54 protein-coding genes and 2 tRNA genes (2 of these 56 running past the window's edge) are annotated in these 56,976 nt (G+C 71.6%); 18 read left to right on the forward strand and 38 right to left on the reverse strand.

The window, feature by feature from the left end; genetic code table 11:
• The 3 genes from AB4091_RS10290 to ffh all read right to left on the reverse strand — a co-directional run.
• Positions 1-850, reverse strand: partial view of an alpha/beta fold hydrolase gene (locus AB4091_RS10290; RefSeq protein WP_442291654.1) — the 5' portion only. The gene continues 8 nt to the left of window position 1, outside the view; 850 of the gene's 858 nt are visible here — the first part of the coding sequence; it begins with the start codon at positions 848-850; its stop codon lies off the left edge, out of view.
• A 194-nt stretch (positions 851-1,044) separates the two neighbouring features.
• A complete protein-coding gene (locus AB4091_RS10295; RefSeq protein WP_442291655.1) occupies positions 1,045-2,007 on the reverse strand; it encodes a hypothetical protein in 963 nt (320 codons plus the stop codon).
• Between the two features lie 264 nt (positions 2,008-2,271).
• The gene (ffh, locus tag AB4091_RS10300) at positions 2,272-3,903 is read right to left on the reverse strand and encodes a signal recognition particle protein (RefSeq protein WP_442291656.1); all 1,632 of its coding nucleotides are present in this window, start codon (positions 3,901-3,903) and stop codon (positions 2,272-2,274) included.
• 129 nt (positions 3,904-4,032) lie between these two features.
• Between ffh and AB4091_RS10305 the strand changes: the two genes are divergently transcribed.
• Positions 4,033-4,434 (forward strand): NUDIX hydrolase, encoded by a 402-nt coding sequence (locus tag AB4091_RS10305; protein ID WP_442291657.1) that lies wholly within the window; start codon positions 4,033-4,035, stop codon positions 4,432-4,434.
• A 62-nt stretch (positions 4,435-4,496) separates the two neighbouring features.
• On the opposite strand, the gene AB4091_RS10310 is transcribed toward AB4091_RS10305, so the two are convergent.
• The 7 genes from AB4091_RS10310 to smc form a co-directional block, all read right to left on the reverse strand.
• Positions 4,497-6,860: a [protein-PII] uridylyltransferase gene (locus tag AB4091_RS10310; RefSeq protein WP_442291658.1), complete on the reverse strand. Its 2,364-nt coding sequence runs from the start codon at positions 6,858-6,860 to the stop codon at positions 4,497-4,499.
• An 88-nt stretch (positions 6,861-6,948) separates the two neighbouring features.
• Positions 6,949-7,287, reverse strand: a complete 339-nt coding sequence (locus AB4091_RS10315; protein WP_442291659.1) for a P-II family nitrogen regulator — start codon at positions 7,285-7,287, stop codon at positions 6,949-6,951.
• The gene (locus AB4091_RS10320; protein ID WP_442291660.1) at positions 7,284-8,750 is read right to left on the reverse strand and encodes an ammonium transporter; all 1,467 of its coding nucleotides are present in this window, start codon (positions 8,748-8,750) and stop codon (positions 7,284-7,286) included. The genes AB4091_RS10315 and AB4091_RS10320 overlap by 4 nt, the downstream gene beginning before the upstream one ends.
• Before the next feature lie 252 nt (positions 8,751-9,002).
• Entirely contained in the window at positions 9,003-10,223 is a 1,221-nt protein-coding gene (ftsY, locus tag AB4091_RS10325) for a signal recognition particle-docking protein FtsY (protein WP_442291661.1), read from the reverse strand.
• Between the two features lie 7 nt (positions 10,224-10,230).
• Positions 10,231-11,820 carry a glycosyltransferase family 39 protein gene (locus AB4091_RS10330; RefSeq protein ID WP_442291662.1) on the reverse strand — a complete coding sequence of 530 codons (1,590 nt, stop codon included), beginning with the start codon at positions 11,818-11,820 and terminating at the stop codon, positions 10,231-10,233.
• Between the two features lie 103 nt (positions 11,821-11,923).
• Complete coding sequence (locus AB4091_RS10335) at positions 11,924-12,109, reverse strand: hypothetical protein (protein ID WP_442291663.1); 186 nt, start codon at positions 12,107-12,109, stop codon at positions 11,924-11,926.
• A 133-nt stretch (positions 12,110-12,242) separates the two neighbouring features.
• A complete protein-coding gene (smc, locus tag AB4091_RS10340; RefSeq protein WP_442291664.1) occupies positions 12,243-15,821 on the reverse strand; it encodes a chromosome segregation protein SMC in 3,579 nt (1,192 codons plus the stop codon).
• A gap of 152 nt (positions 15,822-15,973) precedes the next feature.
• On the opposite strand from smc, the gene AB4091_RS10345 reads away from it, so the two are divergent.
• Positions 15,974-16,585, forward strand: coding sequence for an MSMEG_1061 family FMN-dependent PPOX-type flavoprotein (locus AB4091_RS10345; RefSeq protein ID WP_442291665.1), 612 nt, complete (start codon positions 15,974-15,976; stop codon positions 16,583-16,585).
• Between the two features lie 32 nt (positions 16,586-16,617).
• Here the strand turns inward: AB4091_RS10345 and AB4091_RS10350 are convergent, their stop codons facing one another.
• A complete protein-coding gene (locus AB4091_RS10350; RefSeq protein WP_442291666.1) occupies positions 16,618-16,920 on the reverse strand; it encodes a chorismate mutase in 303 nt (100 codons plus the stop codon).
• A gap of 19 nt (positions 16,921-16,939) precedes the next feature.
• Positions 16,940-17,233 carry an acylphosphatase gene (locus AB4091_RS10355; protein WP_442291667.1) on the reverse strand — a complete coding sequence of 98 codons (294 nt, stop codon included), beginning with the start codon at positions 17,231-17,233 and terminating at the stop codon, positions 16,940-16,942.
• A gap of 190 nt (positions 17,234-17,423) precedes the next feature.
• Here AB4091_RS10355 and AB4091_RS10360 point away from each other — a divergent pair, with 190 nt between their 5' ends.
• Together AB4091_RS10360 and AB4091_RS10365 are read left to right on the forward strand one after the other, a co-directional pair.
• Positions 17,424-19,415, forward strand: coding sequence for an acyltransferase family protein (locus AB4091_RS10360; RefSeq protein WP_442291668.1), 1,992 nt, complete (start codon positions 17,424-17,426; stop codon positions 19,413-19,415).
• Positions 19,412-20,329 carry a DUF1932 domain-containing protein gene (locus tag AB4091_RS10365; protein ID WP_442291669.1) on the forward strand — a complete coding sequence of 306 codons (918 nt, stop codon included), beginning with the start codon at positions 19,412-19,414 and terminating at the stop codon, positions 20,327-20,329. Before AB4091_RS10360 ends, AB4091_RS10365 begins: the two co-directional genes overlap by 4 nt.
• 30 nt (positions 20,330-20,359) lie before the next feature.
• Here AB4091_RS10365 and AB4091_RS10370 read toward each other — a convergent pair whose 3' ends face one another.
• The 3 genes from AB4091_RS10370 to AB4091_RS10380 are packed head-to-tail and all read right to left on the reverse strand — an operon-like array spanning position 20,360 to position 24,470.
• Entirely contained in the window at positions 20,360-21,190 is an 831-nt protein-coding gene (locus AB4091_RS10370) for an MOSC domain-containing protein (protein ID WP_442291670.1), read from the reverse strand.
• A 4-nt stretch (positions 21,191-21,194) separates the two neighbouring features.
• On the reverse strand, positions 21,195-23,123 hold the full coding sequence (locus AB4091_RS10375; RefSeq protein WP_442291671.1) for a M3 family metallopeptidase: 1,929 nt from the start codon (positions 23,121-23,123) through the stop codon (positions 21,195-21,197).
• 42 nt (positions 23,124-23,165) lie between these two features.
• Entirely contained in the window at positions 23,166-24,470 is a 1,305-nt protein-coding gene (locus tag AB4091_RS10380; RefSeq protein ID WP_442291672.1) for a hydroxyacid-oxoacid transhydrogenase, read from the reverse strand.
• Between the two features lie 24 nt (positions 24,471-24,494).
• On the opposite strand from AB4091_RS10380, the gene AB4091_RS10385 reads away from it, so the two are divergent.
• From AB4091_RS10385 to AB4091_RS10395, 3 genes are read left to right on the forward strand one after another with little or no spacing between them, the layout of a single operon-like run.
• On the forward strand, positions 24,495-25,790 hold the full coding sequence (locus AB4091_RS10385; RefSeq protein ID WP_442291673.1) for an NAD(P)/FAD-dependent oxidoreductase: 1,296 nt from the start codon (positions 24,495-24,497) through the stop codon (positions 25,788-25,790).
• Between the two features lie 60 nt (positions 25,791-25,850).
• A complete protein-coding gene (locus AB4091_RS10390; protein ID WP_442291674.1) occupies positions 25,851-27,611 on the forward strand; it encodes a sodium:solute symporter family protein in 1,761 nt (586 codons plus the stop codon).
• A 13-nt stretch (positions 27,612-27,624) separates the two neighbouring features.
• Positions 27,625-27,942, forward strand: coding sequence for a hypothetical protein (locus AB4091_RS10395; protein WP_442291675.1), 318 nt, complete (start codon positions 27,625-27,627; stop codon positions 27,940-27,942).
• 44 nt (positions 27,943-27,986) lie between these two features.
• Here AB4091_RS10395 and mutM read toward each other — a convergent pair whose 3' ends face one another.
• The 8 genes from mutM to AB4091_RS10435 all read right to left on the reverse strand — a co-directional run bounded on the left by mutM (position 27,987) and on the right by AB4091_RS10435 (position 35,719).
• The gene (mutM, locus tag AB4091_RS10400; RefSeq protein WP_442291676.1) at positions 27,987-28,847 is read right to left on the reverse strand and encodes a bifunctional DNA-formamidopyrimidine glycosylase/DNA-(apurinic or apyrimidinic site) lyase; all 861 of its coding nucleotides are present in this window, start codon (positions 28,845-28,847) and stop codon (positions 27,987-27,989) included.
• Positions 28,848-28,854: 7 nt separating this feature from the next.
• Positions 28,855-29,616, reverse strand: a complete 762-nt coding sequence (gene rnc, locus AB4091_RS10405) for a ribonuclease III (RefSeq protein ID WP_442291677.1) — start codon at positions 29,614-29,616, stop codon at positions 28,855-28,857.
• Between the two features lie 49 nt (positions 29,617-29,665).
• Positions 29,666-29,860, reverse strand: coding sequence for a 50S ribosomal protein L32 (gene rpmF, locus AB4091_RS10410; protein WP_045191645.1), 195 nt, complete (start codon positions 29,858-29,860; stop codon positions 29,666-29,668).
• A gap of 1 nt (position 29,861) precedes the next feature.
• On the reverse strand, positions 29,862-30,437 hold the full coding sequence (locus tag AB4091_RS10415; protein WP_442291678.1) for a YceD family protein: 576 nt from the start codon (positions 30,435-30,437) through the stop codon (positions 29,862-29,864).
• Between the two features lie 89 nt (positions 30,438-30,526).
• Positions 30,527-31,015, reverse strand: a complete 489-nt coding sequence (gene coaD, locus AB4091_RS10420) for a pantetheine-phosphate adenylyltransferase (RefSeq protein WP_442291679.1) — start codon at positions 31,013-31,015, stop codon at positions 30,527-30,529.
• Positions 31,016-31,052: 37 nt separating this feature from the next.
• Positions 31,053-31,634: a 16S rRNA (guanine(966)-N(2))-methyltransferase RsmD gene (rsmD, locus tag AB4091_RS10425; RefSeq protein ID WP_442291680.1), complete on the reverse strand. Its 582-nt coding sequence runs from the start codon at positions 31,632-31,634 to the stop codon at positions 31,053-31,055.
• A gap of 1 nt (position 31,635) precedes the next feature.
• Complete coding sequence (locus AB4091_RS10430) at positions 31,636-33,936, reverse strand: ATP-dependent DNA helicase RecG (protein ID WP_442291681.1); 2,301 nt, start codon at positions 33,934-33,936, stop codon at positions 31,636-31,638.
• 4 nt (positions 33,937-33,940) lie between these two features.
• Positions 33,941-35,719 carry a DAK2 domain-containing protein gene (locus tag AB4091_RS10435; protein ID WP_442291682.1) on the reverse strand — a complete coding sequence of 593 codons (1,779 nt, stop codon included), beginning with the start codon at positions 35,717-35,719 and terminating at the stop codon, positions 33,941-33,943.
• An 89-nt stretch (positions 35,720-35,808) separates the two neighbouring features.
• On the opposite strand from AB4091_RS10435, the gene AB4091_RS10440 reads away from it, so the two are divergent.
• Complete coding sequence (locus AB4091_RS10440) at positions 35,809-36,594, forward strand: fructosamine kinase family protein (RefSeq protein WP_442291683.1); 786 nt, start codon at positions 35,809-35,811, stop codon at positions 36,592-36,594.
• Positions 36,595-36,833: 239 nt separating this feature from the next.
• Complete coding sequence (gene rpmB, locus AB4091_RS10445) at positions 36,834-37,022, forward strand: 50S ribosomal protein L28 (protein ID WP_020142801.1); 189 nt, start codon at positions 36,834-36,836, stop codon at positions 37,020-37,022.
• 126 nt (positions 37,023-37,148) lie between these two features.
• On the opposite strand, the gene thiL is transcribed toward rpmB, so the two are convergent.
• Positions 37,149-38,117 carry a thiamine-phosphate kinase gene (gene thiL / locus AB4091_RS10450; protein WP_442291941.1) on the reverse strand — a complete coding sequence of 323 codons (969 nt, stop codon included), beginning with the start codon at positions 38,115-38,117 and terminating at the stop codon, positions 37,149-37,151.
• A 216-nt stretch (positions 38,118-38,333) separates the two neighbouring features.
• On the opposite strand from thiL, the gene AB4091_RS10455 reads away from it, so the two are divergent.
• Both AB4091_RS10455 and AB4091_RS10460 read left to right on the forward strand, forming a co-directional pair.
• A complete protein-coding gene (locus AB4091_RS10455; RefSeq protein WP_030146698.1) occupies positions 38,334-38,567 on the forward strand; it encodes an Lrp/AsnC family transcriptional regulator in 234 nt (77 codons plus the stop codon).
• Between the two features lie 62 nt (positions 38,568-38,629).
• Positions 38,630-39,025, forward strand: a complete 396-nt coding sequence (locus tag AB4091_RS10460) for a hypothetical protein (RefSeq protein ID WP_442291684.1) — start codon at positions 38,630-38,632, stop codon at positions 39,023-39,025.
• Between the two features lie 138 nt (positions 39,026-39,163).
• On the opposite strand, the gene AB4091_RS10465 is transcribed toward AB4091_RS10460, so the two are convergent.
• Positions 39,164-40,300 (reverse strand): D-alanine--D-alanine ligase family protein, encoded by a 1,137-nt coding sequence (locus AB4091_RS10465; protein ID WP_442291685.1) that lies wholly within the window; start codon positions 40,298-40,300, stop codon positions 39,164-39,166.
• A gap of 50 nt (positions 40,301-40,350) precedes the next feature.
• Here AB4091_RS10465 and AB4091_RS10470 point away from each other — a divergent pair, with 50 nt between their 5' ends.
• Both AB4091_RS10470 and AB4091_RS10475 read left to right on the forward strand, forming a co-directional pair.
• Positions 40,351-41,436 (forward strand): trans-sulfuration enzyme family protein, encoded by a 1,086-nt coding sequence (locus AB4091_RS10470; RefSeq protein ID WP_442291686.1) that lies wholly within the window; start codon positions 40,351-40,353, stop codon positions 41,434-41,436.
• 30 nt (positions 41,437-41,466) lie between these two features.
• Positions 41,467-41,820: a VOC family protein gene (locus tag AB4091_RS10475; protein ID WP_442291687.1), complete on the forward strand. Its 354-nt coding sequence runs from the start codon at positions 41,467-41,469 to the stop codon at positions 41,818-41,820.
• A gap of 237 nt (positions 41,821-42,057) precedes the next feature.
• On the opposite strand, the gene AB4091_RS10480 is transcribed toward AB4091_RS10475, so the two are convergent.
• Both AB4091_RS10480 and AB4091_RS10485 read right to left on the reverse strand, forming a co-directional pair.
• The gene (locus AB4091_RS10480; RefSeq protein WP_442291688.1) at positions 42,058-43,062 is read right to left on the reverse strand and encodes an NAD(P)H-dependent glycerol-3-phosphate dehydrogenase; all 1,005 of its coding nucleotides are present in this window, start codon (positions 43,060-43,062) and stop codon (positions 42,058-42,060) included.
• Positions 43,059-43,889 carry a lysophospholipid acyltransferase family protein gene (locus tag AB4091_RS10485; RefSeq protein ID WP_442291689.1) on the reverse strand — a complete coding sequence of 277 codons (831 nt, stop codon included), beginning with the start codon at positions 43,887-43,889 and terminating at the stop codon, positions 43,059-43,061. The genes AB4091_RS10480 and AB4091_RS10485 overlap by 4 nt, the downstream gene beginning before the upstream one ends.
• Before the next feature lie 114 nt (positions 43,890-44,003).
• Between AB4091_RS10485 and cofC the strand changes: the two genes are divergently transcribed.
• Complete coding sequence (cofC, locus tag AB4091_RS10490) at positions 44,004-44,885, forward strand: 2-phospho-L-lactate guanylyltransferase (protein ID WP_442291690.1); 882 nt, start codon at positions 44,004-44,006, stop codon at positions 44,883-44,885.
• 131 nt (positions 44,886-45,016) lie between these two features.
• Here cofC and AB4091_RS10495 read toward each other — a convergent pair whose 3' ends face one another.
• From AB4091_RS10495 to leuC, 3 genes are all read right to left on the reverse strand, one after another.
• Positions 45,017-45,799: an HU family DNA-binding protein gene (locus AB4091_RS10495; protein WP_442291691.1), complete on the reverse strand. Its 783-nt coding sequence runs from the start codon at positions 45,797-45,799 to the stop codon at positions 45,017-45,019.
• Between the two features lie 287 nt (positions 45,800-46,086).
• The gene (gene leuD / locus AB4091_RS10500; RefSeq protein ID WP_442291692.1) at positions 46,087-46,680 is read right to left on the reverse strand and encodes a 3-isopropylmalate dehydratase small subunit; all 594 of its coding nucleotides are present in this window, start codon (positions 46,678-46,680) and stop codon (positions 46,087-46,089) included.
• 3 nt (positions 46,681-46,683) lie between these two features.
• A complete protein-coding gene (leuC, locus tag AB4091_RS10505; protein WP_442291693.1) occupies positions 46,684-48,129 on the reverse strand; it encodes a 3-isopropylmalate dehydratase large subunit in 1,446 nt (481 codons plus the stop codon).
• A 152-nt stretch (positions 48,130-48,281) separates the two neighbouring features.
• On the opposite strand from leuC, the gene AB4091_RS10510 reads away from it, so the two are divergent.
• From AB4091_RS10510 to fgd, 3 genes are all read left to right on the forward strand, one after another.
• Positions 48,282-49,034, forward strand: coding sequence for an IclR family transcriptional regulator (locus AB4091_RS10510; RefSeq protein WP_045191628.1), 753 nt, complete (start codon positions 48,282-48,284; stop codon positions 49,032-49,034).
• Positions 49,035-49,223: 189 nt separating this feature from the next.
• Positions 49,224-50,222 (forward strand): peptidoglycan-binding protein, encoded by a 999-nt coding sequence (locus AB4091_RS10515; protein ID WP_442291694.1) that lies wholly within the window; start codon positions 49,224-49,226, stop codon positions 50,220-50,222.
• Between the two features lie 95 nt (positions 50,223-50,317).
• Positions 50,318-51,325 (forward strand): glucose-6-phosphate dehydrogenase (coenzyme-F420), encoded by a 1,008-nt coding sequence (fgd, locus tag AB4091_RS10520; protein ID WP_442291695.1) that lies wholly within the window; start codon positions 50,318-50,320, stop codon positions 51,323-51,325.
• A 1-nt stretch (position 51,326) separates the two neighbouring features.
• Here the strand turns inward: fgd and AB4091_RS10525 are convergent, their stop codons facing one another.
• Positions 51,327-51,833 carry a DUF4188 domain-containing protein gene (locus AB4091_RS10525; RefSeq protein ID WP_442291696.1) on the reverse strand — a complete coding sequence of 169 codons (507 nt, stop codon included), beginning with the start codon at positions 51,831-51,833 and terminating at the stop codon, positions 51,327-51,329.
• Positions 51,834-51,905: 72 nt separating this feature from the next.
• On the opposite strand from AB4091_RS10525, the gene AB4091_RS10530 reads away from it, so the two are divergent.
• Positions 51,906-52,532, forward strand: coding sequence for a MerR family transcriptional regulator (locus AB4091_RS10530; RefSeq protein WP_442291697.1), 627 nt, complete (start codon positions 51,906-51,908; stop codon positions 52,530-52,532).
• 61 nt (positions 52,533-52,593) lie between these two features.
• Here the strand turns inward: AB4091_RS10530 and AB4091_RS10535 are convergent.
• The 7 genes from AB4091_RS10535 to AB4091_RS10565 form a co-directional block, all read right to left on the reverse strand.
• Positions 52,594-52,666: transfer RNA gene (locus AB4091_RS10535), tRNA-Glu, on the reverse strand.
• A gap of 91 nt (positions 52,667-52,757) precedes the next feature.
• Positions 52,758-52,829 (reverse strand) — tRNA-Gln (locus tag AB4091_RS10540).
• 57 nt (positions 52,830-52,886) lie between these two features.
• Positions 52,887-53,639 carry an HAD family hydrolase gene (locus AB4091_RS10545; RefSeq protein WP_442291698.1) on the reverse strand — a complete coding sequence of 251 codons (753 nt, stop codon included), beginning with the start codon at positions 53,637-53,639 and terminating at the stop codon, positions 52,887-52,889.
• Positions 53,636-54,310, reverse strand: coding sequence for a GNAT family N-acetyltransferase (locus AB4091_RS10550; protein WP_442291699.1), 675 nt, complete (start codon positions 54,308-54,310; stop codon positions 53,636-53,638). The genes AB4091_RS10545 and AB4091_RS10550 overlap by 4 nt, the downstream gene beginning before the upstream one ends.
• A 4-nt stretch (positions 54,311-54,314) precedes the next feature.
• Complete coding sequence (gene gltX, locus AB4091_RS10555) at positions 54,315-55,754, reverse strand: glutamate--tRNA ligase (RefSeq protein ID WP_442291942.1); 1,440 nt, start codon at positions 55,752-55,754, stop codon at positions 54,315-54,317.
• A gap of 273 nt (positions 55,755-56,027) precedes the next feature.
• Positions 56,028-56,195, reverse strand: a complete 168-nt coding sequence (locus AB4091_RS10560) for a hypothetical protein (protein WP_442291700.1) — start codon at positions 56,193-56,195, stop codon at positions 56,028-56,030.
• Between the two features lie 27 nt (positions 56,196-56,222).
• Positions 56,223-56,976, reverse strand: partial view of a fumarylacetoacetate hydrolase family protein gene (locus AB4091_RS10565; protein ID WP_442291701.1) — the 3' portion only. Its footprint extends 26 nt past the window's final position; 754 of the gene's 780 nt are visible here — the last part of the coding sequence; the start codon falls outside the window, past its right edge — the gene reads right to left on this strand; the stop codon is at positions 56,223-56,225.

Consider the following 56,976-nt stretch of genomic DNA (forward strand, 5'->3'; position numbering starts at 1 on the left):
CGGGGCGGGTGAGGTCCGTGAGGATGTCCGTCCAGTGCGCCATGAGCGTCGCGTGGTGGCCGGCTCCCTCGTGGACGACCAGCCGTGAGGTCGGCAGGTGCGCATGCAGCCACCGGCCCTGCTCGAGGCCGACGACCCGGTCGTGGTCTCCGTACCAGAGCGTCACGCGGGCCCGCACGTCCTGGGCCTCGACGTCCCAGCCTGCGGTGAACGCGAGCGCGTCCCGGGAGGCGCCTCGGTACGACGGGACGCCGGGTCGACCGGTCGGTGTCCACGGCTCCAGCACCTCCGGCGAGACGAAGCCGCCCAGACGCTGCCGTCGTCCGTCGCCCGACGGCGTGCCGGGTGCCTCCGCGGACCGGGTCGCGGCCGCGTCCTGCAGCGCCACAGCCCGCTCCGGGTCGCCCGCGAGCGCTGTCCGGACGGCTTGCTCGTCGGCGACCGCGGGGTCGATGGCGAGCACCGGAGCGATGCCGGCGACGACGCCGACCGCGCGCACGAGGTCGGGGTGCGTCGCTGCGGTCGCGAGCGCGTACGGCCCTCCCCCGGACACCCCGAGCACCGCGAACGCGTCGATGCCGAGGTCACCCATGAGGTGGCCGGCGTCGCGGGCGACGGACTTGAGGGACGTTGGCGCGTCGGTGGAGCCGCCGTAGCCCGGGCGGGAGAAGGCGACGAGACGCACGCCCGCCCGTCGGGCGGCACCGTCGCCGAGCGCGGCCTGGAGGCGTCCGCCGGGGGTGCCGTGGAAGAAGAGGACCGGGTGGCCGGCTGGATCGCCGCCCTGCCACACGTCGAGCCGCCGGCCGTCGGCCAGCCGGGCCCGCGACCGGCCGTCGGTGGTGACCACGCCTCGAGCGTATGCCGCCCGCCTCCTGCGTGGGTGGTCCTGTTCGCGCCGTGCTCCCCGCCCCCGCAGACTGATCCGCAGACTGATCCGCAGGTTGATCAGTCCGCAGAGAGTCAGACCCGTCTAGCGGCGGATCAGTCGGCGAACGGTGTTGCCCTGGCGACCAGATTCGCAGACTGATCCGCGGTCAGATGTCAGGCCGCCCACTGGTGGGCAAGGCGCGGCGTCGCCACCACGTCTGGCCGAGGGCTGCTCCGCGCCCGGCGCAGGCCTGCGACGACCGCTTCCAGGGCTCGATCGGGGTTCTTCGCGATGAGGTGCGGCGTGACCGGCACGACCTCGACTCCGGCGTCGCGGAGATCTTGGTCGGCAAGCACGGTCGCGTCCCAGTCCAGGACGTTCGAGTGGAACCGACGTGAGTGGACCATGACCGCCAGGCCCAGCTCGTCGAACCAGATGTCGGGCGTGGTCAGTGGGCGGCCGTGGATGTCGCGAAGAGTCGGGTTGGCCCAGAACCCGGACAGCTGCGGTGACCGACGCAGGATGCGACCCAGGTCCGCCTCAGGCACCGACCAGGCGCCTACGGCGGCCTCCGCAAGCGCGTTCTTCAAGCGAACCGTTCCATTGCGTCGTCGCACCCCGACCCAGTGCTGGATGTCCGGAAGCCGGACGAACCGTTCCTGCACAGCACCGACGATCATCGCCCGGCAGGCCCGCTCGTCCGGTGCCTCGGCCGCGGCGTCCACCACGGCCCGGGGCCGGCACGAGAGCCGGAGGGCTCCACGTTCGACGATCCGTTCGTTGGTGAGCCGAGTGGCTGCGATCGATAGCCACATGACACTTCGCGATCGCTGCGGGTGGGGCACGTAGAGCTTCACCCTGGGCCCCAGGGGCTCGCTGCCCCCCAGGCAGGCGAGCGCCGAGTCTGCGCGGAGCCACGAGTTCGGACCCGCATACAGCTGGGCGGCGACGAGCCGTTGACGGTCACTCGGTTGTCCGGTGTTCAGCATGAGCACGCCCGGCAGCAGCGACTGCCAGTTGCGGCAGCTGTGCCAGCGGATCAGGCCGGCAGCCACCCCTGCTCGCTCGAGCTGCCCGCGAGAGAGGACACCGTGCTGAAGCTCGGCAAGGGCGCGGAGATCGGGCGGGAGCTGCATGCGCCTGACGGTCCCCGCCAGTGGGAGCGGCGTCGAGCCCCTGTCGAAAACCCGTGGACGGAGCGGTTCCACCGTGTGGGGTGTGGATATCGGCACTCAAGCGCCGCCACAACCCCTCAATCTGCGAATCAGTCGGCATCAGGTGTCGCCCGGGCAGCACTGAAGGCAGACTGATTCGCCGCTTGATGCCCGTGGACAGTCAAGCGGCGGATCAGTCTGCGGTGCAGTCTGCGGATGAGCGGCGGGGCTCCGGCCGCGCGGCGGTCAGCCCTTGCCGAGGAACTTCTCGAAGCCCTTGGGCAGGTTGGCGGGGTCGAAGCCGGCCATCGGGTCGACGTCGGCGTCGGCTCCCTGCCCGTTCGAGCCGGGAGCACCGAACGCGCTCGCCGCCGACGAGGCACGACCGGCGGCGGCCTTCTCGGCTGCCGCGCGCTCCTCGGCCGCCCGCTTGGCCGGGTTGCCGCTCTTGCTCTTCTTGCGCTGCGGCGCCTGCTTGCCGCGCTTTCCGGCGCCCGGGATGCCCGGCATGCCCGGGAGGCCACCGCCGCCGCCGCGCGCCATCGACTTCATCATCTTCTGGGCCTGGCCGAAGCGCTCGAGCAGCTGGTTGACCTCGGTGACCGTGACACCGGAACCCTTGGCGATGCGCGACCGGCGCGAGCCGTTGATCTGCTTCGGGTGGGTGCGCTCGAACGGCGTCATCGAGCGGACCATCGCCTCGACGCGGTCGAACTCGCGGTCGTCGAAGGCGTCGAGCTGGTCACGCATGCCCTGCATGCCCGGCATCATCTTGAGCATCGACTTGAGCGAGCCCATCTTCTTGATGGCGTTCATCTGCGAGAGGAAGTCCTCGAAGGTGAAGTCCTCCTCGGCCAGGAACTTGCGGGCCATCTCGTCGGCCTCGCGCTTGTCGAACGCCTTCTCGGCCTGCTCGATGAGCGTGAGCACGTCGCCCATGTCGAGGATGCGGCTGGCCATGCGGTCGGGGTGGAAGACCTCGAAGTCGGTGACCTTCTCACCGACCGACGCGAACATGATCGGCTCGCCCGTGATCTCGGTGACCGAGAGGGCCGCACCACCGCGCGCATCGCCGTCGAGCTTGGACAGCACGACGCCGGTGAAGGCCACGCCGTCGTGGAACGCCTGCGCCGTCTCGACGGCGGCCTGGCCGATCATCGCGTCGATGACGAAGAGCACCTCGTCGGGCGAGATCGCCGTGCGGATGTCGGCGGCCTGCTGCATGAGGTTCGCGTCCACCGCGAGCCGGCCGGCGGTGTCGACGATGACGACGTCGTACTGCTTGGCGCGAGCCTGCTCGATGCCCATCCGCGAGACCGACACCGGGTCACCGAAGGAGCGCGTGCCCTCGCCCGAGTCGAGCACGGCGTCGTGGCCGCCCATGTTGCCGCGCTCGGGCGCGAAGACGGGGATGCCCGCGCGCTCGCCGACGACCTCGAGCTGGGTGACGGCGTTGGGGCGCTGGAGGTCGGCGGCGACGAGGAGCGGCGTGTGGCCCTGGTCCTTGAGCCACTTGCCGAGCTTGCCGGCGAAGGTCGTCTTACCGGAGCCCTGCAGACCGGCGAGCATGATGACGGTGGGCGGCTGCTTCGCGAAGCGGATCGTGCGCGTCTGCCCGCCGAGGATCCCGACGAGCTCCTCCTGCACGATCTTGACGACCTGCTGGGCCGGGTTGAGCGCCTGGCTGACCTCGGCGCCGAGCGCACGCTCGCGCACGCTGCCGGTGAACCGCTTGACGACGGGCAGGGCCACGTCGGCGTCGAGCAGGGCGAGGCGGATGTCGCGGATCGTCGCGTTGACGTCGGACTCCGAGAGCCGGCCCTTGCCGCGGAGGTTCTTGAACGTCGCGGTCAGGCGGTCAGACAGGGATGCAAACACCCGCCAAGGCTATCCGTTCCCGCGCACAGGTCCGACCCGACGCCCACCCGGCCCGCGCGGGCTGCCGGGCAGCCGACCCGAGGAGGTATGCCGCCCGCCGCGATCGCGCCGCAGCGTTACGTTGGGCAGGTGGCTGACCTCATCGACAAGATCGCGTGGATCCACCTCGAGCAACGGCGCCTGCTCGTGGCCCGCAACGCCGGGCGCGAACGGTTCTACCTGCCCGGCGGCAAGCGCGAGCCGGGCGAGAGCGACCTCGAGACGCTGGTGCGCGAGCTCGACGAGGAGCTCAGGGTCGTCGTCGACGCGGGCACGGCGGCATACGTCGGCACCTTCGAGGCGCTGGCCGACGCCCGCACGGACGGCCTCGTGGTGCGCCTGACCTGCTACACGGCGACGCACGCGGGCGCCTTCGCCCCCTCCCGCGAGATCGACGAGATCACCTGGGTCACCTCGGACGACGGCGACCGTGTCTCGGCCGTGGACCGGCTCGTCCTCGACCACCTGCGCCAGACCGACCTCATCGACTGACCCGCCTCTGCCTCCCAGCCCCCTCCGCCCGCTCCGTTCGATGCATTCGACGCGGGGTCAGGTCAGGTGGCGTCGCAGGTGTCGATGATCATCGCCACCGCCTGAGCGGCGCGTGCCGGCGCGAGCTGCCCGCCGCCGAACTCGGTCACGTAGAAGGTGTCGAGCGTCTGGCCGGCATACGTGGCGATGTGCGCGGACCGCACGGACAGGGAGGCCCGTGCCAGCGTGATCCCGATGTCCTGGAGCAGGCCGGTGCGGTCGGTGGCCCGCACCTCGATGACGGTCGCGGTGTCGGACGCGCTGCTGATGACCATGGCGCGCGTGGAGTCGACCGACCCGGAGCCGGGACTCCGCAGCCCCGTCGACCGGCGCCGCTGCAGCTTGCCGAGCGGCGACCGGTCACCGCTCGCGACACGGGTCAGGTCGCGCGAGATGACGGCCGGCAGCGGGGTCTCGCTGCCCGGGGAGTCCACCCACCACTCGTTGACCGCCAGGCCGTCGACGGTGCGCACGATGGCCGAGCGCACCACGAAGCCCTGGGCGGCGAGCAGCCCCGCGGTGTCGGCGAAGAGGCCGGCACGGTCGCGGTCGATGATGTCGATGCGGTGCGCCCCGCCGAGCGAGGTCACCGTCACGTAGGGCTCTCCGGACGCGATGCGGTCGAGCGCGTCGTCGGAGAGTGCCAGGGTCTCGATCGGTTCCACGACGAGAGGTCCCTCCGTCTCTGGTTGGGCGCTGAGAGCCGTCCGGCAGGCCTGGTAGAGCCGCTGGACGAGCCCGGCCCGCCAGTCGCTCCAGGCCTTGGGTCCGGCAGCTGACGCGTCCGCCTCGGTGAGGGCGCGAAGGAGGTCGAGCGTGCTGGCGGACCCGTCGACGGCGTCCGAGAGCGCGGCGATGGTCGCCGGGTCCTCGGGGTCGCGGCGGGTCGCCAGGTCGACGAGGGTCAGGTGCTCGCGAACCAGGCGCACGACGGTGCGACGGTCGGCCTCACCGACACCGATCCGCTGCAGCACCGTGTCGGCCAGCTCGCCCCCGGTCGCGGAGTGGTCCTGCGAGCCGGGCACCTTGCCGATGTCGTGGAGCACCGCGGCCAGCATGAGCAGGTCCGGACGGGAGACGTCGCGCACCATGCCGCTCGCCGCGACGACCGTCTCGATGAGGTGACGGTCGACCGTGTGACGGTGCACGGCGTTGCGCTGCGGCCGGCTGCGCACCGCCTGCCACTCGGGGATCCAGCGCTCGACGACGCCGGCGAGGTCGAGCCCCTCCCACACCGTGACGAGCCCCGGGCCGGCGGCGAGGAGGTCGGCGAAGAGGTTGCGGGCCACCTCTGGCCAGGGCTCCGGCATCGGGGGCGCCTGTGCCGCAAGGTTCTTCAGGGTCGTCGGTGACAGCGGGATGCCGCTCCGGGCCGCGACGACGGCGGCACGCAGCGGGATGATCGGGTCGGACGCCAGGTCGGCGGACGGCCCGAGCACCGCCTCACCGTCGTGCCGGTAGAGGCCGTAGCCGAGCGGCGCCAGCTGCGGTCGGCGCGGACCGACCCGCAGCGTCCTGGCACGCTGGGACTGCATGGCCCGCCGGAGGGTGCCGTCGACGGCATACGCGATGGTGCGCGCGGACGTCGAAAGGTCGGTGAGCAGGTCGTCGGCGTCGGTGTAGCCGAGCAGGGCGGCGCACGCGTCCTGGTCGTCGCGGGTCAGCCGGTCTCGTCCGCGCCCGGTGACGACGTGGATGGCGTCGCGCACGTCGAGGATGCGCTCGTACGCGTCGTCGACCTCGCCGTGCGGACGATCGGTCAGCCAGGCCGCGGTCAGAGCGCGGAGCACCGACATGTCGCGCAGGCCGCCGTGGGCCTCCTTGAGGTCGGGCTCGATGAGGTGGGCGAGGTCGCCCTGCCGGGCGTGCCGCTGGATCACCGAGTCCTGCATCTCGCCGAGGCGGGTGCGCGCGTTGGCGCGCCAGTCGTGGGCGACGGTCGAGCGGGCCGCGTTGACCACGTCCGCGTCGCCGGCCACGTGGGTCAGGTCGAGCAGCCCGACCGCCGCGGAGAGGTCCTCCGAGGCGACGGCCCGGCAGTCGGCCACGGTGCGGACGCTGTGGTCGAGGCGGACCCCGGCGTCCCAGATCGGGTACCACAGCTTGTCGGCGAAGGCGCCGACCTCCTTGCCCGAGATCGCCCGGGGGTGGTGCACGAGGACGAGGTCGTAGTCGCTGAGCGGGCCCCCGTCGCCCCGGGCGAGCGAGCCGACGGCAGCGAGGGCCACGCCCTCGTGCCGCCGGCCCGCACACGCCTCACGCCACAGCTCCTGGAGCCAGCCGAAGCCGAACTCGGCGAGCGCCCGGCGCCGGGTCTGGCCGGCGCCGGGCGTCGCGAAGGTGCGGGTGCCGGCAAGGTCCAGACGTCGGGTGGTCACATCCGTCATGTCAGGTCTCGCCGTCCCTCGAGTTGCGTGTGTACGTGTCGGGTCGTGCTGGTGCTACGGGGTCGCTCCTGCTGGCGGGCCCGACGCCTCAGAGGGCGTCGACACCACGCTCGCCGGTGCGGACCCGCACCACCTCGTCGACCGGGACGGCCCAGATCTTGCCGTCACCGATGCGGCCGGTCTGGGCCGCCTTGAGGATGACCTCGAGGACGTCGGCCGAGTCGACGTCGTCGACCAGGACCTCCAGGCGCACCTTCGGCACGAAGTCGACGGTGTACTCGGCGCCGCGGTAGACCTCGCTGTGGCCACGCTGGCGGCCGTAGCCGCTGGCCTCGCTGATGGTCATGCCGGCCACCCCGAAGGCTTCGAGCGCCTCCTTGACCTCGTCGAGCTGGTGCGGCTTGATGATGGCGGTGATGAGCTTCACGCGGATGCCCCTTCCTTGGAGGACGGCTCGTCGGCGACGGGCTGTCGGGTTCGTTCGGCCACGACGCCCGAGGAGGGCAGGCTACGGCTGCCACCCGTGAACGAGCCGAGGTCGTACGCGGTCTCCGCGTGCTCCAGCAGGTCGATCCCGCTGACCTCTTCCTCCGCGGAGACCGTGAAGCCCATGGTCTTGTGCAGGACCCAGCCGATGGCGAAGGTCACCACGAAGGAGTAGATCAGGACCGCAAAGGCCCCGAGTGCCTGGGCCCACAGCTGGCTGAAGCCTCCGCCGAGGAAGAGACCGTCGTTCATCGTGAGGCCGGCCGTGCCGGTCGGGCTGTTGGTCGCGTCGGCGAGGAAGCCGATGAGCAGGGTACCGATGAGTCCGCCGACGAGGTGCACGCCGACCACGTCGAGGCTGTCGTCGAAACCGAACCGGAACTTGAGGCCGACGGCGAGGGCACAGCCCACACCAGCCGCGAGTCCGACGACCAGGGCGCCCCACGGGGAGACGGTGGCGCAGGCCGGGGTGATGGCGACGAGGCCGGCGACGACACCGGAGGCGGCACCGAGCGAGGTGGCGTGGCCGTCACGGATCTTCTCCGTGATGAGCCAGCCGAGCATGGCCGTGCAGGTGGCGCCGAGGGTGTTGACCCACACGCCCGAGGCCAGGGTGCCCGCGCTGAGGGCCGAGCCGGCGTTGAAGCCGAACCAGCCGAACCACAGGATGCCGGCACCGATCATGACGAGGGTCAGGTTGTGCGGACGCATCGGCTCCTTGGGCCACCCGACCCGCTTGCGGAGCAGGAGAGCCAGGGCGAGTCCCGCGACACCGGCGTTGATGTGAATGGCCGTGCCACCGGCGAAGTCGTACGCGCCGGCGCCACCGAGGAAGAGCCCCTCGGCCTTGTTGGCGATCCAGCCACCCGTCTCGGCCGCGAAGCCGTTGAACGCGAAGACCCAGTGGGCCGCCGGGAAGTAGACGAGCGTCGCCCAGATCACCGTGAACACGGTCCACGTGACGAACTTGGCCCGGTCGGCGATGGCGCCCGAGACGAGGGCCACCGCGATGATCGCGAAGACGACCTGGAAGGCGACGAAGGCACCGCCGGGGATGCCGCCCGCCGCCGGCGTGCCCGCTGCGGCCGGTACGTAGCCGTAGATGGCATCGAGCACACCTGTGAGCCCGAAGTGTTCGAAGGGATTGCCGATGAGACCGCCGCCGACGTCGTTGCCGAACGTCTCGCTGTAGCCCCAGAGGATCCACACCGTGCCGACCGTTCCCATCGTGATGAACGACATCATCATCATGTTGAGGACGCTCTTGGTGCGGACCATGCCGCCGTAGAAGAGGGCGAGACCGGGCGTCATGAACAGGACCAGGGCGGCCGCTGCCAGGACCCACGCGGTGTTCCCGCTGTCGGTGAACGGCGCGTCTGCCGTCACGTAGGTAAGTGCGCTCATGGCGAGAACGATGGACGGGCCGGATGTCGGGCGACGGCGCCGTTTGTTACAGCCGTGTCAACAACGGGTGGGCGGTGTTAGCGGATGGTTTCCCCCTCCGTGGCCGTCCGGATCGTGGACTCCCCCGACCGCCCGCTGGACGGTCCCGCACGCCGGACGCTCCTCGGGACGCTCCTCCGGACGCACGTATGCCGTCCGGCTGGGCCGGACGGCATACGCGGCGTGACGACGTGGCGTCGCGACCGGGCAGGGTCACATGACGATGGCGTCGACGAAGGCCTCGGGGTCGAAGGGTGCGAGGTCGTCGGGGCCCTCTCCGAGACCGACGAGCTTGACCGGGACGCCGAGCTGGCGCTGGACCGCGACGACGATGCCACCCTTGGCGGTGCCGTCGAGCTTGGTCAGCACGATGCCGGTGACGTCGACCGCCTCGGAGAAGACCTTGGCCTGCTGGAGGCCGTTCTGGCCGGTCGTGGCGTCGAGGACGAGGAGGACCTCGTCGATCTCGCTCTGCTTCTCGATGACGCGCTTGACCTTGCCCAGCTCGTCCATGAGGCCGACCTTGTTGTGGAGGCGGCCGGCGGTGTCGATGATGACGACGTCGACCTCCTCCTCGATGCCGGCCTTGACCGCGTCGAAGGCCACGGCGGCCGGGTCGGCGTTGTCCTTGTCGGAGCGGACGGTCGCGACTCCGACGCGCGCACCCCAGGTCTCGAGCTGGTCGGCCGCGGCGGCACGGAAGGTGTCGGCGGCCCCGAGCAGCACCTCACGGTCCTCCGCGACGAGGACGCGCGCGAGCTTGCCGACGGTCGTCGTCTTGCCGGTGCCGTTGACACCGACGACGAGGATCACGGCGGGCCGGTCGCCGACGCGGCTGCTCGCGATTCGACGGTCCATGTCGGGCTGGACCAGTGCGAGCAGCTCTTCGCGCAGCCAGCTGCGGACCGTGGCCTCGTCGGTGGTGCCGTCGACCTTGACCTTGGTGCGCAGCGAGTCGACGAGCTGGGTCGTCGCCTCGACTCCGAGGTCGGAGCCGATCAGGGTGTCCTCGACCTCCTCCCACGTCTCCTCGTCGAGCTTGCCGCGAGAGAGCAGGGCCAGCAGGCCCTGGCCGATGGAGGAGTTCGAGCGGGCGAGACGCGCCCGGAGGCGCTGCAGGCGACCGCGCGCCGACTCGGGACGCTCGACCGTCGGCTCGGGAGGTGCGGTCGGTGTGGGAGGCGCCTCGGGGGCCGGCGCCTCGGGAGCGGGCGCCGGTGCTCCTGACGTCTCTGGGGGCGCGACCGTGTCGGTGGCGTCGGTGGGTGGTCTGCGGTCGAGGTCCTCGGCAGGGAGCCCCGGCGCCGTCGGAGGCGCCTCGCGCTCGATGGTGCGGCCGCGGCCCCTCACGAGGTTGACGCCGTAGGCGACCGACCCCGCGAGGATGACGACGCCGATGATGACGAAGATCAAGACAGTGTCCACGTCAGCCATCCAACCATCAGCCGCGTGGAGGGTGCTCCGCCGATCGCGAGCCAGCGGCTCGTCCGCGTGGCCCGACGAGTCCGCCGCGCTCCGACCAGAGGTCGCGCCACCACCACGTGGCCGCGACGACCACCAGGGGCAGGTAGGTGATCAGGTAGCGCGAGCGGCCCTGGAAGAGCAGCGTGAAGGCAGCGACGCCGACGAGCGAGGCCAGCAGCAGCAGCGACTCGGCGGTGACCCGGCCACGGAGCCATCCGACGCCGACGAGGGTCAGCACGAGCCACCAGAGCCCCTGGGTCAGCGCGACCCGCGCGCCGAGGAGCTGCCCGTCGGGCGAGTTCCAGGACTGCACGAGCTCGAACGGCCGGCCGTCGTGCACCGGCCGTCGGGAGAGGTCCGTGCCCTCTCCGTAGGCCCAGAACATCCCGTCACCCCAGGTGAAGTCGAGCTTGTTCACCTCGAACAGCAGGACACCGCCCACCCCCCGGCGCTGCAGGTCGTCGCGGATGAACCTCTGCGAGATCTTGGTCTGGACGTCGGTGGGCCTTCCGAAGGTCGCGGAGTTCACGGGCCGGTCATAGCCGCCGAAGACGAGGTTGCCGTTGGGGCCGACCTGCGTGCGCAGACCCGACGCGACGTAGTGCCAGGACGACGCGGCGACCCCGGGTGTGGTCCGTGGGGGCTCGGCGAGCGTCGTCACGACCGGACCCGACACCAGCTGGGCCGAGACGAGGCCGAGCACGATGCCGACGAGCTGGAGTCCGGACCTGCGCCGCGAACCGCGCACGCTGCCGGCGACGGCGAGCGCCACGAACCACAGGGCGCCGGCGACCAGGACGGCCACGGGCGTGACCTTGAGGGCATAGCCCAGCGCCAGGGTCACTCCCCCGCCGGCAGCCCACCCCACGGCAGCAGCCGGCCGACCGGACCGGTGGGACCTGACGAAGCAGTACACCGCCCACACGGTCGTCCACATGGACGGTATGTCGGTGTAGGGGACGGCCATCCACGGGCTCAGGCCCACCAGCGCGGTGAGGAGCACCATGGCCAGGAGGCCCGCCACCCGGTCGGCCAGGAGCACCGTCAGGCGGTAGACGCCCAGCAGCGCGATGGCGAAGAAGACGACCTGGATGAGGAGGAACGCCGTGCCATAGCCGATGCCGAGGGCGTCGCCGAGCCGCCGTGCCTGACGCGCGAGGGCGAGGAGCACGTCGTTGTTCGGGTAGCGCGAGAGGTAGGCGACCTGGGCCGGGGTGATGGCGTCGCGGGGCTGGGTCACGACGTTCTGGATGAGCTTCGAGTCCCACGTCGTGACGTAGTAGCTGGCGTAGCCCACGAAAGCTGCGACTGCCGTGCACCCGGCCGCGACGGGAAGTGCCAGGCGTCGAGCGAGGGCGTCGGACAGCGTGACCCCCCGGCGCCCGACCACGAGGGCGAGGACGAGCAGGCCGACGAAGGATCCGATGGCACCGAGCCGGTCATAGGGGATCGCGGTGAACCGCGGCACCACGATGGTCAGCAGGACCAGCCCGAGCAGCGTCGCTCCGGTCACCCGACTGGCCAGGATCCCCATCTTGGTGCTCCGCGCCGTCACCGCGGTTCTCATCGCCCCTCCAGCACTGCATCCCACCTTCGTAGGGTCGCAGGCTAACTCGCGATGCGGGGTGGGACCTGCACATCCCGCAGAGCGGGCCCGCCGACGCGACGCGCTACGGCATACGGGCGTCGGCGCGGCGAACGACGCCGGTGGCACGCCGGCGTGCGTCGTCGGCGATCGCCTCGCCCTTGGCGGTGAGCACGTCTCGACCACCACGGTGCGCCGGCACGGCGACGACGCCGACGACGGCCACGGCGAGCACGGTGACGACCAGCATCGAGATGACCAGGAAGACCATGTGACAAGAGTGACGCATGATGCGCGTGTGGCGCAAATAGCACAGTGTGAAGATTTGGCAACCCCAAAGTGCGCTCGCCCTGGAGCGGCACCCCACGTCGCCGCGAGGGTGCCGTGTCGTGTGCCGGGCTGGCTCAGGCGGGCTGGTCGGCGACGTCGCGCAGGCGCTGCGAGACGACCGTCGTCACACCGTCGCCGCGCATGCTGACGCCGTAGAGGGCGTCGGCGATCTCCATCGTCTTCTTCTGGTGCGTGATGACGATGAGCTGGGAGCTGTCGCGAAGCTCCTCGAAGAGCGTGATGAGGCGGCCGAGGTTCGCGTCGTCGAGCGCGGCCTCGACCTCGTCCATGATGTAGAAGGGCGAGGGCCGCGCCTTGAAGATCGACACCAGCAGCGCCACCGCGACGAGCGACCGCTCGCCACCGGAGAGCAGCGAGAGCCGCTTGATCTTCTTGCCCGGCGGACGCGCCTCGACCTCGAGACCCGTCGTCAGCATGTTGGACGGGTCGGTGAGCACGAGACGGCCCTCGCCGCCCGGGAAGAGCCGCTGGAAGACGCGCTCGAACTGCACGGCGGTGTCCTCGAACGCCTCGGCGAAGACCCGCTCGACGCGCTCGTCGACCTCCTTGACGATGTCGAGCAGGTCGCGCTTGGAGCTCTTGAGGTCCTCGAGCTGCTCGGTGAGGAACTTGTGGCGCTCCTCGAGGGCCGAGAACTCTTCCAAGGCAAGGGGATTGATGCGTCCGAGGGCGTTCAGCTTGCGCTCCGCCTGTCGCAGACGCTTCTCCTGCGCCTCGCGCACGAACGGGATGGGCTCGGGCTGGGCCGCGTCGGGGTCGGCGTCGGGGTCGGGCACGATCGGCACGAGCTGGTGCGGCCCGAACTCCTCGACGAGGTCGGACGGCGCGATGCCGAGCTCCTCGACGGCCTTGGTCTCGAGCTGCTCGATGCGCAGGCGCTGCTGCGTGCGTGCCACCTCGTCGCGGTGCACGGTGTCGGTGAGCTCGCGCAGCTCGGCCTGCAGCACGCCGATGTCGCGGCGGACCACCGCGAGCTCGGCGTCGCGTTCGGTGCGCTCGGCCTCGCCTGCGGCCCGTGCTCGGCCGGACTCGTCGGCGGACTCGGCGAGCAGACCGTGGGCCCACTCGGCCGCCGTGCGCACGGCGCCGGCGATTGCCGCCTCACGCTGACGGCGGGCGCGCTTCTCGGCCAGGCGCTCGCGAGCCTGCTCCTCGTGCAGCGCGCCACGCTCGAGCGCGTCGGCGCGGTCCTTGAGGGCGCGGGCGCGCTCCTCGCGGGTGCGAAGAGCCAACCGCAGCTCGGTCTCGGCAGCGCGGGACTCGCGGGCCACGGCCTCGAGACGGTCGCGCTCCTCGGTGGACGGCTCGTCGGCGAAGTCGCCTTCGCCGCTCGCCGCCTCGAGTCGTTCGGTGAGCTCGGCGTGCTCTGACTGGTCGGCCTCGAGCGCCGCGGTGGCGTCGGCGATCGCCTTCTCGGTGCGCTCGACCTCGGCCCGAGCGGCACGCAACGTCTGCCCCAGCGAGCCCAGCTTCTCCGCGATCGCGGCCATGCGCGCGTCGCTCTCGTTGAGCCGCTCCAGCGCGCCCTCGACGGCGTCGGCCAGCTCGGCCCGGCTCGCCTCGGCGCCGGCGACGCGGAAGCGTGCCTCCTCGCCCTCGCGCGTGGCGCGTGCCATGGCGTCCTGGGCGTCGTCGAGCGCGGCCTGCAGCTCGATCAGGCTCGGTGCGGCGTTGCTTCCGCCGCGCACGGCACCCGGCGCGTAGACGTCGCCCATCCGCGTCACCGCGGTGACCCCCGCGTGCGCGCGGACGAGCTCGCGAGCCGTCGCGCCGTCGGGCACGAGTGCGACGCGCTCGAGCACCTGGTCGAGCGCAGGGCGCACCGTGGCAGGGCACTCCACGACGTCGCGGGCCCAACGCGAACCGCCGGGAAGCGTCGGCCAACCCGTGTGGTCGAGCGCATCGGCGGACTCGGCGACGAGCAGGCTGGCACGCCCGTGGTCGCCGTCGCGGAGGGAGTCGACCGCGGCAGCGGCAGCGTCCAGCGAGCCGACCGCGAGCGCCTCTGCGGCAGGGCCGAGGGCCGCGGCGACAGCGTTCTCCAGGCCTGGCTCGACGGTGACGAGGGAGGCGACGGAGCCGAGGATCTCGTGACCGTCCTCGGCGGCGGCCAGCAGGGCGGCCGCGCCGTCCTTGCGGCTGAGGCTGAGCCCCAGAGCCTCGACGCGAGCGGCCGCGGTGGTGCGCGCTCGTTCGGCGGCGGCCTCGGCCTCCTTCCAGCGGGCCAGCTCGGCCTCGGCGGCCTCGAGGCGGGCAGCGGCCTCCTCGTAGGCGGTGTCGAGACCTTCCTCGCCCTCCTCGTCCTGGGCGACGCCGGCCTCGAGGCGCGAGAACTCGCGCTCGGCCTCGGCGGCGCGGGCCTGGGCTGCCTCGATGGTGCTGCGAAGGCGACCCACCTCGGCCTCGCGGGCCTCGATGCGCGACGCCTTGGCACCGACCTGACCACCGAGCTTGGCCAGCCCCTCACGGCGGTCGGCAGCGGCGCGTGCCTCGCGCTGCAACCGGGTGGTCTCCTCCGCGTGTCCACGCTCGGCCTCGGCACGGCTGGCGACGGCGTCCTCGAGGGCCGCCTGCGCCTCGGCGATCTCCTCGAGCAGGTAGAGCTCCTGCTCGCGCACCTCGGCCGCCTGGGCGCGAAGCTGCTCGGGGTCGCGGCTCTGGCCCGACTCCTCGGGGTCGTCGTCCTCGCTGAGCAGGCGTACGCGCTCGGCTGCGAGGGAGCGGGTCGAGGCCATCCGCTCGACGAGACGACCGAGGGCGACGTACTCGTCCTGGGCCTGCACGAGCGCGGGGCGGGCCGCCTCGGCGGCCTCCTCGAGGGAGCCCAGACGCGTGGCGAGCTCGGCGATGGCCTCCTCGACCTCGGCGCGCCGCTCGATGAGGGCGGACTCGTCGGCGACCTCCTGCTCGAGCGTCGACGTGAGCTGGACGAGGTCGTCGGCGAGCAGGCGCAGCCGGGCGTCACGGGCGTCGGTCTGGATGACGGCTGCCTTGCGGGCGGTCTCGGCCTGGCGACCGAGAGGCCCGAGCTGACGACGGATCTCACCCGTCAGGTCGTGCACGCGGGTGAGGTTGGCCTCCATCGACTCGAGCTTGCGGAGGGCGCGCTCCTTGCGCTTGCGGTGCTTGAGCACACCGGCAGCCTCCTCGATGAAGCCGCGGCGCTCCTCGGGCGTCGCGCGCAGCACCGTGTCGAGCTGGCCCTGACCGACGATGACGTGCATCTCGCGGCCGATGCCGCTGTCGGAGAGCAGCTCCTGCACGTCGAGCAGACGGCAGGGTGTGCCGTTGATGGCGTACTCGGACCCGCCGTTGCGGAACATCGTGCGGGAGATCGTCACCTCGGTGTAGTCGATCGGGAGCGCACCGTCGGTGTTGTCGATGGTGAGCGCGACCTCGGCGCGACCCAGAGGGGCCCGACCGGAGGTGCCGGCGAAGATGACGTCCTCCATCTTGCCGCCGCGCAGCGACTTGGCTCCCTGCTCCCCCATCACCCAGGCCAGCGCGTCGACGACGTTGCTCTTGCCGGAGCCGTTCGGGCCGACGATGCACGTGATACCGGGCTCGAGGCGCATGTGGGTCGCCGAGGCGAAGGACTTGAAGCCCTTCAGGGTGAGGCTCTTGACGTACACGAACGTGGGGTTCCTTCGGTGTCCTTCGGCGACGATCCCGGTCAGCGTACTAGCCGCCGGGCCCGACGCCGCGGAGGCGAGCAGCGTCGGACGGCGCGACGGCATACCGTTGGTGGGTGACCGGGCAGGCCCGACAAGACGACCCTCACACCGTGACCGACGTCGAGCGGCTGCTCGAGGTCTATCCGGGAACCCCTGCGGTGAACTCCATCGCCAAGGAGTCGGCGACCCTGACCCCCGGCCACGTCCGGACCATCGGGGCGTCGCCCTTCGTCGTCGTCTCGACGGTCGGCGTCGGCGGCCTCGACCAGTCCCCCCGGGGCGACCACCCGGGGTTCGTCGTCGTGCGCGACGAGCACACGCTCGTCATCCCCGACCGCCGCGGCAACAACCGGCTGGACACCCTGCGCAACGTCGTCGCGGACTCGCGGGTGGGACTGCTGTTCCTCGTTCCCGGTGTCGGTGAGGAGCTGCGCGTGCGCGGCACCGCCGTCGTCTCGACCGACCCCGCCGAGCTGGCCCGACACGAGGTCAGGGGCGCTCTCCCGGCGTCAGTGCTCGTCGTGACCGTGGAGCGTGTCTACTTCCAGTGCGCCCGTGCGATCAAGCGAAGCCGCCTGTGGGACAGCGAATCCCGCGTCGACCCGAAGGCGCTGCCGACGGCAGGCGACATGACTCGCGAAGCGGGCGGCTTCGCGTCCGCGGAGGAGGCTGCAGCCTACGACGCGGCCCTCGACGCCCGACAGGACGCGACGCTGTACTGACGCTCGTCGGATGGCCGACAGCGTCAGCCTGCTCACTCGTCGCCGTTGGCGATCCGCTCGTGGTGGTGGATGACCTCGGCGATGATGAAGTTCAGGAACGACTCGGCGAAGACCGGGTCGAGCCCCGCGTCCTGCGCGAGCGCCTGGAGCCGCGCGATCTGCCGCTCCTCACGCGCGGGGTCGGCCGCGGGGAGATGGTGCTCGGCCTTGAGCTGACCCACCTGCTGGGTGCACTTGAACCGCTCGGCGAGCAGGTGGACCAGCGCAGCGTCGATGTTGTCGATGCTGCTGCGCAGCCGGGCGAGCTCGGCTGGGACCTCTGGCACGTCGCTCACGCGGGCCAGCCTAGGCGCGTCACCGCTCGACGAACCCGGAGGTTCCGTCCCTCGGAACGCCCTGCTGCACGACGACGGTCTCGACGCGTCCGGGCCGGCGTGTCGTGGACGGGTCCTCGCGCAGCAGCGCCTCGAGCCGCTCCACCGCGGCGACGCTCCCCTGGGCGACCACCTCGACCCGCCCGTCGGCGGTGTTGCGGGCGTGGCCGACGAGCCCCAGCTCGAGTGCGCGGGCCCGCGTCCACCAGCGAAAGCCCACGCCCTGCACGCTGCCCCGCACGAACATCGTCACCCGCACCGTCTCGCCGCCCACGCTGACACGGTATGCCGCACGGTCGCCCACCGGGGAGGCGCCGCTCCCGACGGGTCCCGACGGCGCCGACAGCAGGCGCGACGCACCCCGACAACTGCCGCGTGGCGCCGCAACGTCAGCCCCGTGCGTAACTATGCTCTCGGCAGGCACAACGGTGAGTCCGCTCACCGGGGCCCACGGAAGGAGCGACGTGACGGCGTCGGCGATTTCTCGGGCGGCTGGCACGGGTCAGACCGCCGACACGGCCAAGGGGGCGACCCCTCCCTCAGGGCGTGCTCGACCCGCCCGCATCGAGGGTCTCGACGGCCTCCGCGCCCTCGCCATCGCGGGAGTGCTCGTCTACCACCTCAACGCCTCGTGGCTTCCGGGCGGCTTCCTCGGCGTCGACGTCTTCTTCGTCGTGTCCGGCTTCCTCATCACCACGCTGCTGGTGCGCGAGCACCACCGCACCGGCCGCATCGCCCTGAGCCAGTTCTGGGTGCGCCGAGCCCGCCGGCTGCTTCCCGCGTTGGTCCTGTGCGTCCTGACGAGCGTGCTCATCGCCCGCCTCGTCAGCCAGGACCTCCTCGTCGACGTGGGCCGCCAGATGGTCGGGGCGCTCACCTTCTCGACGAACTGGATCGAGGTCACGGCCGGCACCAGCTACTTCGACCAGACCGCGCCGCAGCTGTTCATGAACTTCTGGTCCCTCGCCGTCGAGGAGCAGTTCTACCTCGCTTGGCCGCTCGTGACCCTGGCCCTACTGGCGGTGTCGAGCCGCATCCGCGTCGGAGCGGCCCTCACCATCGGCGCGGCCTCGACCCTGCTGATGGGTCTGCTCTTCACGCCGGGCACCGACGCGACGCGCGTCTACTACGGCACCGACACCCACGTCATGGGCCTGATGGCCGGCGCCGCCCTGGCCTTCGCGTGGGCCAGCCCGCAGCTGGCGATGTGGGTGGCCCCTTCCCGCTGGGGTCGCACGGGCCGGTATGCCGTCCCGCTGGCCGGCGTCGTGCTGCTCGCGCAGATGGCCCTGCTCGACGAGCAGTCGTCACTCACCTTCCGCGGCGGCATCGCCGTCGCCACGGTCGCCACTGCGGTGCTCGTGATGGGCGTCATCGAACGGCGACCCGACGGGGTCACCACGCTCCAGCGCGTCGTCCGCCATCCCGCGGCCGCGTGGGTGGGGGCCCGGTCGTACTCCATCTACCTCTGGCACTGGCCGGTCATCCTGCTCGTCGCCCTCGACAACCCGTCGGCGCCGGGCACGCTGTCGCACCTGCTGACGCGCATCTGGTGCGTGCTCGTCACCCTGGCGCTCGCCGACCTGACCTATCGCTTCGTCGAGGCGCCGTTCCGCTCGCTCGGCTTCCGTGGCGTCGCAACCAGCCTGCGCGAGAGGGCGACCTCGCTGACCCGCCGCGGCAAGCAGGTCGTCGCAGGCATCGTGGCGGTGGTGGCCGTGGTCACCGCCGTCATCGTGCTCACCGCCCCCGACATGAGCGAGACGGCACGCATGCTCGCGGCCAACGAGGCCGCTGCCGACCCCACCGATCCCGTCGGCGCGCCGACGGCGGGAGCGACCGCGCAGCCGGGCGCGGCAGCTGCCTCGGCGCCATCGTCCGCACAGGCCCCACCGGCCATGGGTGGTGCCACGGCCACCAACGCCTCGTTCACGATGCCCGCCGGGCCCGAGATCGATGCGTACGGCGACTCGATCATGGTCGGCAGCCTGCAGGCGCTGCGCTACTACTTCCCCGGCATCCGCATCGACGCCAAGTCCAACCGGCGCTGGTCCGACGGCCTCACCGAGGTCACCGCGCGGGGAGATGCCAACCGGCGCGCGGTGGTGCTCGCGTTCGGCACCAACGCCGGTGTCGACGAGGACGCCGTCAACAAGGTGCTCGACGCACTCGGACCCAGACGCATGGTCGTCCTCGTCAACGTCATGGGCCCCTTCGCCCGCATCGACACCGACAACGCGACGCTCGAGGTCGTGGCCCGCAACCGCCCGAACGTCGTCGTCGCCGACTGGGCCGACGCGATCAGGGCCCACCCGGAGCAGGTGCAGTCCGACCGGGTGCACCCGACGATCAAGGGCGCTCACCTGTTCTCGAAGACGGTGCGCCAGGCCATGGCCGACCTCTCGCAGCGCAGCACGGGCAAGAAGGTCGTGCTCGAGGAGCTCCCCATCCCGTGACGGGCGACGCGACCGCCACCCGGACGAGCGGCAGCACCGGTGCCACTTCAGGAGGCGGCACGGCCACCGTCGGCATAGTGTCCCCCGGCGCCATGGGCAGCGCGCTGGGCCGGGCCTGGGCCAGGGCCGGCAACCGGGTCGTGGCCACCGTCACGGGCCGCAGCGAGCGCACCCGCGGGCTGGCCCACGGTCTCGAGCTGCTGGCCGACCTCGACGAAGTGGTGTCCTCGAGTGACGTCGTGGTCAGCATCTGCCCGCCGTCGGCGGCCGACGACGTGCTCGCGGACATCATCGCCTCGGCTCGTCGCGCCGGCTCCTCCCCCGTGGTCCTCGAGGCCAACGCCCTGGCTCCTGACCTCGTCGAGGCCCTCGCGTCCACGTCGTCGGCCGCCGGCCTCACCCTCGTCGACGGGTCGGTCAGCGGCGGCCCTCCGTCACCCGACGGTGACACCATGCTCTACCTGTCAGGAGCCGGTGCCGACCGGATTGCCTCGCTCCCGGCCGAGGGCCTTCGACGTCGGGTCGTCGGGCCGGAGGTCGGCCAGGCGTCGGCAGTGAAGATGTGCACCGCCTCGGTCTACAAGGGGACGACGGCGATCTGGGCGCAGGCGCTGCAGTCGGCGGCTGCGCTCGGCGTCCTCGACGTCGTGCTCGACGACCTCAGCGAGGAGTTCCCGCGGCAGGTCGAGGGGGCCGGCCGTCGCATCGCGGTCGCCACGGCGAAGAGTGCCCGATTCGTCGCCGAGATGGAGCACATCGCCCGCACCCAGGGCCGCGCCGGCACGTCGGTCGAGCTCTTCGAGGGCATGGCCGCCGTCTACCGACGCCTCGCCGGTACCTCCCTCGCAGCGCTGAGCCCGGAGGAGGCGGCCGCAGTCGTGGACCTGCGCGAGGTGCTGGCCCGACTCACCTGACACCCGGCGGCGGGCCCGGCCCGCGATGGGTCAGCAGGCGACGACGGGATCGCCGACGCGGACGGTGGCCGCGCCTGCGAGCGGGAGGACCGGCGTCAGCCGGATGCCGAACCAGGTCGCACCGTCCCACCTGCGGTGCCGGGCCAGGGTGCGGATCGGCTCCTTGGCGCTGCGCAGGTCGGTGCGGTCGATCGTCGTCATGACGCAGCGGTCGCAGATCATCGTGGCCCGGAACGGCACGTCACCGATGCGCACCGAGCCCCAGGTGTCCTCGGCGAACGGCTCGCCACCCGCGACGACGACGTTCGGCCGCCACCGGTCGTGACCGAGCGACGGGGCCGGCTGCTCGCCGCGATCCGTCGCCGTCTCCAGCAGCCAGTCGTTCAGGCGGCCCAGCGACGACTCCGACGTGACGTGCAGCGGGGCGGCATCGGACAGTGAGTTGCGGTCACCGTCCCGGCCGCCCATCTCGGGCCGCACCGGACGACGCGTCTCGTCGTCCTGCCACACGAGGCGCAGGGGGCGGCCGATGCGGTCCGACAACCAGGCGTCGGCTTCGGCACCCGCAGGCCGTGCACGGTCCTGACCCGAGAACGACACCGCGACCGGTGGCGCGTCGCGGGGTGCCACGACGTCGAGCGTCGTCGCGCCCGGGGCGAGAAGTCGTATGCCGTCGCCCGCAGGCTCGGCGCGCAGCCCGAGCAGGGCATGCTCCTCGCGCGCCGTCACCTGGTTGCCGTCGAGGTCGACCACGGCCCAGCGCCGGTCGCCCTGGAGCCCGACCTCCTCGACGCGTGCCTCGTCGACCTCGACGCCGGCGAACGACTTCACGGGGTAGGTCGTCAGCGCCGCGACGACCACGCGATCACTCGGCGAGCCAGGCGGCATACGCGTCGAAGGTGTAGGGGCGACCGAGGAAGTCCTCGACGAGGTCGGCGGCGTCGCGCCGCCCACCCTGGGCGAGCACCTTGTCGCGGTAGGCGCCGGCGACCTCGGGGTCGAAGAGGTCACCGCGGTCGAACGCCGAGAACATGTCCTTGGCGATGACGAGCGACCACATGTAGGTGTAGTACGCCGAGCTGTAGCCGTCGAGGTGCCCGAAGTGGCACTGCATGTGGGTGCCCGACAGGTACGGGAACACGGAGTACCTGGCCATCAGCTCGCGCAGCCGTGCCGTCAGGTCGTCCGTCTGGTTGACGTGGAAGTCGTAGGACAGTGCGGCGTAGAACATCTGCGTGCGTGCGTCGTAGCCCTTGCCGAAGTCGTCGGCCCGGCGCATCGCCTCGACGAGGTCTGCGGGGATCGTCTCGCCATCGGCGTTGCGCGCGAACGTCGCGAGCACGTCGGCGTCCCAGGCCCACTCCTCGAGCATCTGGCTCGGTGCCTCGACGAAGTCCCACTCCGTCGCGACCCCCGAGAACCGCACCCAGTCCGTGCGTCCCGCCAGCACGTGGTGGACGAGGTGGCCGAACTCGTGGAAGAGGGTGACGACCTCGTCGTGCTCCATGAGGCCCCGGTTGAAGTTGCACACCAGGACGCCCTCGGCGAGCTGGGTGCCGTTGACCCCGCGGGCGAGGTCGAACTGCGCCGCGTGCTTGTACTTGCCGTCGCGCGGGTGCAGGTCGAGGTGGATGCGGCCGAGGCGTTCGCCCTGGAACGACACGTCGTAGGTCGCCACCTCCTCGTGCCAGGTGCGGGCGTCCTCGCGAGGCACGGGGGTCCAGTCGAGGCCGAAGAGGCGGCCGGTGACGTCGAGCAGGCCCTGGCGCACGGCCTCGAAGGTGAAGTAGGTGCGCACCCGCTGGGCATCGACGGCCAGCTGCTCCTTGCGGACGAGCTCCGCGTAGTAGCTCGTGTCGGCGCCGTCGATGTCGGTGGCGTCGGGCCGGTCCTGGCGCAGGCGTCCGAGGAGCACGGCCTTGTCACGCTCGGCACTGGCGGTCGACAGCTCGGTGATGCGGTCGATGAACTCGCCGATCGCCTTGCCGTTGCCGATCATCTTGACCTCGGCGTCGTAGTCGGCCCACGACTCGTAGCCGAGCAGCGAGGCGTGCTCACGGCGCACCGCGAAGATGTCCTGGAGCACCCGGTCGTTGTCGGGCCAGGCGATCGTCAGGAACGCGGTGACGAGCTCACGGCGGGCGTCGGCGTCGTGGGCGAAGGTGCGGAACGGCACGACGTCGGGGTAGTCCGTCGTGACCGTGACGAGGCCGTCGTCGCCGACGGGGTGCGCCTCGACCCAGTCGGCAGGCATGCCGGCGAGCTGCTCGGGGGTGACCCTGATGCTGCGGACGTCCTCGCGGATGTTCTTGCTGAACTCCTGGCTCAGCAGGATGGCACGCTCGCTCAGCTCGCGCAGGCGGTCGCGGGTGGCTTCGTCGCGGTCGACGCCGGAACGGCGGAAGTCGCGCAGCGTGCGCTCGAGCACTCGCGCGGCGTCCGCGTCAAGGCTGCTGCCGTCGAGGCCCGCGAGCACGGCGTACAGCTCGGTGTCGAGCCCCAGGTCGGTGTCGAGCTTCTGCACCTCCTGCGCCACGGACTCGGCGCGGTCACGCACCTGCTTGTCGGGGTGCACCTCGGAGAAGAGCGACCCGACCGAGCCGGCGTTCGACAGTGCGGTCTGCGCCTCGTTCCAGACCCGGAGCACCTCGAGGGGCTCCTTCGGCGGGGCGGCACGCAGGCCGTCGACGAGCGATCGGGCCAGCGCGAGCTGCTGCTCGCCGCGGGCGCCGACCCAGTCGAGCCAGTCGGACTCGAGGGGCAGGGGCAGGTGCGTGGGCTCGGTCGTCGTCACAGACGGCACTGTATGCCGCCGTGACCCGCTCGCGCCGGAAGGTCAGTCCCAGAGCCGCATGGACCGGCTGATGATGCCGGCGAGCGCGTCAGGATCGACCTCGCGGGGCGCTGTCGCGAGCAGGCGTTGCTGACGCAGCGAGCCCTCGACGAGGTCGGAGACGTCGCCCGGGCCGTAGCCGACGGCGGACAGCCCGTTGGGCATGCCGATGTCGCGCATCAGGTCGACGAGCACCCCCGGCAGCACGTCACGTGGTGCGGCCGACCGGCCTGACCCGCTGTCGAAGACGTCAGGGTCGAGCAGCCGCGCTGCGGCCAGGTGCCGCTCGGGGTCGGCCTCGAACGTCCAGCGGAAGGCCTCCGGCGCGGTGAGCGCGACAGCCATGCCGTGCGGCACCATCGGCTCGTCAGCGGGGTAGCCGTCGGGATGGAAGTCGCGTACGCGGCCGGCGACGGGGTACGCGTTGGCGTGCGGCACGTGGACACCCGCGTTGCCGAAGCCCAGCCCGGCGAAGGTCGCGGCGAGAGCCATGTCGCCCCGGGCGGACTCGTCTGACCCGTCACGCACAGCCCGACGGAATGCCTTGGCCAGCAAGGACATCGAGCGTTCGGCCCAGAGGTCCGAGATGGGGTTGCTGCCGCAGTAGGGCACCCGGTCGGCGGGCTGCTTGCGGTCGTAGCTGGAGAAGGGTCGTGCCGTCCAGCTCTCGAGGGCGTGGCACAGGATGTCCATCCCGGCACTCGCGGTGACGCCGGCGGGCTGGCTCGCTGTGAGTCTCGGGTCGACGACGGCGAGCGCCGGGCGCAGGCGCACGTGGCTGATGCCGGTCTTGACCTTGAGGTCGAGCACGTCGAGGACGCAGATCGTGGTGCTCTCGGCGCCCGTGCCGGTCGTCGTCGGCACGGCGACGAGGGGGGCGAGAGGGCGGGTCGGCGCGCGACCCCCACCGACCGGCACGTTGACGTAGTCCATGAGCTCGCCGCCGTTGGTGAGGAGCAGGTCGACGGCCTTGGCGGTGTCGATGGCCGACCCGCCACCGACGGCGACGAACCCGTCGAAGGGGCCGTCGGCGTGCGCCCGCTCGATCGCCGCGGCAAGGCTCGCATCGGTCGGTTCGACGTGTGCGGAGTCGTGCACCACGGCCTCGAGCCCGCTCTCGCGGATGGCCTCGGCCACGCGGTCGGGCCAACCCGTCGCGAGCACCCCCGCATCGGTGACGACGAGCACGCGTGTCGCGCCGAGCGCTCCGAGGTCGTGGCCGATCTCGTCGGCGGCACCGGCTCCGAACTTCAGCTGCGGGGCGCCGTACGTGAAGACGGTCTCGGGGTGCGTGGGGGACCAGGTCATGCCAGCCACCCTAGGGTGGGGCACGTGGCAGCCGAGCAGACCGAGCCGGGCGAGGCGCTCGTGGGTCCGACCCTCGTCGTCGGCGCCGGGCAGGCCGGCATCTCCCTCGTCACCGCCCTGCGCGAGCTCGGCGACGACCAGCCCGTCGTCCTGGTCGGGGACGAGCCCGAGTCGCCCTACGAGCGACCACCGCTGTCGAAGACGTACCTGCGCGGCGAGCACGACCGGGCATCCCTGCACTTCCGCGACAGCGGCTGGTTCGCCGAGCACGGAGTCGAGCTGCTCACGGGGGAAGCCGTCGTCGACATCGAGCGCGGCCCGACCGGGGGCCGCGCCGTCACGTCCGCCGGCCGTCGGGTGGACTTCACGCGTCTCGCCCTGACGACCGGGGCGGCCAACCGGTCGCTGCCCGTCGAAGGGGCGCAGCTCGAGGGGCTGCACTCGGTGCGCACGCTCGCCGACGCGGACCGTCTGGCCCCCGAGCTGCGCACCGCCGGCCACGTCGTGGTCATCGGTGGCGGCTTCATCGGTCTGGAGGTGGCCGCCGATGCGCGGGCCGAGGGCGCCTCCGTGACCGTGGTCGAGGCCGCCGAACGGGTGCTCGGTCGAGCGGTCACCGCGACGCTGTCGGACTTCGTGCGCGAGGCCCACGAGCGCCGCGGGACGCGCATCCTGCTGGGCGCCAACGTGGTTCGGCTGACGGGTCGGGGCGGCCGGGTCACCGGCGTGACACTCGCCGACGGCACGGAGCTGCGGGCCGACGTGGTCGTCGTCGGCATCGGAGCGGTGCCCCGCACCGAGCTGGCCGACCAGCTCGGCCTGGCCGTCGACCCGGCGGGGATCGTCGTCGACGAGCACGCCCGCACCTCGGACGGGCTCACCGTGGCTGCCGGCGACTGCGCCGTGGGCCCGAACCCCTTCGGCAGAGGGCTGCCCGGACCGACCAGGCTCGAGAGCGTGCCGCACGCGACCGACCAGGCGCGCGCTGCCGCGGCGACGCTGGCGGGCCAACCCACGGCATACGCCGCGGTGCCGTGGTTCTGGAGCGACCAGGCAGACCTGAGACTGCAGATGGCCGGGCTTCCCCAGGGCGCCGACCACGAGGTGGTGCGCGGAGACGTTGCGGCAGAACGCTTCTCGGTGCTCAGCTACCGGAACGGCCTGCTGCTGGCGGTCGAGTCGGTCGGGAGCAGCGCCGACTACCTCGCCGTGAAGAGGGCGCTCGAGAAGGGTATGACGATCGCGGCCGACGCTGCGGCTGACTCCACGGTCCCGCTCAAGCGGCTCATCTCGAGGCCGGTCGACACCCGATCGTCCTGACGCGCCCGGCGCACCCCACTGCGCTAGCGTGAATCGACGCCCAACGAAGGGACTGATCGCATGCAAGCACTGGCGGGTCTGCCCACAGCGGACACCCTCATCAGCGCCAACGCCGTCGACTACCTGATCATCGCGCTCTACTTCGTCTTCGTGCTGGGCATCGGGGTGATGGCCCGGCGGGCGGTCTCCGACTCGATCGACTTCTTCCTCTCGGGCCGCTCACTGCCTGCCTGGGTCACGGGTCTCGCGTTCATCTCGGCGAACCTCGGTGCGGTCGAGATCATGGGCATGTCGGCCAACGGCGCCGAGCTCGGCATCTCGACGGTCCACTACTTCTGGGTCGGCGCCATCCCCGCCATGCTCTTCCTCGGCGTCGTGATGATGCCGTTCTACTACGGCTCGAAGGTGCGCTCGGTCCCCGAGTTCATGTTCCGCCGCTTCGGCACCGGGGCCCACCTCGTCAACGCGCTCAGCTTCGCCCTCGCGCAGCTGCTCATCGCGGGCGTCAACCTCTACCTGCTCGGCTCGATCGTGCACGCCCTGCTCGGCTGGCCGCTCTGGGTGGCGCTGCTCGTGGCGGCCGCGATCGTGCTGTCCTACATCACGCTCGGCGGCCTCTCGGCGGCGATCTACAACGAGGTGCTGCAGTTCTTCGTCATCGTGGCCGCGCTGCTCCCGCTGACGCTCATCGGTCTGCACCGCGTCGGGGGCTACCAGGGCCTCAAGGACAAGATCACCGAGTTCGCCTCCTCCCCCGCCGCGGCGGCGGCGAAGGTGCCGTCGGCCGACCAGCAGCTGCACTCCTGGCCCGGCGAGGCGCTGTCCGGGTTCACGTCGCCGTTCTGGTCCGTCGTCGGAATCGTCTTCGGTCTGGGCTTCGTGCTCTCCTTCGGCTACTGGACGACGAACTTCGTCGAGGTCCAGCGCGCCATGGCCTCCCACTCGATCTCCGCGGCACGCAAGACCCCGATCATCGGGTCGTTCCCGAAGATGTTCGTGCCCTTCATCGTGATCCTGCCCGGCATGATCGCCGCAGTGCTCGTCAAGGAGATCGGCGAGCTCAAGGCCGGCGGCACCCCACCGGGTGGCGCGTCCGGTGAGGGCGTCAAGTACAACGACTCGCTGCTGCTGCTGATGCGCGACGTGCTGCCCAACGGTCTGCTCGGCGTCGCCATCGCGGGTCTGCTCGCCGCGTTCATGGCCGGCATGGCGGCCAACATCTCGGCCTTCAACACGGTCTTCAGCTACGACCTGTGGCAGCGCTACATCCGCAAGGACCACAGCGACGACTACTACCTGCGCATCGGTCGCCTGGCCACCGTCGGGGCCACCGTCATCGCCATCTTCACGGCCATCGTCGCGAGCTCGTTCAGCAACGTCATGGACTACCTCCAGACGCTCTTCGGCTTCTTCAACGCACCCCTGTTCGCGACGTTCATCCTCGGCATGTTCTGGAAGCGCATGACACCGACGGCCGGCTGGGCCGGCCTGTCGGCCGGCACCCTGTCGGCGGTGCTCGTCGCCTTCCTCAGCAAGGACGCCTTCGGCAGCCTGAGTCGCGGGGTGATCCCGCTCGAGGGTCAGGGTGCGGCCTTCGTCGCGGCCTCGGCGGCCTTCGTCGTCGACATCGTGCTGAGCGTCGTCGTCTCGCTGGCGACCCAGCCCAAGCCGGCCTCCGAGCTGCGGGGCCTCGTCTACAGCGAGACGCCCAGGGAGGACCTCGTCGACCCTGAGGAGCACCGGCTCCCGTGGTTCCGGCGCACGATCCCCCTGGCGGGCATCTCGCTCGTCCTCGTCCTCGTCCTCAACTTCTTGTTCTGACAGGAGCATCGACATGAGCGACAAGACCACCTCCGCCGGAGCAGCGGACGGCCGGCACACCGCCGGCGCGTTCGACATCCGCAACTTCATCGGCGCCCTGCTCGGCCTGTACGGCCTCATCCTCACCCTGATGGGGCTCTTCGGCGAGAAGTCCCTCGACAAGACCGGTGGCATCAACGCCAACCTGTATGCCGGCATCGCGCTGCTCGTCGTCAGCGCGGCCTTCGTCGCCTGGGCGCGGCTGAAGCCGATCGTCGTCCCGGAGCACATCGAGCCGCCCGACGACGACCCGACGCGACCCGCTCCGAAGCGCAGGCAGGGCGGTCACTGACCGTTTCACCGCAGCACCTCCGAGGCCCGTCCACCGCCCAGCGGTCAGGACGGGCTTCGGCGTCGCGGGCGCGGCTGGCAGACGGGGCACGAGAAGGACGAGCGGTTCATGAAGTGTTCGCGGCGCATGATCGTGCCGCACCGGTCGCACGGTGTTCCCGCACGGCCGTACGCGTGCAGTGACCGGTCGAAGTAGCCGCTCGCCCCGTTGACGTTGACGTAGAGGGAGTCGAAGCTCGTGCCGCCCTGGCCGAGCGCCTCTGCCATGACGTCGCGGGCGTGATCGAGCAGACGCGAGAGCGTCGGCTTCGTGAGGGTCGAGCAGATCCGCTCGCCGTGCAGCTTCGCGCGCCAGAGCGCCTCGTCGGCGTAGATGTTGCCGATGCCGGAGACGAGGGACTGGTCGAGCAGGGCCCGCTTGACGGCGCTGTCGCGTTGCTTCATCCGGCGCACCACGGCGGGCTGGTCGTAGACGGCCTCGAAGGGGTCTGGAGCGATGTGCGCCACGGACTCGGGGATGCCGTCGGTCTGCAGCGGCGAGAGCGCCAGCCCCCCGAACGTGCGCTGGTCGACGAACCGCAGCTGCGGCCCGTCGTCGGCGAAGTCGAGCTGGGCGTGGCAGTGCTTCTCGAGCGGCGCGTCGGCCGGCTCGACGAGCATCTGGCCGCTCATGCCGAGGTGCACGATCAGAGCGTCCTCGCCGTCGAGCGCAAGCCAGAGGTACTTGCCGCGCCGAGAGGCTGCCGTGACCGTGACGTCGTGCAGTCGGGCCGCGAGGTCCTCGGGTCCGGCGTCGTGGCGCCTCGCGACGCGTACGCCGGTGATCCGGGCACGCGTGACGTGGCGTCCGACGACGTGGTCCTCGAGGCCGCGCCGAACGACCTCCACCTCGGGGAGCTCGGGCACCCGCGGCTCAGGACCCGGTCGGGCCCGCGACCTGCGCGGTGGCCGGTGCGGTCGACTCAGGTGCCGTGCGGCGTCCGTCGAGCGTGTGCCAGGCCTGCTTGGCCGCCTTCTGCTCGGCTTCCTTCTTGGAGCGTCCGCGGCCCTCACCCAGGACCTCCTCGCCCACGACGACGCGGGCGTGGAACTCCTTCTCGTGGTCGGGCCCCTGCTCGCCGACGCGGTACTCGGGTGACCCGAGGGCGGAGCCGGCAGCCATCTCCTGCAGGCTCGTCTTCCAGTCGAGGCCGGCACCGAGGGTGGCGGCCTCTTCGATGAGCGGGTCGAAGTGGTGGTGCACGAACCGCGCCGCGTCGTTGATGTCGGTCGAGAGGAAGACCGTGCCGATGAGGGCCTCGAGCGTGTCGGCCAGGATCGAGGCCTTGTCACGCCCGCCGGTCGCCTCCTCGCCCTTGCCGAGCATGACGTACTCGCCGAGCTGGAAGGTGCGCGCGACCTCGGCGAGGGCCCGCATGTTGACGACGGCGGCCCGCAGCTTGGCGAGCTGTCCCTCGGCGAGGTCGGGGTGCTCGCGGTAGAGGGTCTCGGTGACGACGACACCCAGCACCGAGTCGCCGAGGAACTCCAGGCGCTCGTTGTTGGGCAGGCCGCCGTTCTCGTAGGCGTACGACCGGTGCGTCAGGGCACGCAGGAGCAGCGGCTCGTCGATGTCCTGGCCGACCACCTCGTGGAGGTGGGCGATCAGAGCATCGACGGGCCGCTGCGGCACCATCGGAACACCCCCAGACCCAAGGCCGTTCACGGGGCTGCTCACGGGGTGCTCAGGCCTGGTGCTCGGTGCGCTCGGCGACGGCGTAGTGACGGCCCTTGTACGTGCCGCACGAGGGGCACGCGATGTGCGGCTGGGCAGCCGCACCGCACTGGGGGCACGTGGTCAGCGTGGTCGGCGTTGCCTTCCAGTTCGCGCGACGCGAACGGGTGTTGGAGCGCGACATCTTCCGCTTCGGGACAGCCACGTCAGTTCCTCTTCTCTTGCGGGTCGTCCGCCAGCAGTCCGCTGAGGGACGACCACCTCGGGTCGATCAGTTCATGATGATGGTCCGGGTCCTCCGCGAGGTGCATCCCACACTCGGAACACAACCCCGGGCAGTCCTGCCGGCACACCGGTTGGAACGGCAGCGCAGGCACGACAGCGTCCCGGAGCACGGGCTCGAGGTCGATGAGGTCACCGACCAGCTCGTGCACCTCGTCCTCGTCCGAGTCGGCTCCCACCTCGTGGTGGTGCGCCGCCCGGTCGGCGTAGGCGAACAGCTCCTGGAAGCTCCCGTCGACATCGAGCTCGACAGGATCCAGGCACCGCACGCAGGCGCCGGTCGCCCTGGCGTCGACCGAACCCGTGACGAGGACTCCTTCGACGACGGACTCGAGTCGCACCTCGACCTGGACCGGCTCGCCGGCCTTGATCGAGATGACGTCGGTTCCGAGGTCGTCGGGCAACGTCACCGTGCGCGAGAGCTCCTGCATCGTTCCCGGTCGCCTGTTGAGCTCCCTGGTGTCGAGCACCAGAGGAGAACGGGGATCGGGACGGTCCATGGCTCCTGCGCACAGTAGAGGGTTCGGCCCGCGCCAAGACGGACGTGGACCGACCTCCAAGGCTACTAGAGGGGCGCCGTGCGCCCAAATCAGCCGAGTTTGTCGCGGAGGGCGGCCAGCACGACCTCGGGCACCATCCCGCTGACGTCGCCGCCGTAGCGGACGACCTCCTTGATGAGCGAGCTTGAGACGTGCTGGAGCGTGGGTTCGGCGGCGATGAAGAGCGTCTCGACCCCGGTGAGGTGGTGGTTCATGTGGGCCATCGGCAGCTCGTAGGCGAAGTCGGTGCCGCCGCGGAGCCCCTTGACCATGCTGTCGGCCCCCACCTCGCGGCAGACGTCGACGACGAGGGTGCCCGCCCAGGCGCCCACCCGCACGTTGGGCAGGTGGCCGAGGCTCTCCTCGATGAGCACGGTCCGCTCCTCGACGCTGAACGTGCCCTGCTTGCCGGGGTTGTGCAGGATCGCGACGACGACCTCGTCGAAGAGCCCACTGGCCCGCGTCACCACGTCGACGTGGCCGTTCGTGATGGGGTCGTAGGACCCGGGGCAGACACAGCGGCGCGCTTCGCTCGTCACGCGCCCAACCTACCGTCGGCATACGTCGTGGGTGCCTTCACGCCACGACATCCGTCGGCGGCGGCTCGGCGAACCACACGGCTGTCTCGCCGTAGCGCTTCTCCCCCGACAGCTCCAGGCCGTCGGGCCAGCTCGGTTGCGGCGACCTCGACGACCGCTCGACGACGACGAAGGCGTCGGGCGCGAGCCAGTGCCGCTCGACCAGGGCCTCGAGCACGGCGGCGAGCGACTCCTCCGTGACGTCGTAGGGCGGGTCGAGCAGGACGAGGTCCATGCGGACACCGCCGGGCGGACCGGCCGCCAAGGCCCTCTCGACCGTCTCGGCGAGGAGGCGCACCCCGTCGTGGCCGACGGCGCCGATGTTGGCGCGGATGACCTTGGCAGCCGCCTTGTGCGACTCGACGAGCAGCACGAGGCCCGCGCCCCGGCTGGCGGCCTCGAGCCCGAGCGCCCCGGACCCGGCGTAGAGGTCGAGAACGTTGGTGCCCTCGAGCAGACCCCGGTGCTCGAGCCGGCTGAAGAGGGCCTCGCGGACACGGTCGGACGTGGGCCGCGTCGAGGAGCCGGGCGGGGTCTGCAGGCGCCGGCCACCGGCGGCCCCGCTGATGATGCGCGTCACGTCAGCCCCGCTCGAGCCATGCCGCCTGCTCCTCGTCGAGGCGCATGGCGACGGCCGCCGCGAGGGCCGGGTGCGTGCGCAGGCCGGGGTCGTCGGCGACCAGCGCGAAGGCATCCTCACGCGCGTCGGCGATGATCTGCTCGTCCTCGAGGCGTCCGAGGCGCAGGTGGCGCACCGAGCTCGCTCGCCCGCTCTGCCGGGCACCGAGCACGTCGCCCTCGCGGCGCAGCAGCAGGTCGGCCCGGGCCAGCTCGAAGCCGTCAGTGGTCGCAGCGACCTGGTCGAGACGTTCGATGGCCCGCTCGCCCGGGTCGCGCGTCATCAGCAGGCAGAGGCCCGGCACCGCGCCACGGCCGACGCGGCCGCGCAGCTGGTGCAGCTGGGAGATGCCGAAGCGGTCGGCGTCGACGACGACCATGACCGAGGCGTTGGGCACGTCGACCCCGACCTCGATGACGGTGGTCGCGACGAGGACGTCGATCTCGCCGGCCGCGAAGGCGCGCATCGTGGCGTCCTTGGCGTCGGGGTCGAGCTGCCCGTGCAGCACCCCGAGCCGCACGCCGTCGAGGGCTGCGGTGGCCTGCAGCGTGCTGAGCATCGCGTAGACGCCGGTCAGCTCGCGCTCTGGCCCGGCGCCGGGGCCCGCACTCGCACCCTCGTCGTCGTCCCAGTCGTCCCAGCCGGCGTCCTCGTCGGAGGTGTCGGTGGCGGCACCCGTGCCGGTCGTGCCGGTCGTGCCGGTCGTGCCGGTCGTGCCGGTCGTGCCGGTCGTGTCGTCGTCGTCGACCTCGCCGATGCGCGGACAGACGACGTACGCCTGGTGTCCCTTGGCGACCTCCTCGGCCACCCGCTGCCAGGTGCGGTCGACCCAGCCGGGCTTGTCGGCGTCGACGACGTGCGTCGTGATCGGCGACCTGCCCCTCGGCAGCTCGCGGAGAGTGGAGGTCTCCATGTCACCGAAGACGGTCATCGCGACGGTGCGCGGGATCGGCGTCGCCGTCATGACGAGCACGTGCGGTGGCCGCAGGCCCTTCTCACGAAGGGCATCGCGCTGCTCGACACCGAAGCGGTGCTGCTCGTCGACGACGACGAGGGCCAGGTCGGCGAACTGGACGTGCTTCTGGATGAGGGCGTGGGTGCCGACGACGATGCCGGCCTCGCCCGACGCCGCGGCGAGCAGCGCCTTGCGCCGGGCGGCCGCGCCCTGGCTGCCGGTGAGCAGTGCCACCGTCGTGCCGTCGTCGGCACCCCCGAGCATGCCGCCGAGCGCGAGGTCACCGAGCATCGCCCCGATCGACCGGTGGTGCTGCGCGGCGAGCACTTCGGTGGGGGCGAGCAGGGCGGCCTGACCACCGGCGTCGATGGCCGCGAGCATCGCGCGCAGCGCCACGACCGTCTTGCCCGAACCGACCTCACCCTGCAGGAGGCGGTGCATCGGCCGCTCGGACGCGAGCTCGGCGGCGAGCACCTCACCGACCTCTCGCTGCCCGTCCGTGAGCTCGAACGGCAGCCGTGCGTCGAAGGCGGCGAGCAGGCCACCGGGCCGGGGCAGGCGAGGCGTCGCGAGCTCGGCCTCCGCCGCCTTGCGCCTCTGGGCGAGGATCGTCTGCAGGACGAACGCCTCGTCGTACTTGAGTCGGTCGAGCCCCAGGGACGGCTTGTCGTCGAGCGAGGGCCGGTGGACGAGCTCGAGCGCGGCGGCCCGGTCGAGCAGACCGCGCGCAACGCGTACGTCTTCCGGAACTGGTTCGCGCACCCGGTCGACCGAGTCGAGTGCCTGGTGCATCAGGCGCCGCAGCTTGAGCGAGTTGAGCTTTCCGGTGGTCGAGTAGACGGGCACCCTGTGGGTCCGGTACCACTCGACGGTCGCCTCACCCTGCTCGTCGTCGTCGAGGAGCTCGTACTCGGGATGGGTGAGCTGGAGCCGCCGGCCATAGGCCCCGATCTGGCCCACGAAGAGTCCGCGAACCCCCGGCAGCAGCTTCTTCTCGTGGCCGAAGGCGCTGAAGAAGGTCACGTCGAGCTCGTTGCCGTGGTCGTCTCCGATGACGACCGTGAGCATCTTGCCGCGACGGTTGCGCATCGGCCGGGTGGTGGCCTTTCGGACCTCGGCGACGACCAGGACGTCCTCGCCGACGTGCAGCGACGACAGGTCGGTGAGCTGGCCCGGCCGCACGTAGCGGCGCGGCGCGAACTCGAACAGGTCGCCGACGCTCTGCAGACCCTTCGTCTTCGCCAGCTGGGCGGCATCGGGTTTGGTGAGCAGCTTGGTGAGCGGCGAGTCCTCGGTGAGCGCGGGCACGGCGTCACTCCACCCCGAGCAGCACGGAGTAGACCGCCTGCCCGCCCTCGATGAGACACACCTCGATGCCGTGATGGGCCGAACGCGCTTCGGCCGTGACCGCGTCGAGCAGCCCACCGGGGGCGTCGACGCCGGCCACCACGGTGACGAGCTCTCCCCCGCTCGCGAGCAGCCGGTGCACGACCTCACGGGCGACCGCCAGCTCGTCGGAGCCGACGATGACGACGTCGCCGTCGACGACGCCGAGCACGTCGCCCGGCTCGCACGGACCTCCGCTCGTGAGGGCGGCCCGGTTGGCCACCGTGACCGCCCCGTGGCGGGTCGCGGATGCCGCTGCCTGCATCGCGAGCACGTTGGCCGCCGCGGCCGCCGTCGGCTCGAAGACCGCGAGCGCGGCGATGCCCTGGACGGCGGTGCGCACGTGGACGAGGTGGGCCTCGAGGCCCTCGTCGGCGGCCGCTCGGACCGCGGCTGCGGCGGCCAGCAGCGTGTCGCCGTCGTTGGGCAGCACGACGACGCCCGAAGCCCCGCGCGCGTGCTGCTCGCGGATCGCGTCGATGAGCCCGCCCGTCGAGGCGCGACGACCGGGCCCCGAGCGCACCACGACGGCTCCGGCCTCCTCGAAGAGTCCCTCGAGCCCCGCGCCGGCGGCGCAGGCGACGATGGCGGTGCCGGCCCCCTTGCTCGTGGCTGCGGCCTCGGCGCGGGTGTGGCGGGCAGCACGGGCTCCGAGGTCGTGGTCGTCGGTGAGGGCCGTGATGCGGACCCGGTGCGGGCGGCCGGCCTCGATGCCGGCCTCGACGGCGGCGCCGGCGTCGTCGACGTGCGCGTGGACGTTCCACTCACCGTCACCGCCCACGACGAGCACCGAGTCGCCGAGCTCGACCAGCCGGGCGCGCAGGACGTCGACCGCGGCGTCGTCGGAGTCGCGCAGGAGGTACATGACCTCGAACTCGGGGACGTCGGGCGTCGTGCCCTGCGCGGTCGGTCGCGCCGCACTCAGCGCCGCACTCAGCGCCGCGCTCGGCGCATCGGGCCGTAGCCGCGTACGCCGTTCTCCCTCGCCCTCGCCGTGGGCCCGCTGACCTGCGCAGACCCGTTCGAGGCACTCGAGCAGCACGACCAGCCCGGCCCCGCCGGCGTCGACGACGCCGGCCCGGGCCAGCACCTCGAGCTGCTCAGGCGTGTGCTCGAGCGCCTCGCGCGCGGCCTCGACGGCCGCGAGGGCGACGACGTGCACGCCGACAGCGGCGGCCTGGCGCTCCGGCGAGAGCGTCGGGGCGGTCGGCGGTGTCGCCGCCTCAGGTCCAGAAGCCGACGTCGCCGCCTCTGCCATGGCTCGGGCCACGGTCAGGATCGTGCCCTCCTTGGGGTCGGTGACGGCCTGCCGGGCTCGCGCCTCGGCGTGCCGCAGCCCCTCGGCGAGCGACGCGCCGTCGATCTCGGCCGACCCCGAGCAACCCTCGGCGAGGCCGCGCGCGAGCTGGCTGAGGATGACGCCGGAGTTGCCGCGGGCGGTCCACAGCAGGTGCTTCGCGAAGACGGCGAGCAGCTCGTCGGCCGACGTCACCTCGGCGGTGGCGAGCGTGCGCTCCACGGCGCCGTCGAACGTGAGGTAGAGGTTGGTGCCGGTGTCGCCGTCGGGCACGGGGAACACGTTGAGCGCGTCGATCTCGGCGCGCCGGGCGGCGAAGAGCGAGCGGGTCAGGACGGCCCACCGACGGACGGCCACCAGGTCGAGCACGGTGAGCGGCCCGTCGGGCGGCGGCGCGTCGCCGGGCATCGGACCTCCTGCTCGTCGTGCTGGGGAATCGGGCTCGCCGATGCTCGGCAGGCTAGCGCCTCGCCCGGACGGTCGCATGCACGGCTACGTTGGGCGCTGTGTCGAGCGCCTCCACCGCCCACCACCGCAAGTCGTGGACCGCTGCCCCGGCCGGCTTCTACGAGGTCGAGGCCGCCGGTCTTCGCTGGCTCGCGGAGGCCGAGCCCCTCGGCGGAGCCCGCGTGGTTCCCGTGAGGGCGGTCGGTGCCGACCACATCGACCTCGCCCGGCTGCACCCGGGCCGGCCGACCCTCGAGGTCGCCGAGGCGCTCGGCCGCGGCCTGGCGGTGACACACGGCACGGGAGCGCCCGCGTTCGGGTCCCCACCGGCCGGGTGGACAGGTGACGCGTGGATCGGACGGCAGCCGCAGTCGAACGAGCCGACGCCGACGTGGGGGCTGTTCTACGCGGAGCAGCGGGTGCTGCCGTTCGTGCGCCGGGCGGTGGACCGCGGACACCTCGACCCGTCAGGGGCGCGAGTGGTCGACCGGGTGTGCGACCGACTCGCGGCCGGCCACTTCGACGACGACCGGCCCCCCGCGCGGATCCACGGTGACCTCTGGTCCGGCAACGTGGTCTTCACGGCCGACGCGGCCGTCCTCATCGACCCGGCCGCGCACGGTGGGCACGGCCTGACCGACCTGGCGATGCTGGCCCTCTTCGGCTGCCCCGGTCTGCACCGCATCGGGGCGGCATACGAGGAGGCGGCCGGTCTCGCGCCCGGCTGGCGCGAACTCATCGAGCTGCACCAGCTGCACCCCCTTGCCACGCACGCGTCGTCCCACGGCTCCGCGTATGCCGTCCAGCTCGTCGACACCGCACGGACGTTCGTGTGAGGGTGGGGCCGAACGGTGCCCTCGCTCAGGTCGTGGGTTCAGTCGTAGGTGCAGTCGTAGGTGCACCGCAGGCCGGCCCCGTTCGGGGCGTCGCCGCCGTTTTGTCGTCCGGGCGAGTCGTCGGCTACTCTTTACCGGTTCCCCCCGTGCACCTCGGGGTGACGCGCGCCCTCGTGCGTCGGCCTCGATTCAGCGGTGGAGCTCAGCACTTCGTCAACATCGAATTTCAGGAGATACCCGTGGCTGCCAACTGCGACGTCTGCGGCAAGGGACCGAGCTTCGGTCACAACATCTCGCACTCGCACCGCCGCACCAAGCGCCGCTGGAACCCCAACATCCAGCGCGTTCGGACGCTGGTGGACGGTGTGACGCCGAAGCGACTCAACGTCTGCACCTCCTGCCTCAAGGCAGGCAAGGTCGTTCGCTGAACGTCCCTCACCAAACGCTGAAGGCCGGTCCCCTCGGGGGCCGGTCTTTTTCGTGCCCCGGCCCCCAGACCGGGTCGAGGTGACCGGTCGCGACCCGGCGCGACGGCATACCTCCGCGCGTGCAGGCTAGGCGTCGCGGAAGTGGTCCCATCCCGTGTGGCTGACCATCCGGCCGTCGACGAGGATCGCGGGCCGCTCCCCCTCCCCCGGCGCTCGGACGGTCCCGACGGCGCGCCATCCGTCCGGCAGCACGCCCGCGGGGAACGTGGCGATCAGCGAGTGCTCCTCGCCGCCCGCCAGGACACAGTCGAGCGCCACCTCCGCGCCGAGGGCATCAGTCAGCGTGGCCACGTCGGAAGCGAGGGCAGCGGCGGAGACGTCGATGACGACACCGCTCGCGCGCGCGATGCGGCCGCCGTCGCGCAGCAACCCGTCGCTGAGGTCGAGCATCGAGGTCGCGCCCGCGGCAGCGGCCTCGGGACCCGCCCAGAGCGGCGGCTCGGGACGCCTCTGGTGGGCGACCGCGCTGGGCATCCGGTCGGCCGCGTCGGCGCGCAGCAGGCGCAGCCCGGCGTCGGCCAGGCCGAGCGACCCGCAGACCGCGAGCACGTCACCGTCGCGCGCCCCGGACCGCAGCACCGGCTCGCCGTCGAGACGGCCCAGAGCCGTGACCGAGACCATCACGACGCCGGCAGGGGCCGAGGACAGGTCCCCTCCGAGTACCGCCACGCCGGCGTCGGCGCACGCCGCGGCGAGACCCGCAACGTGGTCGAGCACCCACTCGAGCGACAGCTCGGGGTCGGCGACGAGGGTCATGAGGACGCCCGTCGGACGGCCGCCCATCGCGGCGACGTCGGCGAGGTTCTGCGCGATGACCTTGTGGCCGACGTCGGCACCCGACGACCACGCGTCGAGCCAGTCGCGTCCGAGCACGACCGTGTCGGTCGTCGCGATGGTGCGCTCCGAGGTGCGCAGCACGGCCGCGTCGTCACCCGGCGCGACGAGCAGCTCGTCGGTCGCGCGGAAGGTCGGAAGGATCCGTCCGAGCAGCTCGTCCTCGTCGAGGGATCGCAGCGGCGTGCCGCCCGTCATCATCGGCCCGCGCTCTGACCGCTGCCCGTTCGGCACGGATCACACAACCTTTCGGTGGACGGCCGTTCGGAGGCCCGGTTTCCATGGGACGCGAGGCCCCATGGCAAGGTAGCGTCAGGGCACGGTCGCAGTCACACTGAGGCCTGCCGTTCAGCTCGGCCGTTCCCGGCGTCGCGCCGTCGCGGCCGTCCATCGATCGACAACACAGTGAGGTGACAGGTGGTCCAGGCGTACATCCTGATTCAGACCGAGGTCGGCAAGGCCGCGAGCGTGGCGGAGCAGATCGCCGGCATCTCGGGCGTGACCCTCGCCGAGGACGTCACCGGCCCCTACGACGTCATCGCCCGGGTCGAGGCGTCCAACGTCGACGACCTCGGCCGGCTCGTCATCGCCAAGCTCCAGGACGTCCCGGGCATCACGCGCACGCTCACCTGCACGGTCGTGCACGTCTGAGGTCCGACCTCCTGACCAGACACCGGTTCGCGACGACGGCGGCGCTCCTGGGCGCCGCCGTCGTGCTGTCCGCCTGCAACCGCTCGCCCGAGGTGGCCCTGGCACCGCAGGCCTCCGCGCCGGCCTGCGCGTCGGCGGCGTGGCCGGCCGACGTCAGCGGCCACGCCCGGGTCGCGACCCAGCCCGACGACCGCTCGGTCGCTGCCTGGGGTGACCCGGCGATCATCGCCCGCTGTGGGCTGGACCCCCTCGGTCCCACCACCGACGACTGCGTCACCGTCGACGGCGTCGACTGGGTGGTGCGGCCGCTCAGTGACGGGTCCGCGGCCACGACGTACGGACGCGACCCGTCGATCGAGGTGCTCGCCCCGGGCGCCTACGGCGCGGTGCCGCTCCTGCTCCCCGCGTTCACCACCGTGGCCAAGACCCTCCCCGAGACAGGCCGCCACTGCAGCTGAGCCCGTATGCCGTCGGCAGAGTGGGCACGCGACCTGCCCTTTGGTCGAGTGCGCAGTTCCCGACGCCGGCAAGTGGGCACTCCATGGAGACCTGCCGGTCCCTCGCCGGTCGAGTGCGCAGTTCCCGACGGGACTGGCTCAGCGCAGGCCGGTGCGCCGCTCGAGGGCGAGCGAGAGCAGCTCGTCGATCAGGTCGGGATAGGCGAGGCCCGAGGCCGCCCACATCCGCGGGTACATCGACGTCGGCGTGAAGCCGGGCATCGTGTTGATCTCGTTGATGATGACGCGGCCGTCGTCGGTGTAGAAGCAGTCGACGCGCGCGAGCCCCTCGCAACCGAGCGACTCGAAGGCCTCAGCGGCGAGGCGCTGCACCTCCTTGGAGATCTCCTCGGGCACGTTGGCGGGGCAGCTGAGGTCGACGTCCGCCTCGGCGAGGTACTTCGCCTCGAAGTCGTAGAAGGCGTGGTTGTCGTGGACCTGGATCTCGCCGACCTCCGACGTGCGCGGACCGGACGTGCCGTGGCCCTCGAGCACGGCGCACTCGATCTCGCGGCCGGCGATGCCGGCCTCGACGATCACCTTGGGGTCGTGCTCACGGGCGACCTCGATGGCCGCCTCGAGGTCGGCGGGGTGGTCGACACGGGTGATTCCCATCGACGACCCGGCGCGTGCGGGCTTGACGAACAGCGGGTAGGCCAGGCCGGCGCAGGCATCCATCGCGGCCGCCTTGTCGGAGCGCCAGGCGCGGTCGGTGACGACGGCATACGGCCCGACCGGGAGGCCGTGCCCCGCGAAGACCACCTTCATGTAGTGCTTGTCCATGCCGGCGGCAGAGGCGAACACGCCGGAGCCCACGTAGCGGACGTCGGAGAGGTCGAGGAAGCCCTGGAGCGTGCCGTCCTCGCCGAACGGGCCGTGCAGCAGGGGGAAGACGACGTCGACCTGGCCGAGCTCGCGGGGCGGCTGACCCGACTCGAGCACCGTGAGCGACGTCTCGCGCGTCGACAGCGGCAGCACGACGTGCGCGGGACTCGCCTCGACCTCGGGCGTGCGGCCCGCGGTCAGCTCGAACCGGCTGGGGTCGTCGGCCGCGAGCACCCACTGGCCGTCGCGGGAGATGCCGATGGGCACGACGTCGTACTTGCTGCGGTCGATGGCGCGCAGCACGCCGGCCGCGGTCGCGCACGAGACGGCGTGCTCCGACGAGCGACCTCCGAAGACGATGGCGACGCGGGGGCGGCTCTGCTGCTCGGGCTGGGGCTGGTCCGTGGTCATCAGACGAGACTCTATCCCGACCCCAAGAGGCCCCCTCGTACGCTGAACGCGTGGCCACCGATGCGGATCCGCAGCACCTGCACGTCGAGACCTTCGTCGTCGCGGCCGGACGACCCGATCGCTCCCCCGGGTCCTCGGCGAACGTGCCGGTGGAGCTGACGTCGACGTATGCCGCTGACGGTGACGTCAACTACGCCCGCTCCGGCAACCCGACGTGGAACGCCTTCGAGGAGGCGCTCGGCGGTCTCGAGGGTGGCCGCGCGCTCGTGCACGCGTCCGGGATGGGCGCCATCTCGGCCGCGCTCTCGCTGCTGCCCCACGGGGGCACCGTCGTGGCACCCGACACCACCTACAACGGCACCGGCGACCTGCTCACCGCCCACGAGAAGGCCGGCGGCACGGTCGTACGCGTCCACGCCACCGACACCGCCGGCTTCCTCGCCGCGCTGGAGTCGGCAGACCTGCTCTGGGTGGAGTCGCCGACGAACCCCCTGATGGACGTCACGGAGCTCGACGTCGTGCTGGGCCGGGCGCGTGAGCTGGGCGTGACGAGCGTCGTCGACAACACCCTTTCGACTCCGCTGCTCTGCCGCCCGCTCTCGCTCGGCGCCGACGTCGTCGTCCACTCGGTGACCAAGTACCTCTCGGGCCACAGCGACGTCGTGCTCGGCGCCACCGTGGTCGCCGACAACGAGCGCGGCCGGTCCATCGGCGAGCGCCTGATGCGGCACCGCACGCTGCACGGCGCGATCGCCGGCCCCCTCGAGGTGTTCCTCGCCCTGCGCGGGCTGCGCACGCTGTCGGTGCGCTTCGAGCGGGCGAGCGCCTCCGCAGCCGAGCTCGCCCGTCGCCTCGGCGACCACCCCGGCGTCGAGCGGGTGCGCTACCCCGGGGTCGGCGCGATCCTGTCGATCGACGTGGCCGGCGACGCAGAGGCCGCCGAGCGGGTGTGCCGCGCGACGCGGCTGTGGCTGCACTCGACGAGCCTCGGCGGCGTCGAGTCCCAGGTCGAGCGGCGGCGTCGCCATCCCTCCGAGTCCGAGCAGGTGCCGCCCAACCTGCTGCGCCTCTCGGTCGGCATCGAGCACGTCGACGACCTGTGGGCCGACCTCGACCGGGCGCTGCGAACCGTCTGACTCCCGGCGCGGGCCTGCGAGGATGGGCGCATGGAACGTGTGCTCGGCATCGGCGGCTACTTCGTGCGGGCCGCGGACCCCACCGCACTTCACGACTGGTACCGCGACTGCCTCGGGCTGGAGACCGACCCGCACGGACTGTGGGAGCCGGAGCCCGGACCAACCGTGTTCGCGGCGTTCGAGGCCGACACCGACTACTTCGGGTCCCGTCAGCAGCAGACCATGCTGAACTTCCGCGTGCGCGACCTCGACGCGATGCTCGCCCAGCTGCGGGCCAAGGGCGCCGCCGTGGACGACGAGACGCAGGAGATGGACGGCGTGGGTCGCTTCGGCTGGGTCACCGACCCCGAGGGCACCCGCATCGAGCTCTGGCAGCCCAGCTGAGGGTCGCTGAGGGTCGCTGAGGGTCGCTGAGAGTGTCGGACTGCTCTCGCGCCAGGTCGGCGTAGGCCGCGTCGACGACAGCTGCTCGGCTGAGCGCGCCGCCGAAGTTGCCGTCAGTAGTCAGGTGAGCCCGGTCCGTGCCGACACACGAAGTGCGCGGCCACGAAGCCCGTCGTGCTCACAGAGAGGCTGACGAGCGACCTTGCTGTGTCGCGCGGGACGCGGCCCGAGCCCGCGTCAGTGCTTCTCGGCCTTGAGGTCGCGCGACATCAGGCGCGGCCCGACCTCGCTCGCCGAGTGGCCGTCACGGATCACGGCGACGACCTGCTCGCAGATCGGCATGACGACGTCGTGCTGCTGGGCCAGGGTCAGGATCGACTGGCAGGACTTGACGCCCTCGGTGGTCGTGCGCAGCTCGGCGGTCGCCTCGTCGACGGTCATGCCGCGTCCGAGCCGGACGCCGAAGGAGTGGTTGCGCGACAACGGCGACATGCACGTCGCGATGAGGTCGCCGACACCGGCGAGCCCCATGAAGGTCTGCGGGTGCGCGCCGAGTGCGAGCCCGAGGCGAGTCGTCTCGGCGAGTCCGCGCGTGATGATCGTGGCCTTGGTGTTGTCGCCGAAGCCCATGCCCTCGGCCATCCCGGAGGCGAGGGCGACGACGTTCTTCGTCGCCCCGCACACCTCGGCGCCGATGACGTCGGTGTCGGTGTAGGGCCGGAAGTACGGCGTGGCGCAGGCGCTCGCCACGCGTTCGGCGGCCTCCATGTCGGTGCAGGCGACGACGCCCGCCGCTGGCTGCCGTCGCGCGATCTCAGGTGCCAGGTTGGGCCCGGACACCACGACGATGCGTCCCTGCTCGACGCCGGCAGCCTCGGCGATGACCTGGCTCATCCGCATCGTCGTGCCGAGCTCGACGCCCTTCATGAGGGAGACCACGGGAGCGCTGGAGGGGATGGACGCGCCCCAGTCCCCGAGGTTGGCGCGCAACGTCTGCGACGGGACGGCCAGCACGACGACGTCGGCGTGGTCGAGCGCCTCGCCCGGGTCGGTGGTCGCGCGGACGGAGGCCGGCAGCGCGAGCTCGGGCAGGTAGGCCTCGTTGCGACCGGCGTTGATGGTGTCGGCCACCTCGGCACGACGCGCCCACATCTGCACGTCACAACCGGCGTCGGCGAGGATCGCCCCGAAGGCGGTGCCCCAGTTGCCGCTGCCCATGACGGCGACGCGGGTCGCCGTCACGGCGTCGCCCCGTCACCGTCGCGGCGGTCACGCCGGTCACGCCGGTCACGGCCACGCCTGTCGTGGCGGCCGATCTCGTGGTGCTTCATCGGGTCGCCGATCTCTGGCACGCCGTGCTGGCGCGGGTCGAAGCGCTCCTGCGGCCGCTGCTCCCCGCGGATCTCCTCGAGCAGCCCCGTGATGCGGTCCATGAGGCGGTCGGTGGCCTCGCGCAGAACCTTCGTGTCGATGGGGCGGTCGTAGAGGTCGGTCAGGTCGACGGGCGGACCGGCATACATGTGCATCGTCTTGCGGGGGAACAGCGAGGGGCGGTGGCCGTAGGGCGACAGGATCTCCTGGGCGCCCCACTGCGCCACAGGGATCAGCGGGCAGCGGGTCTCCAGGGCCACCCGGGCGGCGCCCGTCTTGCCCCGCATCGGCCAGAGGTCCGGGTCGCGGGTGATCGTGCCCTCGGGGAAGATGCCGAGCGGCTTGCCCGCACGCACGCCCTCGACGGCCGACCGGTAGGCGCCGGCCGCGGCGACCGAGTTGCGGTAGACGGGGATCTGGCCGCTCTGCTTCAGCAGCCAGCCCACGACGGGGATGGTGAAGAGGCTGTCCTTGCCGAGGAAGTACGCCTCGCGTCCGCTGTCGTACATGAAGTGCGCGAAGACGAGCGGGTCGGCATACGAGATGTGGTTGGGCGAGACGACGAATCCGCCTTCGGCAGGAAGGTTCTCGAGGCCCTTCCAGTCGCGCTTCGTCAGGCCCATGAGCAGCGGCCGGAGCAGGAGTGCCACGAGGCGGTAGGCCCAGGGCAGCCGCCTCTTGCGTGCGCCGGCAGTCACGTTGTCACGTCCTCCTCGTCGTGCGCACGCCGGTCGACGTGGCAGGGCTTCATCTTGTCCACCTCACGGCACGGTGTCGAGCAGCGCGACGGCGAGTGGGACGATATCGCCAGCATGTCGACCTCCCCGAACGCGCGCCCCGAGTCCGCCCTGCCCTCCGTGTCGCCCGGCGACTGGGTCCTGGTCGTCCCGGTCAAGGACACCCGCCACGGGAAGTCCCGCCTGGCACGCGCAGTGGGCTCCGATCGGGCAGCCCTGAGCGGTGCGATCGCCCACGACACCCTATCGGCCACCGTCGAGGCGGTGGGCGCACGTCAGGTCGTGCTCGTCACCGGCGACGAGCCGTTGGCCCTCGCGTGGCAGGCCAAGGGCGTCGACGTCGTCGACGACCCCGGCCGCGGCCTCAACGACGCCGTCTCCGCGGGTATGCGGCAGGCCGGCACGGCGTCCCGGGTGGCGGTCCTGCTCGGCGACCTCCCGGCCCTCGACGCAGTGTCCCTGCGCATCGCCCTCGAGCGCGCCGCCCACGAGGGCGAGTCGTTCGTCCCCGACGACGAAGGCTCCGGCACGGTCCTGCGCTGCGGTCGTGCCTTCACACCGCGTTTCGGAGCCGACAGCGCTTCCCGTCATGCCGCCGACGGCGCCGTTCGCCTCGACCTGCCGCTGCCCCGGCTGCGCACCGACGTCGACGACGCGCGCAGCCTGGCGCAGGCGCGCCGCCTCGGCCTCGGGCCCGCAACGCGAGCAGTCCTGGAGGACCGCGCGTCTGGTTGGATCAGGAGCATGCAGGCGACCGTCCACCGCTTCGACCCCGACACCCACACCGGCAGCGTGCTGCGCGACGACGGCGTGCAGCTCTCGTTCGAGGCACCGGCCTTCGAGGCGAGCGGGCTGCGACTGCTGCGCACCGGCCAGCGCCTCACGGTCGACGTGGTCGACGACGTCGTCGTCGCGATGCGCATCGTCGGCGTCGGAGCGGGGCAGCCGATCCGCTGACCCGCCCTCTCGCGGAGGCGGACCCGCTGGGACGCGATCTCGCTGGGAAAGCGCGTGGGCCCGACCGGTGACCGGTCGGGCCCACGCCGTCGCCTCGAGTGGCCGTCAGGGCGTGTCGACGGCCGAAGCGATCACCTGGAGGCGGTCTTGCGAGCCGTCGTCTTGCGGGCGGACGCGGCCTTCGTCGTCGTCGCCTTCTTGGCGGCCGCCTTGGCGGGAGCCGCCTTGGTCGCGACCTTGCGCGTGGTCGTCTTCGCGGTCGCCTTCGTGGTGGCGGCCTTCGTGGCCGTTGCGCGCTTGGCCGGGGCGGCCTTCGTCGCGGCAGCCTTCGTCGTCGTCGTCCTGGCCGCAGCCTTTGCCGGTGCGGCCTTGGTGGCCGTCTTGCGGGCGGTCGTCTTCGCCGTGGCCGCCTTCGTCGCAGTGGCGGCCTTGGTGGCGGCGGCGGTGGCGCGTTTCGCCGGAGCCGCCTTGGTCGCGGCGGCCTTCGTCGTCGTCCGCTTCGCGGCTGCCTTGGCCGGTGCGGCCTTGGTCGCCGCCTTCCGCGTGGTCGTCTTCTTGGCCGCGGTCTTCGCCGGAGCAGCAGCAGCGGACGACCCGGCAGAGGCACGGGTGGCGGCCGACTCGGTCTTCGAGAGCTTCTTGCTGCCCGAGACGACCTCCTTGAAGTTCGTGCCCGACCGGAACTTGGGGACGCGGGTCTTCTTGATGCGCACCGTCGCCCCGGTCTTGGGGTTACGGCCGGTGCGGGCGGCCCGGTCGGCCCGCTCGAAGGTGCCGAAGCCGGTGATGCCGACCTTGCCACCCTTGGCCACCTCGCGGATGACGACGTCGAGGAAGGCCTCGAGGGCGTCGGAGGCGACCTTCTTGCTGCCGAGCTTCGTCTCGAGCGCGTCGATCAGTTCTGCCTTGTTCACGTCTTCCCCTCCAGAGGACTGTCGGTGTCAGGCGACCCGACGATTTGCGTCCGGAACAGGTCCGGCTACCTCCTGACGTTAGGACGACTCGACGGGCCGCGTCCATCACCAAATGGTGGGTTTTTCGTTGTGTCGCAAGGAGTTTGACGCCTTCTGCGGCCGTCCGAGGGCCAAGCCACCCCCTCCTGGGGTGCCGCCCGGGTGGCACAAGAAAAGACGGATTCCGCTGCATCGCAACGGAATCCGTCTCCTCAGCCGCTCGCAGCGACAGCCCACACAGGCCCGGTTCAGGCCGGCGTGGTCACCGGCTTGTGGCTGGGTCGTCGTGACTCGAAATCGGTGACGAGATCTTCGTGTCGCAGGGTCAGCCCGATGTCGTCGAGCCCTTCGAGGAGCCGCCAGCGGGTGTAGTCGTCGATGTCGAAGGGCGCCACGATCTCGCCGGCGCGGACGGTGCGGCCCACGAGGTCGACCGTGATCTCGGCGCCGGGGTTGTTCTCGAGGTACTTCCAGATGAGCTCGACGTCGTCCTGCGCGACGACGGCCGTGAGCAGTCCCTGCTTGCCGCTGTTGCCACGGAAGATGTCGGCGAACCGGGAGCTGATGACGACCCGGAAGCCGTAGTTCATCAGCGCCCAGACCGCGTGCTCGCGGCTCGACCCCGTGCCGAAGTCGGGACCTGCGACGAGCACCGAACCGCCGGCATACACAGGGTTGTTGAGAACGAACGACTCGTCCTTGCGCCAGGCCGCGAAGAGGCCGTCCTCGAAGCCGGTGCGCGTCACGCGCTTGAGGTACTCGGCCGGGATGATCTGGTCGGTGTCGACGTTGCTGCGGCGCAGCGGCACACCGACGCCAGTGTGGGTCTCGAACTTCTCCATGGCTCAGGCCTCTCCGGTCGTCGCGGACGCGAGCGGGGCGTTCTCGCCGCTCGTGCTCTGCAGGTCGGCCGGGCTCGAGAGCGTGCCGAGCACGGCGGTCGCCGCCGCCACGAGTGGGCTCACGAGGTGCGTGCGACCACCCTTGCCCTGCCGGCCCTCGAAGTTGCGGTTGGACGTCGAGGCGCTGCGCTCGCCGGGGGCGAGCGTGTCCGGGTTCATGCCGAGGCACATCGAGCACCCCGGCAGTCGCCACTCGGCTCCCGCGGCGGTGAAGACCTTGTCGAGGCCCTCGGACTCGGCCTGCAGGCGCACCTTGGCCGAGCCGGGCACGACGAGCATGCGGACGCCGTCGGCGACCCGGTGGCCCTGGACCACGGCCGCGGCGGCGCGGAGGTCCTCGATGCGGCCGTTCGTGCACGAGCCGACGAAGACGGTGTCGACCTTGATGTCTCGCAGCGGCGTGCCGGGCTCGAGGCCCATGTAGGCCAGCGCGTTCGCCGCGGCGACGCGGTCGCTCTCGTCGGCGAAGGACTCGGGGTCGGGCACCGACTCGGAGAGGGGCAGGCCCTGGCCGGGGTTGGTGCCCCACGTGACGAAGGGCGTCAGCTCGGCCGCGTCGAGGTCGACCTCGGCGTCGAAGACGGCGTCGTCGTCGGTGCGCAGGGCCGTCCACTCGGCGACCGCCGCGTCCCAGTCGGCACCGGTCGGGGCGTGCGGGCGACCCTGGAGGTAGTCGAAGGTCGTCTGGTCGGGTGCGATCATGCCGGCACGAGCACCGGCTTCGATGGACATGTTGCACACCGTCATCCGGGCCTCCATCGACAGGGCCTCGATGGCCTCACCGCGGTACTCGATGACGTAGCCCTGGCCACCGCCCGTGCCGATCTTCGCGATGACGGCCAGCACGATGTCCTTGGCCGTGACGGTGTCGGGAAGGGCACCCCGCACGTTGACGGCGAGAGTCCGGAACGGCTTGAGCGGCAGCGTCTGGGTGGCGAGCACATGCTCGACCTCGGAGGTGCCGATGCCGAAGGCGAGCGCCCCGAAGGCGCCGTGGGTCGAGGTGTGGCTGTCGCCGCACACGACCGTCATGCCCGGCTGCGTCAGTCCCAGCTGCGGGCCGACCACGTGGACGATGCCCTGGTCGGCGTCTCCCATGGGATAGAGGCGCACCCCGAACTCGTCGCAGTTGCGGCGCAGGGTCTCGACCTGGACCTTCGAGACGGGATCGGTGATCGGGCCCGGCGTCGTGGGGACGTTGTGGTCCTCGGTGGCGAGCGTGAGATCCGGCCTGCGCACGGGTCGGCCGGCCAGCCGGAGGCCGTCGAAGGCCTGGGGGCTGGTGACCTCGTGGAGCAGGTGGAGGTCGATGTAGAGGAGGTCGGGCTCCCCCTCGGCGCGACGGACGACGTGTGCATCCCAGACCTTCTCGGCCAGTGTGCCTGCCATGACTGCCTCTGACTCCCTTCGCGACGACGACTGCTGGTCCCGAGCGCGCGCGCCATCGAGGACCTGGTCGCGACATCGCTCTTCGGCAAGACTGAACCTTTTATGGGTCCTACGGATTGACGTCTCAGTGCCTGAGACGTCAATATCAGTGCATGGACAACTCTTCAGGGGTCGGTGTTCTCGACAAGGCCGCCACGGTGCTCGGCGCCCTCGAGGCGGGCCCTGCCACCCTCGCCCAGCTCGTCGGAGCCACCGGACTCGCACGTCCCACGGCCCACCGGCTGGCCGTGGCGCTCGAGCACCACCGTCTCGTCTCACGCGACATGCAGGGCCGCTTCGTGCTGGGCCCGCGACTCGGCGAGCTCGCCTCGGCAGCGGGCGAGGACCGCCTCCTCGCTGCGGCCGGCCCGGTGCTCGGCGCGCTGCGCGACCACACGAACGAGAGCGCGCAGCTCTTCCGCCGCCAGGGCGACCAGCGCATCTGTGTGGCCGCTGCCGAGCGGCCCGTCGGCCTGCGCGACTCGATCCCCGTCGGGGCGACCCTGTCGATGCTGGCCGGCTCGGCGGCCCAGGTGCTGCTGGCCTGGGAGGAGCCCGACCGCCTCCACCGTGGGTTGCAGGGCGCCGCCTTCACGGCCACGGCGCTCTCGGGCGTGCGCCGCCGCGGCTGGGCGCAGAGCGTGGCCGAACGCGAGGCGGGCGTCGCCTCGGTGTCCGCCCCCGTACGAGGGCCGTCGGGTCGCGTCGTCGCCGCGGTCTCGATCTCGGGCCCCATCGAGCGGCTCTCGCGCCAGCCCGGTCGGCTGCACGCGGCCACCGTCGTTGCAGGGGCCAACAAGCTCACCGAGGTGCTACGCCGCCACCACGCGATGCAACAGCAGCAACAGCAGCAACAGAACGCCTGAGCAGGAGAACGACCGCCACCGCCCGTGGGCCGTGGTGGCAGCCAGACGCGCATTGCGCAACAGATCGGTCACGATCTGTTGCACGGTCCCTTGTCGGACAACCTTTCAGGGGGTGGTCGCGTCACCCTCAGTGCAGTGCAAGGACGCACTGCAGGTCGCATGTCGAAGCATGCTGGACAAGGGGTCACGATGCAGGCAGCCAACTCAACGGTCCGTTCGACCGGCGCTCTGCGCCGAGCCCTGGTGCTGACCGGCGCCCTGGCGCTGATGGCCGGCACCGCCGCCTGCACTCCCACCTCGGCGCCCGAGGCCGCAGCGACCAACGTCGGCCAGACCGTGGGCTCGCCCCTCTCGACGCCCTCGGCGCCCGACGAGACACCCGCGTCGGCCCCTGCCGACACCGCGACACAGACGGCGGTCGCCACCCCGAGCTCCACGCCCTCGACCGAACCGACCACCGAGGCGCCGAAGCCTGCGCCACAGCCCGCATCGAAGCCGGCACCCGAGCTGGCGCCGAAGCCCGAGCCCGCCCCCGTCGTCATCCTCAGGGCGGGCGACAGCGGATCGAAGGTGCGCTCGCTCCAGGCCCGCCTGCGCCAGGTCGGCTGGTTCGCCGGCGACGTCAGCGACCGCTACGGCCAGAAGACCACCGAGGCCGTGCGCGGCTTCCAGGCCAAGCGCGGCTTCGACGCGACCGGAGACCTAGACGAGCGCACGTGGGACAAGCTCGTGTCGATGACCCGCCGGCCGACCACCGACGAGCTGGCCAACGTGAAGCCGAAGCCGGCCGAGCCGAAGGCCGACACCACCGCGTCCGACCTCGACGAGCGCTGCATGACCGGTCGCGTCATGTGCGTCAGCAAGACGACGCGCCGCCTGACCTGGGTCGTCGACGGCGTGCCGCAGTACGGCTTCGACGTGCGCTTCGGCAGCGACGAGCTGCCCACCCGCGAGGGCGTCTTCTCGGTCTACAAGAAGAAGGTCGACGTCATCTCGAACCTCTACCACACGCCGATGCCGTACTCGATGTTCTTCTCCGGCGGCCAGGCCGTGCACTACTCCTCGAACTTCGCGCGCCTCGGCTACGCGGGCGCCTCCCACGGCTGCGTCAACGTGCGCAACAAGCCGCTGCTGGTCCAGCTGTACAGCGAGGTGCGGATCGGCGACAAGGTCGTCGTGCACTGGTGACGCACCGGTCGCGACCGTCACGAGCTGCTCACCGACCTGGGAGCACGCGGCCGTAGGCTGGCGAGGTCCACTCCCCCAGGCCCAGAGGAGTCAGCGTGCTCAAGGTTGGTTGGAAGGCGTCAGCGGAACAGTTCGGACCGCGTGACCTCGTCACGTATGCCGCCCGGGCCGAGGAGGTCGGACTCGACTCGGTCTTCATCTCCGACCACTTCCAGCCCTGGCGCCACCAGGACGGGCACGCGCCGTTCGCCATGTCGTGGCTCGCGGCCGCCGGTGAGCGCACCGAGCGCATCCAGCTCGGCACGTCGGTGATGACCCCGACGTTCCGCTACAACCCGGCGGTCGTGGCCCAGGCGTTCGGCACGCTCGGCGCGCTCAACCCCGGGCGCATCGTCCTCGGCATCGGCACCGGTGAGGCGCTCAACGAGGTCGCGGTCGGCGCGGCCGGCTCCCCGTGGCCCGAGTTCAAGGAGCGCTTCGCCCGCCTGCGCGAGGCCGTGACCCTGATGCGCCGGCTCTGGACCGAGGAACGCGTCGAGTTCGAGGGCGACTACTACCGCACCCACGCGGCCACCGTGTACGACCGCCCCGACCAGCCGATTCCCGTCTACGTGGCCGCGGGCGGCCCCCTCGTCGCGAGGTATGCCGGCCGGTCGGGCGACGGGTTCATCTGCACGTCCGGCAAGGGTCGTGAGCTCTACGAGGACAAGCTCCTCCCTGCTGTCGACGAGGGGCTCGCGAAGTCGGGCCGCACGCGCGATGACATCGACAAGATGATCGAGATCAAGCTGTCCTACGACCGCGACCCCGACCAGGCGCTGCACAACGTCCGGTTCTGGGCACCGCTGTCGCTCAGCGCCGAGCAGAAGCACGGCGTCGACGACCCGGTCGAGATGGAGCGTCTCGCCGACGAGCTGTCGGACGAGCAGATCGCCAAGCGCTGGATCGTCACGAGCGACCCCCAGGAGGCCGTCGACGCGGTGCGGCAGTACGTCGACTGGGGCTTCGACCACGTCGTCTTCCACGCGCCCGGCCACGACCAGGGCCGCTTCCTCGAGCAGTTCTCGGCGGACGTGCTGCCCGGGCTGCGCGAGCTGGGCTGACCTAGCCCGCTGCCGCCCGATTGGCGAGCCTGGCGTGCCGGCGCCGGGACCTCTCTCCGGTCGTGCCGAACGCCTTGCCCAGCCCCGTGGGCGGCATCGCGACGTAGAGGCTCTCGTGCGCGCCCGAGGGGACGGCATACGTCTCGTGCCAGATGCCCACGGCGCCGGTCGCCCGGCGACTGCGCCGGTAGAACGCTGTCCAGGCCGGGCGGTGCAGGCGGTCAGGGTCGTTGGCGTACGCGTAGACCGACTCGACGTCGCGCCAGTACTGCACGACGGTGGGCCCTCGCGCCCCGACGAGGGTGCGGGCCTCGAGGAAGCCGAGGTCGGGTCCGTCGCCCCGGGCTGCGGCGGCCTTGGCGGCATACAGCTCGGCGATCATGCCCGGCATGGCGCCGAACACCGGCAGCCACAGGTCTGGCCGCCAGGGCTGGTTGACGCGCATGCCGATGAGGAAGACCGCGAGGTCGCCGTCGTGGGTGTGGGTGGAGTGCGCGAAGCCGGTCATGACTCGCCTTTCGGATAGTGGCACTATCCAAGTTTGGAGAGTCATACTATCCAAAGTCAAGGAGGTTCTTCCGTGCGCATCTCGGAGCTGTCGGAACGCAGTGGCGTCACCATCCCCACACTCAAGTACTACCTGCGCGAGGGGCTGCTGCACGCCGGCGAGCTGCAGGGCGCCACCCGGGCGGTCTACGACGACTCCCACCTCGAGCGCGTCCGCCTCGTGCGCACGCTGGTGGACGTCGGGCGGCTGTCGATCGAGCGGGTCCGCGAGGTGGTGCGAGCCATCGATGCCCCTCCAGCCGGCCGGCACGAGCTGCTGGGCGCGGCCCACGAAGCCCTGCGGCCACATCCGCCGACGTCCACGCCGGCCCCCGACGCCCTGGCCCAGGTGGCGGCCCTGGGGCTGCCCGAGTGCGACCACTCTCCCGCGAGCCTGCAGCTCGCCCACGCTCTGACCTCCGCGGCGGACGGAGGGTGGACCATCGAACCGACGACCCTCTCGGTGTGGCTCGGCGCAATGCGCGAGGTGGCCCAGACCGACGTCGTCGCGGAGCTCGGCGAGGTGTCGGCGGGAGAGGCGCTGCGCTACGCGATCGTCGGGAACGTGCTCACCGACCCGGTGCTGCTGGCCCTTCGTCGGGTCGCACAGGAGGACGTGAGCGCAGCGCGCTTCGGCTCCGGCCCCACCGGTCAGCCCTGAAACGCAGAAGACCCCGGTCCGTGTGGACCGGGGCCTTCTTGTCGCTCTCTCGAGCATCACGTAGCCCCGACGGGATTCGAACCCGCGCTACCGCCTTGAGAGGGCGGCGTGCTAGGCCGCTACACAACGGGGCCGTGAGCGGTGCCGAGCGAGCTCGGCACGAGAAGAAACCTTACCGTGAGGTTTGGATTTCTCCGAATCGGCTCACGTTGCCGTGAGCCAGAGCTGGGGTACCAGGACTCGAACCTAGAATGACGGAACCAGAAACCGTAGTGTTGCCAATTACACCATACCCCAAGGGGTTTCACTCCGAGCCTGCCTCGCGGCCGGTACGGGGTGAACCGAATGGGAATACTACCGGTCCGTGACCGGTGGCCCAAATCGACGGTCGAGGGCGGCCGTGAGCTCGTCGAGACCCACCACCGAGGCCACCTGCTCGGTGGTGCCGCGGGCCGCCCGGTCGAGCCAGACCGCACGCAGCCCCGCCGCCTCGGCACCGAGGACGTCCCACTCGAGGCTGTCGCCCACGCAGACGACGCGCGCCGGGTCGACCGCCATCAGGCGACACGCCTCGACGTAGACACGGGGGTCGGGTTTGCCGAAGCCGAGGGTGTCGGTCGTGACGACCACGTCGAAACGCTGCACGAGGTCGAGGGCCTCCAGCTTGACCCGGGTGGGCGCGAGGGCGGAGTTGGTGAGCAGCGCGACGGGCAGGCCGAGGCGGTGGGTCGCGTCGAGCAGCTCGGGCACATCGGGGAAGAGCCGCTGTGCGCTGCGGAAGGCAGGGGCGTAGGCGTCCTCGAACGAGCGGTGCGCGTCTGGCGGGACGTCGAGCCCGAAGGCTGCCGCGACCTCGGCGAGCCGGCCGGCGCGCATGGCGTCGAACGCGACGTCGCCGGAGGCGTAGCGGGGGAACCACCGTTCGGGGTCGTCGTAGTAGCGCTGGGCCATGGCCCGGTGGTCACCGGCGCGCTGCGGCCAGATCGCGGCCGCGGCCTCCGTGCCGGCCACGACCATCGCATCCCTGGTGTCGACGATGGTGTCGTCGACGTCGAGCAGCACCGCCCTGACACCGTCGAGGGCGGCGTCCAGCCTCGTCGCGCTCACGACGCCCCCTCCCCCAGTCCGAACAGGGGCAGCGCGGTGGCGACGCCGTCGACGACGACGTCGTGGGCGAGCCCTGACGCGGTCCACGTCGCCGCCTCGAGCCGGACGTGCTGGAGGGTCTCGCCCGAGTGCTCGAGGACCGAGCGGTGCGTGTCTCGGTAGCCCAGGGCCCGCGACACCCCGAGCGATCCACCGTTGCCGACGACGGCTGAGCTGATCGCGGCAACGGCGCCGAGGTGCCCGAACGCGAGGGCCAGCACCGCGGCCCTCATCTGCTTGCCGAGCCCCCTGCCCCGCGCGGGGCCGACGAGCCACGACGACGAGTCGACGGTGCGCTCGGACCTCCAGTCGGGACCCTCCAGCCACTGCACGCCCACGACGTCGCCGCCGCCACGCGCCACGAACGGCAGCGCCCAGTCGTCGGGCGACCACATGCCGAGCGCGCGCCAGTAGCCCTGCGCCAGGACAGCACGCCGATTGGCCCGCTCGTCGAGACCGGCATACCGGGTGGCGTGCGGGTTGAGCTCGAGGTCGGCCGGCATGACCTGCGCCAGCACCGGCAGGTCGGCCTCGGTCATGACCCGAAGGTCGAGCTCTGCGGTGCCCAGCCGTATGCCGTGCAGCGGCCACACGCTCCCGGGGCCGTGGTCGTCCACGACGGTCTCGACCACGCCGTCAGAGCGAGTCGCGCAGCGACCGCAGGCGGCTCAGCGTCGACGTCTTGCCGAGGATCTCCATCGACTCGAAGAGCGGGGGCGAGATGCGCTGGCCGGACACAGCGGTGCGCAGCGGGCCGAAGGCGAAGCGCGGCTTGATCCCGAGACCCTCCACGATCGCGGTCCGCAGGGCCTCCTCGATGGACGCGGCGTTCCAGGCGCTTCCGGTGCCGAGGACGCCCTCGCCGTGGTCGTCGATGTCACCGAGCACGCGGAGCGCCGCGTCGAGCACGTCACCCGCGTCGTCCTTGAGCTGGGCCCGGGCCTCGTCGGCGATCTCCAGCTGGTCGTCGGCGACGAAGAACGGTCCCACGAGCGCCGGGGCCTCGGTGAGCAGCGCCATCCGGGTCTGGATGAGCTCGGCGACGGCCTTGAGCCGCGCCAGCTCGCCGAGCGACTGGGTCTCGCCGAGGATGCCGGCGTCGACGAGGTAGGGCAGCAGGCGGCTCGCGAACTCGCCGACCGCGAGCTCACGGATGTGGACGCCGTTGAGCCACTCGAGCTTCTTGAGGTCGAAGATCGGGCCGATCGGGTTGACCTTCGACCAGTCGAAGGTGCGGCTGAACTCCTCGAACGTGAAGACCTCGACATCGGTGCCCTCGGCGTCCTGCTGCGGCGGGTAGGCAAGCAGGGCAAGGAAGTTCACGAGCGCCTCGGGCAGGTAGCCCTGCTCGCGGAACCACGTGAGCCGAGCCGCGGGGTTCTTTCGCTTGGAGATCTTGGACTTGTCGGTGTTGCGCAGCAGCGGCATGTGGGCGAACTTCGGCGGCTCGAGGCCCAGCCACCGGTAGAGGAGGACGTGCTTGGGCGTCGAGCTGATCCACTCCTCGCCGCGCACGACGTGGGTGATGCCCATCTCGTGGTCGTCGACGACGACGGCCAGGTGGTACGTGGGGAACCCGTCGGCCTTGAGGATGACCTGGTCGTCGGGGCGCGGCGCCGACACCTTGCCGCGGATGACGTCGTCGAAGACGAGCGGCACGTCGTCGGGGACGAGCATGCGCACCACGGGGGTCTCGGTGAAGCCGGGCAGGGCTGCGCGCTCGTCGCGGGTCTTGCCGACGCACAGGCGGTCGTAGCCCGTCGGTTGCTTGGTCTTCTGCTGGATCTCGCGCATCTGGTCGAGGCGCTCCTTGGAGCACCAGCAGTGGTAGGCGTGCCCGTCGGCGACGAGGCGGTCGACGTAGGGGCGGTATGTGTCGAGCCGCTCACTCTGGCGGTAGGGCGCGAACGGGCCGCCGATGTCGGGCCCCTCGTCCCAGTGGAGCCCGAGCCAGGCGAGCGTGTCGTAGAGCTGGGCCTCGGAGTCCTCGCGGAAACGGGCGCGGTCGGTGTCCTCGACGCGCAGGACGAACTGGCCACCCTGCTGCCGCGTGAAGGCGAGGTTGAAGAGCGACATGTATGCGGTACCGACGTGCGGGTCGCCCGTGGGGCTCGGCGCGACTCGCGTGCGCACCGGACCGCTGCCGTCGGACGTGCTGCGGCGGGCCTGCTCGGCCGGGCGCACCTCGACCTGCGCGTCACCCGAGGCGGACCCGGACGGGGTCCCCGGGAGGGAACTGGACGGCATACCTGCTGTGTTCTCGCTCATGGTGCGAACAGCCTAGTGGCCGCCGCGAGCCGATCGGCGTGCGGCTTCGGGCGGTCGGGCCGGCGTCGCAGGCCCCGGCAGTCAGTGCCCGACAGCGCCGGGAGGGCCGTCGACGTCGTCGTGCTTCGCGTCGTAGGTCGCGTCCTCGTCGGGCCCCTGGTCGGGCTCGCCGGCCCCCGCATGGCGTCCGGCGTAGTCGCCCTGCGGCTCGTCGGTCGGGTCGGAGGCGGTGGTGTCGTCGTTGCTCATGGCCTCGACCCTAGGTGCCGACGGCGGTCAGCGCCTGACGAAGGTGTTGGTGAGAGAGCCGATCCCGCCGATCTCGACGGTCACCTGCTGACCGGCCTCCACGAGACCCACGCCGGCCGGCGTACCCGTGAGGATGACGTCGCCGGGCAGCAGCGTGAAGGCGGCAGAGGCGTACTCGATGATCTTCGCGATGCCGTGGATCATGTCGGCAGTGGTGCCGTCCTGCTTCACGTCCCCGTCGAGCGTGGTGACGATGGACAGGTCAGCGGGGTCGAGCTCGGTCTCGACCCACGGTCCGAGCGGGCAGCTCGTGTCGAAACCCTTGGCCCTCGCCCACTGTCCGTCGGTGCGCTGCCAGTCTCGAGCCGTGACGTCGTTGGCGATGGTGTAGCCGTAGATGCACTCGGTGGCGTTCTCGGCCTTGACACCCTTGGTGATCGTCTTGATGACGACGGCGAGCTCGCCTTCGTAGGAGATCTCATCACTTCCGGCCGGGAGCACGACGGGGTCGAAGGGACCGACGACCGAGGTGTTCGGCTTGAAGAACATCATCGGCTCGGCGGGGGCCTCGCCGCCCATCTCCTTGGCGTGGTCGGCGTAGTTCTTGCCGATGGCCACCACCTTGGAGCGCGGGATGACGGGCGCGAGCAGGCGGACGTCGTCGAGCATGACCGGCGGCTGACCGCTGGGCTGCAGCCCGACGTAGAGGGGGTCGCCGGCGAGCGGCGTGATGACCTCGCTGCCGGGGTCGCCCTGGACGATGCCGTATGCCGGGTCGTCC

Origin of the sequence: Terrabacter sp. 2RAF25 (assembly GCF_052115265.1) — a bacterium.
GTDB lineage: Bacteria > Actinomycetota > Actinomycetes > Actinomycetales > Dermatophilaceae > Terrabacter.

Coding starts and splice junctions, on each gene's coding strand:
- AB4091_RS10295 (WP_442291655.1), bottom strand. CDS start 2,007: ATGCAGCTCCCGCCCGATCTCCGCGCCCTTGCCGAGCTTCAGCACGGT.
- AB4091_RS10310 (WP_442291658.1), bottom strand. CDS start 6,860: ATGACGGATGTGACCACCCGACGTCTGGACCTTGCCGGCACCCGCACC.
- AB4091_RS10320 (WP_442291660.1), bottom strand. CDS start 8,750: ATGAGCGCACTTACCTACGTGACGGCAGACGCGCCGTTCACCGACAGC.
- ftsY (WP_442291661.1), bottom strand. CDS start 10,223: ATGGCTGACGTGGACACTGTCTTGATCTTCGTCATCATCGGCGTCGTC.
- AB4091_RS10330 (WP_442291662.1), bottom strand. CDS start 11,820: ATGAGAACCGCGGTGACGGCGCGGAGCACCAAGATGGGGATCCTGGCC.
- AB4091_RS10335 (WP_442291663.1), bottom strand. CDS start 12,109: ATGGTCTTCCTGGTCATCTCGATGCTGGTCGTCACCGTGCTCGCCGTG.
- AB4091_RS10380 (WP_442291672.1), bottom strand. CDS start 24,470: ATGACCTGGTCCCCCACGCACCCCGAGACCGTCTTCACGTACGGCGCC.
- AB4091_RS10390 (WP_442291674.1), top strand. CDS start 25,851: ATGCAAGCACTGGCGGGTCTGCCCACAGCGGACACCCTCATCAGCGCC.
- AB4091_RS10395 (WP_442291675.1), top strand. CDS start 27,625: ATGAGCGACAAGACCACCTCCGCCGGAGCAGCGGACGGCCGGCACACC.
- rnc (WP_442291677.1), bottom strand. CDS start 29,616: ATGGTGCCGCAGCGGCCCGTCGATGCTCTGATCGCCCACCTCCACGAG.
- AB4091_RS10415 (WP_442291678.1), bottom strand. CDS start 30,437: ATGGACCGTCCCGATCCCCGTTCTCCTCTGGTGCTCGACACCAGGGAG.
- AB4091_RS10435 (WP_442291682.1), bottom strand. CDS start 35,719: ATGCCCGGCGACGCGCCGCCGCCCGACGGGCCGCTCACCGTGCTCGAC.
- thiL (WP_442291941.1), bottom strand. CDS start 38,117: ATGATGACGGGCGGCACGCCGCTGCGATCCCTCGACGAGGACGAGCTG.
- AB4091_RS10465 (WP_442291685.1), bottom strand. CDS start 40,300: ATGACCACGGACCAGCCCCAGCCCGAGCAGCAGAGCCGCCCCCGCGTC.
- AB4091_RS10475 (WP_442291687.1), top strand. CDS start 41,467: ATGGAACGTGTGCTCGGCATCGGCGGCTACTTCGTGCGGGCCGCGGAC.
- cofC (WP_442291690.1), top strand. CDS start 44,004: ATGTCGACCTCCCCGAACGCGCGCCCCGAGTCCGCCCTGCCCTCCGTG.
- leuD (WP_442291692.1), bottom strand. CDS start 46,680: ATGGAGAAGTTCGAGACCCACACTGGCGTCGGTGTGCCGCTGCGCCGC.
- leuC (WP_442291693.1), bottom strand. CDS start 48,129: ATGGCAGGCACACTGGCCGAGAAGGTCTGGGATGCACACGTCGTCCGT.
- AB4091_RS10510 (WP_045191628.1), top strand. CDS start 48,282: ATGGACAACTCTTCAGGGGTCGGTGTTCTCGACAAGGCCGCCACGGTG.
- AB4091_RS10515 (WP_442291694.1), top strand. CDS start 49,224: ATGCAGGCAGCCAACTCAACGGTCCGTTCGACCGGCGCTCTGCGCCGA.
- AB4091_RS10525 (WP_442291696.1), bottom strand. CDS start 51,833: ATGACCGGCTTCGCGCACTCCACCCACACCCACGACGGCGACCTCGCG.
- gltX (WP_442291942.1), bottom strand. CDS start 55,754: ATGTCGCTCTTCAACCTCGCCTTCACGCGGCAGCAGGGTGGCCAGTTC.
- AB4091_RS10560 (WP_442291700.1), bottom strand. CDS start 56,195: ATGAGCAACGACGACACCACCGCCTCCGACCCGACCGACGAGCCGCAG.